Below are 57,671 nucleotides of genomic sequence, written 5' to 3'. Positions count from 1 at the left end.
TTGTAATAGTCGTACATAAACTTAGCATTAATGGTAAAAAAAACGACTTCTTCATTTTATTGACCTAAATTGGTTTTGGGGATAATAAACTAAAAGCGTGATATTTATCACATTGTAATTATTTTAACCAGAAATTACAATGTATAATTAAAAAATATACAGATATACTTTATTAATACTAAATGGATTAGTTTCTCTCAATTAATAATATGTTACTGTCAAAATATTATTTTGAGTTTCTTCGGAAGCTAATTTTTTAGTTTCTATTCTTCTATTTTGTTTTATATTATCTATTAATAAACAGTTATTTGTAGAGATATTTGTTTTTATATTACATGAATATTCCACTATATTTCCTGTAATATTAATTGTATTTGCTATTGTTGGATTAATTATTAAAAAATGACATATTATATATATTATATACTTCATTGATATTACTCTTTATAGAGCTTATATATATTGGTATATCAAATATAAATTTTTATGTATAGTGATATTTATTTAATTAATTTAATATAAACTTAAAATTTGTACTTTTAATTTTATTCTTTAAAATCATTTACTTGTGTGCTTATAGTTTTTTGGTTGTAGCGGGCATTAAAATATAGGAGTATACTAATGCCCAAGAAATTTTAAATATATTTTACGCTAACAATTTCATATTCTACTTCACCTTGGGGTGTAGTAATTTTAGCTTCATCGCCTTCACTTTTTCCTAAAAGACCACGAGCAATTGGTGAGTTCACAGAAATCTTATTAATTTTAAAATCTGCTTCATCATCACCAACAATTTTATATGTTTTCTGTTCCTCTGTATCTAAATTTTCAATTGTTACAGTCACACCAAATACAACACGGCCATTTTTCTCTAACTCAGCCACATCAATAACTTGTGAAGCACCTAGCTTTGCTTCGATATCTTGGATACGTCCTTCACAAAAGCCTTGTTGTTCACGAGCTGCGTGATATTCAGCATTCTCTTTTAAATCACCATGTTCACGTGCTTCAGCAATAGCTTGAATAATACGTGGGCGTTCAACAGTTTTTAACTGTTGTAGCTCTTTTTCTAACGCAGTTTTGCCTTCAGGAGTCATAGGGTAACGTTGCATGTCGTCCCTCCAAAATAAAAAAATATCAGGTTTGAAAAATAAAAAATCCCGCCACCGAATAGGTGACGGGACCTTTCGGTAATGCGGATTAACTAGTAACGGTTAAATCTTGCAAACGGTATACATCCATTGGTAATTTTACGGCAAATGCTTGGCAAACTGCCTCAGCACCGCTAATAGTCGTCGTGTAATACACTTTACCTTGTAGTGCAGCACGGCGAATAGCAGCAGAGTCAAATTGTGCTTGTTTGCCTTCAGTTGTGTTTACAATAAGGTGTATTTCGCCATTTTTCAAGCGGTCTACAATATGTGGACGGCCTTCAGTGACTTTATTTACACGTTCACATGCAAATCCAGCCTCAGTTATGACTGTATGTGTACCACCTGTTGCAACAAGTTTAAAGCCATAGTCTGCAAACTGTTTTGCAATAGCAACAACATCTTTTTTATCAGATTCACGGACAGATAAAAACGCATATTTTGTTTCATTTTCTGTAGGTAAACCTGGAAGGCGTTCATTTGAGCCGAGAACCGCTTTATAGAATGCTTCACCAAATGTTTCACCAACACCCATAACTTCACCTGTAGATTTCATCTCAGGCCCAAGCATAGGATCTACGCCTTGGAATTTAGCAAATGGGAAAACGGCTTCTTTTACTGCAAAACGCTCAGGGATGATTTCTTGAGTAAAGTTTTGGTCAGCTAAAGAGCGTCCTGCCATACAGCGTGCAGCAACTTTTGCAAGAGATTCACCAATACATTTAGAAACAAAAGGTACTGTTCTTGATGCACGTGGGTTAACTTCAAGCACGTAAACATCATTTCCTTTTACCGCAAACTGTACGTTCATTAGACCAATTACACCAAGCTCTTTTGCCATGGCGATGGTTTGACGACGCATTTCATCTTGAATTTCTTTAGATAAAGAATACGGTGGAATTGAACATGCAGAGTCACCTGAGTGAATACCTGCCTCTTCGATGTGTTGCATAATGCCGCCAATGACTACATTTTTACCATCAGAGACGCAATCAACATCAACCTCAATAGCTGAGTTTAAAAAGTGGTCAAGTAGTACTGGGGATTCGTTAGATGCTTGAACAGCTTCACGAAGGTAACGTTTGAGCTCATCTTCATTGTATACAATTTCCATTGCACGACCACCAAGTACATAAGATGGACGAACAACCAATGGATAGCCTACTTTCGACGCTTCAGAAATACCTTCTTCAGCAGATTTTACAATACTGTTGTTTGGCTGGCGTAGTTGTAGACGTTGAATCATTTGCTGGAAACGTTCACGGTCTTCTGCACGGTCAATTGCATCAGGAGATGTACCAATAATTGGTGTGCCTGCTTCTTCAAGTGCACGTGCCAATTTTAGAGGAGTTTGTCCACCATACTGTACAATCACACCTTTAGGTTTTTCAGTACGAATGATTTCTAAAACATCTTCAAGTGTAATTGGTTCGAAGTATAAGCGATCTGACGTATCGTAGTCGGTTGAAACAGTTTCAGGGTTACAGTTAACCATGATCGTTTCGTAACCATCTTCACGCATTGCAAGTGCAGCATGTACACAGCAGTAGTCAAACTCAATACCTTGTCCAATACGGTTTGGCCCACCACCAATAACCATAATCTTTTTACGATCTGATGGGTTTGCTTCGCACTCTTCGTCATAGGTTGAGTACATATACGCTGTACTTGACTCAAACTCTGCAGCACATGTATCTACACGCTTATAAACAGGGTATATACCTAAATTCCAACGCTGTTTGCGGAATTGTTTTTGTGAAATACCCATTAAGTTTGCAATACGTAAATCAGATAGACCTTTACGTTTGAATGAACGGATATTTTCAGCAGTTAAATCACCAAAACCAAGTGATTTAATGTGGTCTTCAGTTTTAATAATATCTTCGATTTGAATAAGGAACCAACGATCAATTTTGGTTGCTTCAAAGATATCATCTAATGTGAAACCTTGACGGAATGCATCTGCAACATACCAAATACGCTCAGGGCCTGGAACTTTAAGTTCAAGCATGATTTTTTCTTTGGCATTTGGTGTTGTAGCTTCAATTTTTTCGTCGAAACCGCATGCACCCACTTCAAGACCACGAAGAGCTTTTTGTAATGACTCTTGGAAGTTACGACCAATAGCCATGACTTCACCCACAGATTTCATTTGTGTGGTAAGTACAGGCTCTGCTTGTGGGAATTTCTCAAAGTTAAAGCGAGGAATTTTAGTTACAACATAGTCAATCGATGGTTCGAATGAGGCAGGAGTAACACCACCTGTAATATCATTTTTGAGTTCATCGAGTGTATAGCCAACTGCAAGTTTCGCAGCAATTTTAGCAATAGGGAAGCCCGTTGCTTTTGATGCGAGTGCAGATGAGCGTGATACACGTGGGTTCATTTCAATAACAACCATACGTCCATCTTTTGGATTAATACCAAATTGAACGTTTGAACCACCTGTTTCAACACCGATTTCACGTAATACAGCAACTGATGCATTACGCATAAGTTGGTATTCTTTATCTGTAAGAGTTTGTGCAGGCGCAACGGTAATCGAGTCACCTGTATGTACACCCATTGGATCGAAGTTTTCAATTGAGCAGACAATGATACAGTTATCATTTTTGTCACGCACAACTTCCATTTCGTACTCTTTCCAACCGATGAGTGATTCATCGATAAGAAGTTGGTGTGTTGGAGAAAGTTCGAAACCACGTTCACAGATTTCTAAAAATTCTTCTCTGTTATATGCAATACCACCACCAGAGCCGCCCATTGTAAATGATGGACGAATGATTACAGGAAAGCCAAAACGTGATTGAATTTCTAATGCTTCAGGCATAGATTCGGCAACAGCAGCGCGAGGGCATTCTAAGCCAATTTTTTTCATTGCCTGATCGAAAAGTTTACGATCTTCAGCTTTTTCAATAGCGTCTTTTGATGCACCAATAAGTTCAACATTGTATTTGTGTAAAATACCGTGTTTATCTAAATCTAATGCACAGTTCAGCGCAGTTTGACCACCCATTGTTGGTAAAACAGCATCAGGGCGTTCTTTTTCAATAATACGCTCTACAGTTTGCCAAGTGATAGGCTCAATGTAAGTTGCATCTGCCATTGAAGGGTCAGTCATAATCGTTGCAGGGTTAGAGTTAACTAAGATAACTCGGTAGCCCTCTTCACGTAGTGCTTTACATGCTTGTGCACCTGAGTAGTCAAACTCACATGCTTGACCAATGACAATAGGACCTGCACCAATAATTAAGATGCTTTTAATATCCGTACGTTTAGGCATTATTTCGCTCCTTAATTACTTTTTAGATGCTTCAATGAGTTCAATGAAGTGGTCAAACAATGGGGCACAGTCGTGTGGGCCAGGACTTGCTTCAGGGTGACCTTGGAAGCTAAATGCTGGTTTATCTGTACGATGAATGCCTTGTAATGTACTGTCGAATAAAGATTTGTGTGTTGCTTTTAAATTCGAAGGTAATGTACTTTCATCTACTGCGAAACCGTGGTTCTGAGAAGTAATCATCACAGTTCCAGTTTCTAGGTTTTTCACAGGATGGTTTGCACCGTGGTGACCATGATTCATTTTAACTGTTTGAGCACCAGAGGCTAAGGCTAATAACTGATGACCTAAACAAATACCGAATACGGGAATTTCAGTCGTTTCAATAATGGTTTTCACAGCTTCAATGGCATAGTCACATGCAGCAGGGTCACCAGGACCATTAGAAAGGAAAATACCATCTGGATTGAGTGCAATTACTTTTTCAGCAGATGTTTGCGCAGGAACAACAGTAAGTTTGCAACCACGATCTGCAAGCATACGTAAAATGTTTGTTTTTACGCCGTAGTCATATGCCACAACATGAAATTTAGTTTCAGGTTGAGTAAAGCCATTTTGTAATGTCCATGAACCTTCAGTCCATTCAAAACCTTCAGGGTCACAGCATTCTTTTGCAAGGTCTAAGCCGTTAAGGCCACCAAATGCACGTGCTTTTTCAATAGCTTCTTCAGCAGTAATATTTTCACCTGCAAGAATACAGCCATTTTGTGCACCTTTGTCACGTAAAATACGTGTTAATTTTCGAGTGTCAATGTCTGCAATAGCAACAATATTCTGTTGTTGTAGGTAGTCTTCTAAAGACAATTCTGCTCTGAAGTTGCTATGCAGTAGAGGAAGATCTCGAATAATTAGACCATTTGCCCATACTTTATGAATGCGGCCAGATTCGACATCTTCAGCATTACAGCCTGTATTACCAATATGAGGATAAGTAAGCGTTACAAGCTGCTGTGCATAACTTGGATCGGTTAATATCTCTTGATAGCCAGTCATGGCAGTATTGAAAACGACTTCTCCAGTCGTAGATCCCGTTGCGCCAATAGAAATACCAGTAAAAATGGTTCCATCAGCAAGGGCTAAAATGGCGGGGGTGCTCAAGTCGAAGCTCCTGATTTTTAAGCTGTAAAAAAGCGAGGAAACCTGCGCTCAATAGGTAAATTTTACCTATCTCCGGGGCGACTCACTCGTAACTTAAAAACGTATTGTACGCATATAAGTAGAGAAAGTCTATGTAAATTATTGAACTGATTCTATATCTTTGACTTTTTGATCTAGTGTTTTGTTTAAATTAAACATTTGTTTTAAATGAAGTAATTTTGTTTTTTTATTTTTATTCTGTAATAGTGGAAATCTTGAGCAAAATTATAAGATAAAGAGGGTTTATTATCTGTTGAAATACTAAACTTCACCTAACTCTCTATAAAGGTTTGTATTTATAATGAAGTTCTAGTGATATGATGAATAAAAATACAAATCAACGGAAATATTTATTATGTCTATTCAAAATAACAATTCAAGTCACGATGATAATACGCTACACGCTAGCGAACTTAAAAAAAATCTTCAACATCTGAAAGAAAATATTATGAACCATTTAAATAAACCCGAATCACGGATAAGAAATTATTTATAAGTCCTGAACTTTAGGTTTAGTCGCAGTACATTGATAAGCAATCAAAGTCGCATAAATATGAGCAATATACCCTCGCCATGAACGATGACGAGAGTTTTCTAATCCAAAGCTTTCTTTGAGCTGCCCATTCACTGTTTCAAGCAAGTTTCTTTGACACATATAATGCTCATCTTCTTTACGTAAAGGAGGTGCATCCATATTTGATCTTGTTCGTGTAATCAGCTCACAGCCTTGTTTTTCAAAGAATTGCTGATGGAATTTAGAAATATATCCTCGATCTGCAAATAATTTACCCTGAAATTTACTCATATTGAATAATGGATAGGCCACTTGGATATCAGCCCTTTTCCCCGTGGTCACTAAAGCAGATACAATCTCACAAGCACGGTTGACCATAAGATGTAGTTTAAACCCATAGAACCATCCCGTAGAAGATTTTCCTCGACTGGCTTTTTCCTTAAAGGTTCTATGTCTTGAAATTCTCATATTTTTACAAACCCGTAATGGCGTTGAATCCATGAAGTGAATGTGATCTTTTTTAGCTTTCCCTCGAATCGCTTCAAAGAATGCAATGATGGCATCTGCATATTGATTGATGAGTGCATTAATACGAGCATAGCAAGGTAGATATTTAAATGCTTTGCGATGGTAAAGTTGAATAAAGACAATGAATTGCTTAAATGTTTTAAATCCACTGAGGTGTGACCATACAGCTAAAAAAATGACTTCTGATAGCTCTAATAGTGCTTGACGAGAACGTTGTCTTACTCCAGATTCTTTCAAGGCTTCAAAATAAATAGGCTTAAATTGAATACAAAAGTCATCGATCAAGCAAAATAGTTCCGTATAATCGTACATAGAAGGTTGTCTGCTTACTTGTGTCTAGAAACTCAATAAAGTAAGGCAATCTTCTATTTTTTTATAATTCTTTAGCTTCGCTTATCCGTGATTCGGGTTAAATAAGGTAAGGGAGGATTATACCTTGTCAGAAGATGATTTTATTGAAATAAAGGAAGTTGCTAAAATTGAGTTGAAAGATTTAACAGCACAAATTGAAGAAATTAAAAGAGAGTTACAGGATAACTTGGAAAAAAGAGCATCCAAATAGATAATGGATGCTACCACGGTTATGAGTTTTAAAACTCATGTAACCAATCGCGCTTGTTGTGAAAGTCTGGCTCAGGACTGCTATGCTGAATCGCATAGTATTGAGTTCCTTGAGCAGTTTTAAATATTGCAGCAAGCCCGATATAAATATCACTCGCCTGTAATTGATGCGTTGTTAGAAACAATTGCAGATCAAGTACAGCATTTAGTCCATAATGTGTACGTTTTAGCTCAATAAGCTCAATGTCTGTTGCAAGTATTGGAGGAACATTTTCAGGGTAACGATACTCTTCAAACTGGTAGCTTTGCCAATTTTCAGACGGAGATAAGTTAATTTCTCTATAAAAGTCTTCATTTTTGACACCAATAAATATTTCAAAGCAGCTGTTTTCCCAAAGAAAATCTGCTCTTGCTAATTTATGTTGCGTACTTTCAGGCCATTCAATGAGTTGCATTGGGTCTCTAACCCAAAAGCCAACGTTTATGATGGTATTTTGTTGTTCAATTGCAGATACAAGATGAATAGCATCAAATCTTTTGAACGGCTGTAACTCGTAACTTGCCATAGAAGCCTTATTTATAAGTTATTTTGCTAAATGTGCATAACGCACTAAGTTAGACAATTTTTGGTTTTGTTGTTCAGCTTTTTTGTAAAGTAGAATAACCTTCCCAATTTTTTGAACAACTTCTGCATTCGTTTTTTGGCTAATAAGATCAATGACTTCTGCACGAACTTCTCGATCTTCTCCAACGATTTTTACTTTAATGAGTTCATGGTCATTTAAAGCACGAAGTGTTTCTTCAATAACATTTTCAGTGAGTCCTTGCCCACCAATAATGACAACAGGGGACAAAGAGTGTCCAATCTGACGTAGAAGTTTACTTTCTTGGGTAGATAAAGATGCCATGGGAAAACCTATATGAATGAAGCCTCACAGTATAACAAATCCAATCTGAGAAAGTGTAAGAAATGCAAAAAAATCATGTGTTCTATGAAAATAGATGATTCACATAAAAAAAATATGCTAGATTGATGAGGTTAGATGTATTGATATAGTTCTTTTAGATTTCTATATTAGATAAATTTATATGCCAAGTATTTTTAATTTTTATGAGTATTAGAATGTACTTTTATAAAAACGATTAATATGATTAAAAAAAACTTATTTATATATATGTAGTTCCATACTGCAAGAACCCTTTTTTTTGCGTACAATATAGCGATTATTTTTTATGAATTTTGATGATTATGGCGACACGCATTACCAATCAAAAGCTATCTAAGAGCAGTCGTGCGTGGATGAGAGAGCATTTGGATGACCCTTTTGTGAAAAAGGCGCAAAAAGAAGGCTATCGTGCACGTGCAGCTTATAAGCTTTTGGAAATTCAAGAAAAATATAAACTTATTAAACCAGGAATGACAGTTGTTGACTTGGGAGCTGCACCAGGAAGTTGGTCGCAGATTGCAGGAAAACTTGTTGGCCCTAAAGGTTTAGTTATTGCATCTGATATTTTAGAAATGGATGCATTGCCTGATGTTACTTTTTTACAAGGTGATTTTAGGGAAGAAGAAGTTTTTGAAAAACTGTTAAATATTTTAGATGGACGACAAGTCGACATTGTAATTTCAGATATGGCCCCCAATACATCAGGTAATAGGGCTGTTGATCAACCTCGTCAGATTTATTTGTGTGAACTTGCTTTAGATTTTGCACAAAAAGTTCTTGGGCCTAACGGACAATTTGTTGTTAAAGTTTTCCAAGGTTCAGGGTTTGATGAGTTTAGAAAACAGGTTGTCGATACATTTAATGTTTTAAAAACTGTAAAACCTGCTGCATCGCGAGCACGTTCAAAAGAAGTTTTTCTTATTGGACAGCAGCGTAAAGCACGTTAGACTTGCCAAGTTCGTAAAAATTGTGCATGTTTACAGTATTAGGTATTGAGTGTTGTCACTCACTTTCGTGAAAAGAGCTTACTTTCTTTAAATGAAGTAGGTTCAAATTAGATTGATGATATGGGAATAAAGCTTTGAGCGATCTCTTCAAAAACGCAGTGTTATGGCTAGTGATACTCGGAGTGCTGATTTTAATATTCAGCAACATCAGTGATCACAATAAACCATCGCAAATGAACTATTCAGAGTTTGTTGCTGCGGTAAATGCAGGCCAAATTAAGCAAGTCACCATCGATGGCGAAAAAATTACTGGCGAGAAAAAGAATGGTTCAGGTTTTGAAAGTATTCGCCCTGCGGTACAAGATCCTGAGCTTATGCCGAGTCTAATTAAAAACAGTGTTGTCGTTGAAGGTACAGCTCCTCAACGTCAAGGCGTTTTGATGCAATTACTCATCGCAAGTTTCCCAGTGCTTTTAATCATCTTATTGTTCATGTTCTTTATGCGTAACATGGGCGGTGGTGCTGGTGGTAAAAGTGGCCCAATGAGCTTTGGTAAATCAAAAGCAAAAATGCTTGCAGAAGATCAAATCAAAGTAAACTTTAAAGACGTTGCAGGCTGTGATGAAGCAAAACAAGAAGTTGTTGAAATAGTTGACTTCTTGAAAGATCCAGCAAAATTCAAACGTCTTGGTGCATCAATCCCTAAAGGGGTATTGATGGTTGGACCACCGGGAACAGGTAAAACATTACTTGCAAAAGCGATTGCAGGTGAAGCTAAAGTACCATTTTTCAGTATTTCAGGTTCTGATTTTGTTGAAATGTTTGTTGGTGTAGGTGCTTCTCGTGTAAGAGATATGTTTGAACAGGCAAAACGACATGCACCTTGTATCATTTTTATTGATGAAATTGATGCAGTTGGTCGTCATCGTGGTTCTGGTACAGGTGGTGGGCACGATGAGCGTGAACAAACCTTAAACCAAATGCTTGTTGAAATGGATGGTTTTGAAGGCAATGAGGGTATTATTGTTATTGCTGCAACCAACCGTGCAGATGTTTTAGATAAAGCATTACTTCGTCCTGGCCGTTTTGACCGCCAAGTGATGGTGGGCTTACCAGATATTAATGGTCGTGAGCAAATTTTAAATGTGCATTTGAAAAAATTGCCATCTGTAACAAGTGTAGATGTAAAAGTTTTAGCACGTGGTACGCCAGGTTTCTCAGGCGCACAGCTTGCAAACCTTGTGAATGAAGCAGCTTTATTTGCAGCACGCCGTAATAAAAATACGGTAGATATGCATGACTTTGAAGATGCTAAAGACAAGATTTATATGGGACCTGAGCGTAAATCTATGATTCTTCGTGATGAAGAGCGTAGAGCAACGGCTTACCATGAAGCAGGACATGCCATTGTTGCAGAAATTTTACCAGGTACAGATCCTGTGCATAAAGTAACAATTATGCCACGTGGTTGGGCACTTGGTGTGACTTGGCAATTACCTGAACAGGATCAAATTAGTCATTATAAAGATAAGATGCTAAACGAATTATCTATTTTGTTTGGTGGTCGTATTGCTGAAGAAATATTTATTAATCAGCAGTCGACTGGTGCATCAAATGACTTTGAACGAGCAACAAAAATGGCACGTTCAATGGTAACTAAGTATGGCATGTCAGATAAAATGGGCGTGATGGTCTATGAGGATGACAGTCAGCAATCTTTCTTAGGAAGTATTGGTAGCCGTACGATTTCTGAAGCAACTCAACAACAAGTTGATGCAGAAGTCCGTCGTATTCTAGATGAGCAATATAAAGTGGCATGGGATATTCTTGAGCAAAATAAAGATAAAGCTCATGTCATGGTTAAAGCACTGATGGATTGGGAAACGATCGATCGAGATCAGGTATTAGATATTATGGAAGGTAAAGAGCCAAGACCACCAAAGGTCTATGTTGCTGAGAATCCAGTATCAGATGAATTACCTAAAGATGGTCCATCATCTCCACCTCCATTACCTGCGATGAATTAAAAAATAAGAGTCACTTCGGTGGCTCTTTTTTATTAGATATTGAGAGAATTATGCAATTAACATCTTTGCCAAAAAAGCAAATCATTTGTAAGAGTCATGTTATAGATTTATCTACTCCTCAGGTTATGGGGATACTTAATGTAACACCTGATTCTTTTAGTGATGGAGGGCAGTATACCCATATCGATTCGGCTATTTTTAAAGCTCAAGAAATGATAGCTCAAGGTGCAAGAATTATAGATATTGGTGGGGAGTCTACAAGACCTGGAGCATCCTATGTTGGTGTACAGGGAGAGTTGGAGCGTGTTATTCCTGTTGTTAAGGCGCTTGCTAAATATGATGTTATTTTATCGATAGATACTAGTGAGCCTGAGATCATTAAGCAGGCAGTAGAAGCAGGGGCACATATCTGGAATGATGTGCGAGCACTAAGTCGTCCATTTGCTTTAGAAATGGCAGTAGAACTTGATATTCCCATTGTACTTATGCATATGCGGGGTGAGCCCACAATAATGAATCAACTTGCACAATATGATGATGTTGTAAGTGATGTAATGTATGAGCTTGAATTAAAAATTAAGAATGCAAAAGATATGGGAGTGCGTAATGAAAATATTATTGTTGATCCTGGGTTTGGTTTTGCAAAGGATATAAATCACAATATTATTTTATTAAATAACTTATATCGGCTACATGAGTTGGGTTATCCAATTTTATCGGGTTTATCACGTAAAAGGTTTATAGGTGCGGTAACAGAATGTGAAAATGCATCTGACCGTATTATTGGAAGTGTTGTGGGGCATTTATTTTCAATACAACAAGGTGCAAGTATTGTGCGTGTGCATGATGTTCAAGAAACATCACAAGCAATAAAGATGTGGAATAAGCTCCAAGATGCCGCTGCAAGTCGTAGCCCTTGAACCATAAAGTTCAAGGTGGACGCGACGCATACTTGCTGGGTTTCCCATTCAAGATGGGCATACACTCTAAATATGCAGAACGCAATCCTAAAGTGTTAGTATTGGCTCAGGGGAATCTGACCTGCTGGCGAACACCTCAGAGTAGCTAATATTATAACGAAAAACGCCCAAGATGCATACTGTTTCAGGTAGTGTTGTGTTAAGTTCCTTTTCACTTGGTGATGATTTATGCACTTATTGGAAAGGAACTTTTATGTCGTTTCTTGTTCGATACTTTCAAGTAGCGTCTTTAATAAATATTCACATTGTTCATATTGCTGTAAGGATTTATTTAAAGAGAGAACTTCTTGCATGAGCTCTAAAGCAACCATAACTACTAATTTATTATGTTCAATGCGAGGCGCTTTGGCACGAAATTCTTGAAAGCGTTGATTTAAAATATCAGCAGCTTTTTCTAAATCACCTCTTTCTTCCTCTGTAGTTGATAGGCGAAAAATTTGCTCAATAATACGGAGTTCAACAACGATAGATGTGTTGCTCATGATGCTTCCTCATTATGTTTAGATGGATGAGCAAGTTTTTGAATTTCTTGTGTGTTTTGGTCTTCATCAGTACCAAGAATAGCCAAACGTTCAATAATGGCTTCTACTTTTAGTTTCGCATGCTCATTTTTTTCAATGAGTTGTACACGCTCTTCTTTTAATGCTGTAATTTCTTGCTTGGCACTGGTTTGTTCATGCTGTAATTTTTCTTTAAGCACACGTAACTCATTGCGTTCGGCAAGAATTTCTTGAAATCTACTTTTTAAATCTGTACAGCCCTTCTCTAAACGACTATAACGTTCAGCCAATGTTTTCGCATCTTGATTGAGTGCGTTATATTGATCCTGTAAAGTATTTAGATTATTGGTTAGCGTATCAATTTTATCTTGTTTACTACGCAGTGTTGTTGTTTGTTGAGTTGTTTGTTCATCATGGTGTTTCTCCATTTCTTTTTTTTGCTGATGCAAAGAGGTGTTTTCACCCTCAAGATTTTTCAAACGCTCTTGAAAATTAGCAATATGCGTTTGAAGTCGCTTTAATTCTTCTAACATAACGTGGTCGCACAGTATTGCAAACAAAGGTAAGATATACGCAGTATAGACATTGGAAAAACGAATGCAAGATGATATTACAGGTTGGTCTGAATGGGATCGCCACTTTTCAAATATTGAAGAAATTTCAAGCCCAAGTGAGTTACATGGGTTACTTACTGGTATTGTTTGTGTGACACAGCCACCAACACGCGAAGAATGGACACTTATTTTATCCACTCTCAATGTGCCTGAACTGAATGATGATAGCTTAGCTACTTTAACCGATGAAACTGAAGATGTCGCACATGCACTTTCAGAAGATGATTTGGATTATTTGCCAATGTTGCCAGATGATCAGCACGTTTTAAGAGACCGAGTACAGGCATTGGCAGACTGGTGTGCAGGAGTTGTACTCGGTTTTGGCTTAGCTTCTGGACATATTCGTACAGATGAAAGAGAGCTTATCGGTCATTTACAAGATGTTGCGGCCGTTGAGTTTGAAGATGAAGATGATGACGAAGAGGGTGAAGAAGGCTATCAAGAGCTATTTGAATTTGTGCGCTTGATTCCTGTTAGTCTATCTATGGGGCGTAAAAAGATTGCTGTTGATGAAAGCTCTTTACTCAAGCATGTACATGAGCGTATTCAACCGGTAGGTGATACACCAGAATCGAACAATGTGGTTGAAATGTTTACACCACATCGTCCAAGTTAAAAAAGCATCTGTTAGATAATATAAAACTTAAAAAGGAGTAGGTATGTTGAAACTTACCCAAGCTGATTTTGCAGTACGACGTTTAGAGCTGGCACGTAAAATGGGTGCACATAGCATTGCTATTATTGCAACAAATGCGGTGAGCTATCGTAATAGTGATGTAGATTATAAATATCGTGCAGACAGTAGTTTTTATTATTTAACAGGTTTTCCTGAACCTGAGGCAATCGCTGTTATTCAAACTTTTGATGATGCTGATGAGTATGAATACACTCTTTTTTGTCGTGAACGTGATCCTGAGTTAGAAATATGGCATGGTTATCGTGAAGGGTTAGAAGGTGCAAAATCTTCATATCATGCAGATACTTCATATGCTATAGATGATTTCGATGAAGAGGTGGTGGTAGAGCTACTTTCAGATGTGCATAAAGTTTATTTTCGAATAGGCCATGATGCGGATTTTGATATACGTATTACGAGTATTATCCAACAGCATCATTTAGAACTGAGCTTATTACAACTAGACCCAATTATAGATGCTATGCGTTTGATTAAATCTGATAAAGAAATTGGATTAATGAAACGGGCTGCTGAAATTAGTGCGATTGCACATACGAAAGCAATGAAAAGTGCACGTATTGGCATAATGGAGTATGAGCTAGAAGCAGAGCTAAACTATGTGTTTGGTAAACATGGCTGTGTTCCTGCATATGGTAGTATTGTTGGTGGTGGTGAAAATGGTTGCATTTTACACTATGTAGAAAACAATAAAAAAATAGAAGATGGACACCTTGTTTTAATAGATGCTGGTTGTGAATATGAGTATTATGCATCTGATATTACACGGACATTTCCCGTAAATGGCGTATTTTCCAAAGAGCAGCGAATAATTTATCAGTTAGTTTTAGATGCGCAACTAGCAGCCATTGATGCGGTACGTATTGGTAATTCATATCGAAAACCACATGATATTGTTGTAAGAATACTTACTCAAGGCTTATTGGAGCTTGGTTTATTGCAAGGAAATTTAGATGATTTAATTGCTGATGAAGCTTATCGACAATTTTATATGCATGGTACAGGACATTGGCTTGGTTTAGATGTGCATGATGTTGGAGGCTATAAAACAAAAGAAGGTCCTCGCTGTTATGAAGCAGGTATGGTCGTAACGATTGAGCCAGGTATTTATATTTCTCCGCAAGATACAACTGTTCCTAAAAAGTGGCGTGGTATTGGTATTCGAATTGAAGATGATGTTGTGGTGACGTCTGAAGGGCCCGAGGTTTTAACAGCCAATGTTGTGAAAGAAATTGATGATATTGAAGAATTAATGAAATCTAATTCCACTAAATAGGAAATAATAATGCCACAGGTTGTAATTGTTGGTGGTGGGATGGTGGGTCTAAGCCTCTCATTGATGTTAGCGAAAGCAAATATTCGTGTGAAACTTTTAGAAGCGATTAGATATCCTGATATTTCAGATTCTGAGTTACAGGAATATCATTCAAGTTTTGATGCACGAAATAGTGCATTGTCACGACGTAGTGTTCAAATTTACAGTAAGTTAGGCTTGTGGGAAAGTTTACAGCAACATGCAACACCTATTCGACAAGTACATATTACGGAAGAAGGCGGATTTGGTAAGGCACGCTTGTTAGCTGAACAAGAGAATGTTGAAAACTTTGGGCAGGTAATTGAAAATGCATGGCTAGGGCGTGTACTTTTGACACAAGTAAAAAGTAATAGCCAAATTGAACTTATTGATGGGGTTCAAGTGACTGCGCTGACACAAGATAATGCGCAAGTGACTATTGATGCACTTAGAGATAATAAAAAAATTAAAGTTGTTTCTAAGCTAGTTATCGCAGCAGATGGTCGGGACTCTTTTTGCCGTCAAGCATTAGGCATTGATGCAGATATTCATGACTATGAACAAGTCGCAATAGTTACAACTGTACAAACATCTAAACCCCATGAGCATGTTGGTTTTGAAAGATTTAGTACTTTAGGTCCTTTAGCACTACTCCCTCTACCAGGAGAAAATCGCCGTTCGGTTGTGTGGCCTGTAAAAAAAGGCACAGAACAGCAATGGTTGGGTGCTGAAAATGATCAGAAGTTTTTAGATGCACTACAGCAGACCTATGGTGGGCGAGCTGGAAAATTTGAAAAAACGGGTAAGCGGTTTTGTTATCCATTGTCCCAGGTGCTTTCACACAAACAGGCGAGTGGTCGTGTTGTGCTTATGGGAAATGCTGCACACACCATTCACCCTGTTGCAGGACAGGGATTTAATTTATGTTTAAGAGATGCAGAAGTATTGGTAAGATTTTTATCTAATCATATTAAAACATCGGATGATATTGGTAGTCCTACACTTTTAAAACAATATGAACAAGCAAGATTAGTTGACCAAAAGCGTGTTATTAAATTTTGTGATGGTATTGTTAGAGGATTTAGTAATAAGAACCCGCTTCTAAAACTAATGAGAAATACAGGTCTCTTGGCTTTTGATATTGTACCAGGCATTAAACCAATGGTTGCGAACTATGCGATGGGATTGAAAGCATGATTTATCAGGAAAAGTATGATGTTGTTATTGTGGGTGGTGGTTTAGTTGGTGGATTAACTGCTTTATTGCTTGCAAAAGAAAATATCGATGTTGTTGTGTTAGATGCGGCCCCTTTGCTTGATTCAGCGCAAGTTCTAGAAAAGATGAATTCTAGAGTGCTTGCTTTAAGCCAAGCAACAATTCATTTATTGCAGATTGCAGGTGTTTGGAAAAATATTGAGAGATATGAACCTTATACAGCAATGCATGTTTGGAATAAAAGTGGTTGTGGAGATATTTACTTTGGTCATGAAAGTATAAATAGACCTCCTGATGCTAATTGGCTAGGTGTTATGGTTGAACCTAGTATTCTAAATTTGGCTATGCAAAAGACCATGTTAGAAAAAGTAGCAAACTACCGAACAGATATTCGTGTGAAGCGCTTAGAGCAGCGTATAGATGGCTGGTCGATTACACTTGCTAATGGTGAGCATTTAAATACAAAACTGGTTATTGGTGCAGATGGTGCAAACTCCTTTGTACGTCAAGAAGCTTTCATTGGGGTGAAAGTTTTAGACTATAAGCAGTCTGCAATAGGCTGTGCAATCCAAACTAACCAAAGAAATCATCATGTAGCTCGACAAATTTTTCTACCAACAGGGCCGCTTGCATATTTGCCAATAAAAAGCTCTATTTCAGAAGAAGAGGGATATTGGCAATCGATTGTTTGGACTTTACCGACACATATATGTAATGAGTATATGGCATTAGATGAAATAGCATTTGCAGATAGATTAACAAAAGAAAGTCTACATATGTTAGGTGGTGTGAAGGTTGCAAAAAATAGATCTTGTTTTCCATTAAAAGCACGCTCTGCTGAAAAATATGCAATTGAAGGGTTGGCTTTAGTTGGTGATGCTGCACATGTAATTCATCCTCTTGCAGGTCAAGGTGTAAATATAGGTTGTTTAGATGCTGCTGTATTATGCGATGTTTTATTAAGAGATATGAAGCGAGGGATATGGGCAAATATTCAGACATTAAGAAGATATGAATATTTACGCCGTCATCAGAATGAAGCAATGATGCATAGCATGTCTATTTTAGGTTGGTTGGAATCTTCTCAGTTGTATCCACTAATTTGGGCGAGAAGTTTTGGACATAAAATTGCAATGAGCAATGCTAAGCTAAAAGGTTTTTTTATGCATAAAGCAAGTGGCTTGGGATCTTTGAAAAATACGAGATATGCAAAATAAGAATAAGACTATTTGTACTAAAAAACTGTAAAAGATACAAATTGGAGTCTTGCTATTTTTGTGAAGATTGCTAAATTCCATATATCTCACTGAAACAGTGAGATATATCAATGAGACAGTGGAAGATGGGAGTTATCATGGTCGACTCAAATGATTATGATGAATCAGAAGATTCAGTTGTAGATGATGATGAAGCAAAAGCAGCAGAAAAAGGTGCAAGTGAACCAAGTGCTGAAACAAGTCAACATTCAGCAGATGTTGAAGAAGCAGAAAGCTTAACTGTAACTGCTAAACAGAAGCAGCGTTCAGCATTAGAGGATGAAGTTGCAGCATTTTTAGCTAGAGGTGGGCGTATAACGGAAGTACCACCAGATACAAGTATTGAATAACTTATGATCTATTCAAATATCCTTTTTGCGTCATTATTTTGAAATAAAATTTCTACATCTGCTATATTTACAGTGTATAATGCAGTGAGAAAAGTATATTAAATAATGAGAAAAATGATATATATGTTTAAAAACATAGGTTTGTATTAACTGTGTATAAAGCCAAGAGCATTTTTTTAACTTTTTATATTATTGTTATTAAAAGTTTAATTTTATAAGAAGCTCTTGTATTATATCTGTTCATTAGTTAAAAACTACTGAGGTAAAAAATATCTCAGTAAAATTAAACAAAAACTTTAGGCTGAGCTTAAAAAAAACAATTGTTATCTCTGGAGGATATCCATGAAATTGAGTCGTATTGCTCTTGCTACAGTGCTTGCAGCTTCTCCTTTTGTAGTTGCTAATGCAGGCGTAACAGTAACTCCATTACTATTAGGTTACACTTTCCAAGACAGTGCTCATAATAATGGTACACAAAATGTAAATGATAGTGCACAACACTTAACTAAAGGTCCTGAGTTACAAGACGATATGGCAGTTGGTGCAGCATTAGGTGCTGAATTAACACCATGGTTAGGTTTTGAAGCTGAATACTTACAAGTTAAAGGCGATGTAAAAGGTGCTCAACAAGGCGCTCAATACAAACAACGTCAAATCAACGGTAACTTCTACGCAACTTCTGATTTAATCACTAAAAACTACGATAGCAAAATCAAGCCATACGTACTATTAGGTGGTGGTTACTACAAGTATGATTTTGATGGTGTTCCACGTACGTCTTACCAAAACCGTGAAGGTGGTTTAGTTAACGTAGGTACTGGTGTTTTCTGGCGTTTAAATGATGCACTGTCTCTTCGTACAGAAGCGCGTGCAACATATAATATCAATGCTGATTTTTGGAACTACACAGCACTTGCTGGTCTAAACGTTGTTATTGGTGGTCACTTGAAACCTGCTGCACCAGTTGTAGACGTTCAACCAGTTCCACCTGCTCCAGCACCTGCTCCAGCGCCAGTTGTTCAACAACCTCAGCCTCAACCACAAGAGTTGACTGAAGACTTGAACATGGAACTTCGTGTGTTCTTTGATACAAACAAATCAAACATCAAACCACAGTACCGTCCTGAAATTGCAAAAGTTGCTGATGCGTTAAATCAGTATCCAAATGCAACTGCACGTATTGATGGTCACACAGATAACACTGGTCCTCGTAAGTTAAACGAACGTTTATCTTTAGCGCGTGCTAACTCTGTGAAAGCTGCACTTGTTAATCAGTACAACATTGATGCATCTCGCTTAACTACTCAAGGTTTTGCATGGGATCAACCAATTGCTGACAACAGCACTAAAGAAGGTCGTGCAATGAACCGTCGTGTATTCGCTACAATCACTGGTAGCCGTACAGTTCTTGCTCAACCAAAAGCACAATAATAGTAATAAGTAGTTTTTATTACGCATAAAATGGCTCTAAATGAGCCATTTTTTTATTTATATGAGTTACATATTTTTACGTATTGTTGATGTTTGTAAAATAAAAGAAGCAAATTTTTGTTATATTAAAAATACTAAAGCGAAAATATAACTACACAATTTAATCAGGAGATAACAATGGGCTTATTTGATTTTGTAAAAGGTATTGGAAAAAAACTTGAAGGTCAATCAGAGCAACCAGAACAAACACAAACTTCTGAACCAACAGCACAAGAAATTGCAAACCAACTTTTAGCACATATTCAAAGTTTGGGTTTAGCAATTACAGGATTATCTGTAAATTATAACAGCGACACAGATACTGCTGTTATTCATGGACAAGCAGCAAGCCAAGCAGACAAAGAAAAAATTATTCTAGCTGCTGGTAATGTACAACATGTTGCTCAAGTTGATGATCAAATGACTGTTGCAGAAACAGCAGAAGATGCAGATCAACCTGAAAGCCAGTTTTATACGGTACAGTCTGGTGATACCCTTTCTAAAATTTCGAAAGAAGTATATGGTGATGCGAACCAATACAATAAAATTTTTGAAGCAAATCAGCCTTTACTGAAAGATGTAAACTCAATTTTTCCGGGCCAAGTATTACGTATTCCACAATAATTTTTAATCTAAAGTATTAAGAATAAAAAAAACCTGACGGTTTCGTCAGGTTTTTTGCTCCTAAAGTGTTCATAGTATTTAAATTCCTATATTTCTAAGTTGTTTTTTCATATCTTTTCGGTCTCGACGATGCTGAGATTTAGGTTTTTCAGACTCATGCATTCCACCTTTATGTAATAAAGGGGAGAGTGCTACATGATTGCGTGACTTTATTTTGGGTAATGATTTAAGTTTCATAAGTTTTATCCTTTAATGCACATAACTTGTTTTAATGTATGTACTACTTCAATTAAATCTGTTTGATTTGCCATAACCTCATCAATGTCTTTGTATGCTGATGGAATTTCATCAATGACGTCTTTATCCTTTCTACATTCTATCCCCTCTGTTTGTTGAATAAGGTCTTATTGTGAAAACTGTCTTTTTGCTTTACTACGACTCATTTTTCGCCCTGCACCATGTGAACATGAACAAAATGATTCATTGTTTCCTTTACCTTTTACAATAAAAGATTTTGCTCCCATAGAGCCGGGAATAATGCCATATTCTCCTTGCCCTGCACGAATTGCACCTTTACGTGTCACAAAAACCTCTTCACCGAAATGATATTCTTTTTGAACATAATTATGGTGACAGTTAATTGCTTCTTTTGTCATTTGAAATTTAGGAAGCAGTAGGCGAATTGCCTCTAAAATTAAATGCATCATTTCACGACGGTTTTCATAAGCATATTCTTGTGCCCATTCAACAGCTTCTACATAATCATTAAAATTATTTGAGCCTTCAGCAAAGTAAGACAAATCTTTGTCGGGAACATGACCAAATCGATGTTGTGCCTCTTTTTTCGCATGCTCGATAAAATAGGTTCCAATCACATTGCCTAAACCTCGACTGCCTGAGTGAAGCATAATCCATACATCTTGATTTTCATCTATGCATAGTTCAATAAAGTGATTGCCGCCACCGAGGGTTCCGAGTTGTTTCATCCATGTACTGTCAAAGTGTCGTAACATTCTTTTTAAAGCTGGATGTTTAAGTGTGATTTGATTTAAGCGCTTATCTAGAGGTGTTAATGTAGAAGCTTTCGCACGAATTTGCTTATGCATTGAAAACCCTACAGGTACTTTACGTTCAATTGCATTACGAAGTGTACTTAAATTGTCTGGTAATTGACTTGCTTTTAAGTTTAATCGTAATGCATTCATGCCACAGCCAATATCGACGCCTACAGTAGCAGGAATAATTGCATTTTTTGTTGCAACGACACTGCCTACAGTTGCACCTTTACCGAGATGCACATCTGGCATCACAGCAATGTGTGAATGAATAAACTGTAGTTGTGACATTTTATGGAGTTGATCGATACTCTCTTGATCAATATCAGAGGTATAAATTTTAATGGGAACACCAAAATTTGCATTCTCATTTAGGGTAAGCTTTATGCTCATATCATATGTCTCAATATATTTTTATTTTTGTCCAAATAAAAAAGACCTAGCGAATGCTAGGTCTTTAAGGCACTCGGACAAGTTGATATGACACTTGTCCGTGAGCTGACATCGTGCCAAGATTTAAAGTTGTAGTAGTAATGGCATGATGTCCTCCTTAAATTGGGTAAATGATTAAATTTTCTGCATTCTACCCCATGATTTTAAAAAATCAAGATTTTTTTAGTGGTTTTACATCCATTTTGTCATAAGGAATGAGTTTGGTTTTGTATTTTATCTTGTACGTTAACCAGATGATTAAAAATACAGGAATCGTAATATAAGTTGATATAATACCTTTCCAATCTACATGATCACCCATAAATGCTTGGTAGTTTTGACCTAAAGTAATAAATAAGCAGAGTGCAAATGCAAACAAAGGGCCAAGAGGAAAAAGCTTTGCACGGTAAGATAAATCTTCAAGTTTATAACCTTGTGCAATGTAGCCTTTACGGAATCTATAATGCGAAACGGCAATACCTAACCAAACAATGAAACCACACATTCCTGACATATTCAGTAGCCAAAAATACACATCTTTTTCACTTACAAAGTATGTAAGCAAGCAGAATGCAGCAATAGTTGTGGTTGCATATAATGCATTCATGGGTACGCCACGAGCATCAAGCTTTGCAAATATTTTTGGGGCGCTTCCTTCTTTTGCCATATTCCAAAGCATACGTGTTGAGGAATACATACCTGAATTACCAGCAGAAAGTACAGCCGTAAGAATAACTGCATTCATTAACCCTGCTGCAAAAGCAAGCCCTGTTTTCTCATAAAGGAGTGTGAAGGGAGAAACCGAAACGTCATTGTTATTTGCTGCTTGTATAAGCAATGGATCATCATAGTGAATGAGTGTGCCAATAATGAAAATACAAAGAATATAAAACAACAAGATACGCCAAAAGATTTGCTTAATGGCTAATGGGATATTCTTTTCAGGTGATTCAGATTCGCCAGCAGCAACCCCAACCATTTCCGTTCCTTGAAAAGAAAATCCTGCAATCATTGCAACCCCAATCATGGCTTGTAATCCACCTACAAAAGGTGCATCTTTATAATGCCAGTTTGCAAACACTGCACTTGATTCACTTACCATAATCTTAAAGATCATGAAAATGCCTAGACCAATGAAGGCAATAATGGCAACGACTTTAATGAGTGAGAAAAAGAACTCACTTTCACCAAAGCCTTTCACAGACATGGCATTAATTGCAAAGATAATACTAAGAAAGGCAAGACTCCACCAAAATCCAGGAATATCTGGGAACCAAAACTTCATAATAAACTGAACTGCAACTAGCTCAAATGCAACAGTAATTGCCCAGTTATACCAATAGTTCCAACCTAAGGCGAAACCAAAGCCATTTTCCACATATTTATTTCCATATGTAAAAAAAGCACCTGTAGTTGGATTATGAGTTGCTAGCTCGCCAAGACTAGTCATTAAAAAGTAAATCATGACACCAATTACTGCATAGGCGAGTAAAGCACCACCTGGCCCTGCACTTGCAATCGTTGACCCCGAAGCAAGGAAGAGACCTGTGCCAATACAGCCACCAATTGCAATCATATTTAGATGACGTGCACCAAGCTTACGTTGTAAGTTCGCAGGTTGATTCTGTTCGCTCATCTAAATTCCTTTGTTTTAAAATTTTGCATTGTTGGCATATAACACCTTAAAACCTTGTTGATCTGCCATGACGGTACATTTACCGACATATTGTTCAATGAGTATTGAATAGTTTAAAAAACGATTCGCAACAATCCATAATTGACCATTTGCATTTAAGTGCAATTTTGCCTGTTGGCAGAGTCCTTCACTTGCTGCATAGTTGGTATGAATACCTTGGTGAAAGGGAGGGTTACTCACGATTGCATCTAGATCGCATGGTGCATCTTCGATACCAGTCACAGCATGTGTATGAAGTTGATGGGTAGGAATGTTGTTACGCTCAAAAGTAATCTTTGTTGAGGCAAGTGCAAAAGCATCTACATCGAGTGCGTATACAATATTGTTTGGATTTAACTTCGCTAAATAGCAGCTAATAATCCCTGCACCACAGCCAAAGTCGGCAAGTTTACCTGATTTTACTTGTTCTAAATAGGGGAGGAGTACGGCTGTGCCAACATCTAAGTGATTTTGACTAAACACACCTGGTAAGCTATAAACGCTAAGAGAAATATGATCATTAACGACGTCATATTTTTGCAACCAATCTGTCAGCGGCTTAGTAGGTACTATTTTTTCAAGTGTTGTTTGCCAAAATTGACAGTGTCTTGCGCTGTCTAGCTTCTTGGTTTGACCGTAGTTCTTTAACTGTTTTGCTGCACGTTCAACCCCACCTTTTTTTTCACCTACTAAAAATATTTGTGCATTCAGGGGTAAGTGGCTGGCAACTTCATAGAGTATGTAATTGAGTAACTCTTTAGACTTCGGAACAAAAATAACCACCTGATCATAGGCTTCTTCTGGAAAACTTGTACCAAAATGGCTTTTATATCCCTGTTTAATTTGGGCTTGGTAATCTGCATAATTCCAAGTCCAAATTGAACTTTGTACAGATTGATCAAGTGTTGATATTAAATTATCGCTTGGGGCGTGAATAAACAATACGCTCCCTTTGAGATAATCTTTCTGTCGTAAGACAACCTCACTTCTTGGATCCATAATTTTCTCTTTTGCAGACACATGCCCAGTGGATACTGGGCAGTGAAACTTTATTCTTTGTTCTCAGGCAATACAACATTTAATATTAAAGCTGTAATACCACCTGTTGCGACACCAGAACTAAAAATATTGCGTAGTAGATCTGGCATATGTTTTAGAAAATCTGGTACTTGTGCAATACCTAAGCCAAGTGCAAGGGAAATAGCAATAATTAAAAGCGCACGACGATCTAACTTTATGCCTGAAAGAATATTAATACCTGAAGCTGCAACAGCACCAAACATTACCATGACCGCACCACCAAGGACTGCTTGAGGAACTGCTTGAATAATACCCGCAATTTTAGGGAATAAGCCAAGTAAAACCAGTAAAGCTGCAATCCATAAACCAACATAGCGACTCGCAACACCTGTAAGCTGAATGACACCATTGTTTTGTGCGAAAACAGAACTTGGGAATGTATTGAATATACCTGCTAAGAAAGAATTGGCACCATTGACCAACACGCCACCTTTAATACGTTGCATCCAAATAGGACCGCTGACGGGTTGGTGTGAAACTTTACTTGTTGCAGTGATATCACCAATTGCTTCTAACGAGGTAACGAGATAAATAAAAGCAAGTGGTAGAAATAACGACCAATCAAATGCAATACCAAAGTGAAGTGGTGTTGGAATTTGAAAAGTAGGTGCTTTATGAAAAGCAGAGAAGTCTAGGTGCCCCATGAATCCAGCTAAAAGATAACCACTGACTAGTGCAAGTAAAATAGCTGAGCTTTTTACCCAAATAATAGGAATACGGTTCAACACCACAATAATTGCAAGTACAGTACAAGACATAATAAGGTTGTCTGTATTGGCAAAACTTCCATCAGCCATTGCACCATAACCACCGCCCATACTAATTAATCCCTCTTTAATAAGAGTAAGACCAATAAGTAGAACAACAACACCTGTAACAAGAGGGGTAATGAGTTTTTTTACCCAAGGTAAAATACGTGAAACCCCCATTTCAATGAATGCACCTGCAATGACAACACCAAAAATTGCGGCCATAACATGTTGATAAGGTGTACCATTTGCAATCATCAAGCTACCAATTGCCATAATTGGGCCAATAAAGTTAAAGCTTGTGCCTTGTACAATAAGTAAGCCTGCACCCAAAGGCCCTACTTTTTTACATTGGAGAAAAGTAGCAATTCCTGAAATAACCAATGACATCGAAAGAATCATGGTTGTTTCATGAGCAGGAACTTTGAGGGCTCCGCAAATAAGTAAGCCTGGCGTTAAAATTGGGACTAAAATAGCAAGCAAATGTTGCAGTGCAGCAAAGAGAGCAACGGATGATTTTGGGCGATCTTCTAACTGAAGAATAAGTTCAGATGAATTATCTTTACCCGAAGATTGTGGGTCTGACATAAAAGTGTGGTATAAATAGAGATGTCACTATTCTAATCGACTTACATGTCTTTACAAAATAAAACATGTTACTGCATTTAAAAAATGTAGCTGTCAATTAGATGTCACTACTAAATAGTAGAGTTTTTTTGTATAATTTGCCCTCAAATTTTAGGCGTATCGAAATTCATGTCATTAGATATTAAAAATCTCCGCAATATTGCAATTATTGCGCACGTTGACCACGGTAAAACAACGTTAGTCGATAAACTTTTACAACAATCTGGCGCACTCGGTGAACGTGCTGGCGAGATTGAGCGTGTCATGGACTCAAATGCGCTAGAAAGTGAACGTGGTATTACCATTCTTGCGAAGAATACTGCCATTACGTGGTTAGATAAACGTACAGATACAACTTACCGCATTAACATTGTGGATACCCCGGGACACGCTGACTTCGGTGGAGAAGTTGAACGCGTAATGTCTATGGTTGACTGTGTATTGCTTTTAGTTGACTCACAAGATGGTCCAATGCCACAAACACGCTTTGTAACTTCAAAAGCGTTTGCTCGTGGTTTGAAACCAATCGTTGTTTTAAACAAAGTTGACCGTCCGGGCGCTCGTCCTGATTGGGTAATGGATCAAGTATTTGATTTGTTCGATAACCTAGGCGCAAGCGATGAACAGCTCGACTTCCCAGTTGTTTATGCTTCTGGTTTAAACGGTATTGCTGGTCGTGAAGCTGATAACTTAGCACCAGACATGACGCCGTTATTTGAAACAATCGTAGACATCGTTGAGCCACCTAAAGTAGATGCAGATGGTCCATTCCAAATGCAGATTTCATCACTTGACTACAACAGTTTTGTGGGTGTGATTGGTATTGGTCGTATTCAACGTGGTTCTGTTAAATTAAATACACCAGTTACTGTAATTGATAAAGAAGGTAAGACACGTAACGGTCGTATCTTAAAAATCATGGGTTACCATGGTCTTGATCGTGTAGATGTTGAATCTGCAGGTGCAGGCGATATCGTATGTATCACTGGTATTGATGCACTTAATATTTCTGACACAATTTGTGATCCGAAAAATGTTGAAGCATTACCACCATTGTCTGTAGATGAACCTACAGTATCTATGACGTTCCAAGTAAACAACTCTCCGTTTGCTGGTCGTGAAGGTAAGTTTGTAACATCACGTAATATTCGTGAGCGTCTAGATCGTGAGTTAATTCATAACGTTGCATTACGTGTTGAAGATACAGACAGCCCAGACCGTTTCAAAGTTTCTGGCCGTGGTGAACTTCATTTATCTGTATTGATCGAAAACATGCGTCGTGAAGGTTTCGAGATGGGTGTATCTCGTCCTGAAGTGATCATGAAAGAGATTGATGGTGAAATCCAAGAACCATATGAAAACGTAACATTTGATGTTGAAGAACAACATCAAGGTGCGATTATGGAGCAGATGGGTAACCGTAAGGGCGAAATGACGAATATGGAGCTCGACGGTAAAGGTCGTATCCGTATTGAAGCAACTGTACCATCTCGTGGTCTAATCGGTTTCCGTTCAGAGTTCTTAACCATTACATCTGGTTCAGGAATTATGACATCAAGCTTCTCTCACTATGGTAAAGCGAAGCAAGGTGCTGTTGCACAGCGTCAAAATGGTGTACTTATTTCAATGGTAAATGGTACATGTTTAGCGTTTGCTTTATTCACTTTACAAGACCGTGGTCGTCTGTTTGCAGAGCCTCAGTTAGAAGTGTATGAAGGTATGATTGTGGGTATTAACTCACGTTCTGACGACATGACAGTAAACCCAACGAAAGCAAAACAGTTAACAAACATGCGTGCATCTGGTACAGATGAAGCATTAACATTAACACCTGCAATTCGTATGACATTAGAGCAAGCACTTGAGTTCATTCAAGATGATGAACTTGTAGAAGTAACGCCTAAGTCTATTCGTGTACGTAAAAAATTCTTAACAGAAAATGAACGTAAGCGTAATCGTGGTAAGTAATTTATTTTGATGTACAGAGAGCTATCCTTTTGGGTGGCTCTTTTTTATTAGGCTAACTAAAGAATTGTTCGTTTTAAGTATTTATTACTTTTTTTTGAATTTAAAACAGATTAAATTGGAAGCTAATAATAAATGCTTATTTTATTTATATATTAAACAATATAAAGTAAGTTCAATTAACAAATAAAAAATTTGGAGATATACATGAGTATAATGAAAGAGTTTAAAGAATTTGCTGTAAAAGGTAATATGATTGATCTTGCAGTAGGTGTAATTATTGGGGGAGCTTTTGGTAAAATCGTTGATTCTTTAGTTAAAGATGTAATCATGCCTATTATTACGATGATTACAGGTGGTGGCGTCGACTTTACACAAAAATTTATTATTCTTGGAAAAAATCCGAACAACTTGCAGACACTTGCAGAGTTACAAAAAGCAGGTGTAAACGTATTAACTTATGGTAATTTCTTAACGATTTTAATCAACTTCATTATTTTGGCATGGGTTGTATTTTTAATGGTAAAAATTATTAATAAAATGCGCCGTAAAGAAGAAGCTGCACCAGCCAAACCTGCACCTACACCAGAAGATATTCAGTTACTTCGCGAAATTCGTGATGAACTGAAAGCACGTAAAGATGCATAATCAGTAAACAAAAATAAAAGGCCGAACAGGCCTTTTATTTTTTAGAAGTCCATTCTAAATTTAACTTCAACCAAGTGATATCCAAACTTACTTTTAATGGGCCCCTGAATGACTTTTTCAGGTGCTGAAAATACAAGTTTATCGATGATAGGAACAAGTTGCCCCTTCTTAACTTCACCGAGTTCTCCGCCACGTTTAGCCGAATTGCAAGTCGAGTGTTGTTTAGCTAGTTTTGTAAAGTCGCTACCACGCGCAAGCTTTTCTTTGAGTTGTTTTGCAAGTTCGATATCTTTGACGAGAATATGTCTAACAATTGCTGTTTTCATTAAACGGCCTTTACTTTTAATGGCTGACACTGTGGACAAAATACACTTGCACGTTGTCCAAGTTTAATATTTTCTAAGGTCGTTTCACAGTTAATACACATTTCACCTGCGCGACCATATGCAAGTAGGGTCTGTTGGAAATACCCATTTTCTCCATTTGCATTGGTATAATCCCTTAGTGTCGAGCCACCTAGCTCAATGGCTTGTTTTAAAATCCTTTTAATTTCAATAACAAGTTTTTCAATTTGTGGGTGTGTTAGGGTATTTGATGGCTGTGCAGGATGAATGCCTAAATTAAATAGACTTTCAGTTGCATAAATATTACCTACACCGACAACAATATGGTTATCCATAAGTGCGACTTTAATAGGTGTTTTTTTAGTTTTTAGTTTTTCAATAAGATATGTCGTATTAAAGTGACTACTTAGTGGCTCGGGGCCAAGTTTGGAGATGAGATTTTTTTCTGTTTCTTCATTTAACCATAAAATACAGCCAAAACGACGTGGGTCATGATAGCGTAATTCAATATCTCCAAAGCCGATAATAAAGTGGTCGTGCTTTCTTAATACTTCACCTGTTGTACAAATTCTAAAACTACCAGACATACCTAAGTGCCAAAGCATATTGTCTTGTTCGAAAGAAGCAATAATGTATTTAGATCGGCGTGATAGGCCAGTAAGTTTCCGACCAATCAATATGTCTACATCTTCAGGTATTTTCCAACGTAGCTGAGATTGTCTAACGTGAACAGAAGTAACTTTTTCATTAATGAGTGAAAGCAAACTAATTTTCGTTGTTTCAACTTCAGGAAGTTCAGGCATAGGATAATGCAATAACATCAAAAGTGTATTTTAACATGTTCTAGGAATCATTATTTAAAAGCATAACACTTTATAAAAAATAATATTTTTGAACTCTATAGAAAATATGAATCATTTATCTTGAACGTTATATAAGTGTTACAATATATTTGATTTATTTTAAAATATATTCACAAGAATCTTAAAGGATCAATAATGCGTTCCCTGATAATTACTATGCCATGGAAAACACCTCTTCTTTTTATTTCAGTATGTATTTGCCAAAATCTTTATGCAGAAGATACTGTAAAAGCGATAAAAGACTTACCTACAATTACTGCTGAAGCTACAAGAACAGGCACAAGTTATTTAAATACGCCGGCATCTATTTACAGAATAGATGTACCTAAACAAACGGACAATATTGGTGTGAATTTAACTGAAGTAGTACAGGGTATACCTAGTCTTCAATTGAATAACCGTCAAAACTATGCACAAGATTTACAGCTTTCTATGAGAGGCTTTGGGGCAAGATCTACATTTGGTGTTCGTGGTATTCGTATTTATGTTGATGGTATTCCTGCAACAATGCCAGATGGTCAAGGGCAAACTTCAAATATCGACTTGAATAGTTTGAATCATGTTGAAGTCCTTACAGGGCCATTTTCTTCTTTATATGGGAATTCATCAGGTGGTGTGCTGCTTGCCGAAACAAAAGAGGGTAAAGGGAAAGACTCCATTACACTGAATTATGGCGGTGGTAGCCACAATAGTAATCATACGGGCCTAATTTTACAGGGTGGTGCAAAATTAGCTTCACAGCCTGCTTATGTCATTAGCTCTTCTTATTTTAATACAGATGGCTATCGCGACCATAGTGCTGCAGATAAAGTATTGAATAATGCTAAACTCACATGGAATTTAGACGATGGCAGTAAAATTAATTGGACAACCAATTACGTTAAAATTCATGCAGCTGACCCAATGGGTTTAACCAAAGCGCAATGGTTAAGCAATCCGAAGCAAGTCCAATCTGGTGTGTTGAAATATAATACAAGAAAGGATTTAGAGCAGACACAAACAGGAATTACATGGTCTAAACCAATTGATGACCATAACAGTGTGTACGTGATGGGATATATTGGAAACCGTCAAGTAACACAATATCAGTCTATTCCGAGTAAAACACAACGTGCAAATGAAAATCATGCTGGCGGTGTAATTGATTTTAATCGTACCTATTATGGTGCAGATTTTCGTTGGACAGGAAAAGATCTCTTACCAAATACGACGATTAACGCAGGTTTGGCTTTAGATGCAATGGATGAAGATCGTAAAGGTTATGAAAACTTTATAATGTCTAAAGATGATGGAATTTCCTCTTATGGTGTTAAGGGAAATATTCGCCGTAATGAAAACAATACATTATGGAATGCAGACCCTTATGTGCAAGCATCTTGGCAGTTTTTACCTGCTTGGCGCGTAGACACAGGATTGCGTTATAGCAATGTTCATTATAAATCTAAAGATTATTATCTAAGTAATAAGGATAATAGTGGTAAAACTGAGTATAACCATACTTTGCCTTCAATTGCGTTAAGCTGGAAAATTACACCAAATGTGTTGGCATATACCAGTTATGCAAAGGGTTTTGAAACGCCTACATTTACTGAAATGGCTTATAATACTGATGGAAGTGCAGGTTTTAATTTTTCACTAAAACCTTCAACCAGTGATAACTATGAAATTGGCTTAAAAGCAGATAATCAATTTGGTATTTTTGCTTTGGCAGGTTTTATGAGTAAAACAAAGAACGATATTGTTTCAGCTGGTACGGAGTATGGACGTGCAAGCTTTAGAAATGCAGACAAAACACTTCGTCAAGGTATAGAAGCCTCTTGGAGTAAAAAGCTATGGCGCGATTTAACTGCACAAGCAAGTTATAGCTACTTAAATGCAACTTTTGACTCTTATGTAGGGGCACTCTATACAAAAGAAGGTAAGTTAAAATCAAGCCCAATTCGAAAAGGAAATTATATACCTGGAATTGCAAAGAATCAGGCTTTTGCAAGTTTAGGCTGGAAACCTGAAATTGGTTTTCATGCAGGGGTAGATGTTCGTTATATGAATAAAATTTATGTTAATGATCAAAACACCGATGCTGCACCGAGTTATACCGTCACAGGTTTAGATGTGGGTTACGCATATAAATACAATGATTGGTCTTTAAATACATATGCCCGTATCGATAATTTATTTAATCGAAATTATATTGGCTCTGTCATTGTAAATGAGTCTAATGGTAATTACTTTGAACCTGCGGATAAACGAAATTGGAGTGCTGGTTTAAGTATTAGTAAGCAATTCTAAATAGAGTATATAACAATGAAACCATTGCTGTTTAAACCATTTGTATTAAGCGATCTTAGGTAAGATGTATTGCATCTATGTGTCAGTATGCTGTAAACCTTGAGGGTGAGATACAATTTTGGCATGAGCAGCAATGGTTAAGTTATACTCTTTCTAGTGCAGGATTATGCATTGTTGAAGCGTCTGCAAGTAATCCTGAAGGATGTATTAGTAATGCAGACCTTGGTTTATGGAATGATAGTCAAGCTCTAAAAATGCAAATGGTACTGAGTAAAATAAGTACTATTTCTCCCATGCCATTTGCTATACAGTTATCACATGCTGGGTGCAAGGCATCTGTAGAAGTTCCTTGGAAAAATCAAGATTCTACAAATGTTGATGGGGCTGGCAGACTGTTGCACCAAGTAATATTCCATTTCTTAGTAATGGTAAAACACCAAGTGCATTAGGTGCAGAAGAAATTATTAAAATTAAACAGGATCTTATTGAAGCTACCCAACGTGCTGTTCAGGTTGGTTTTCGACTCATAGAAATTCATGCGGTGCATGGTTATTTATTACATCAATTTTTGTCGCCACTTTCAAATATACGGGAAGATGAATATGGTGGCTCACTATAAAATAGATGTCGTCTGACTCTCGAGATTGTTCAGGAAATTAAACAAGTTTTATCAAAAGGTTTTCTACTTGGTATTCGCATTTCAGCAACAGATTGGATGAAAAATGATGGTTGGGATTTAGAGTCGAATATTTATTTGTCAGAGCATTTAGAACGATTAGGTATAGCCTATATTTATGTTTCAAGTGGTGGCCTGCATAGAGATTAAACGATTGATGTGAACCCAAATTATCAAGTTCCATTTGCTCAGGCGGTTAAGGCAAAAGTAAAAGTTCCTATTATTGCTGTAGGGCTTATAACAGAGCCTACACAAGCTGAAAATATTTTACAAAAAGATCAAACAGATGCTATTGCAATCGCAAGAGCGATACAATATAACCCTCGTTGGCCTTGGTACGCAGCACAAGTGTTAGGTAAGGAAGTTGCAGTTGCTCCTCAATATCTACGTTGTGAACCATATGGTTATCGCGGAAGGTTATTTAAACCTTTCTAGTGCAAAAATTAATCTATATACATAGAGAAAGAATGTGTTCCTCACAGTAATTGTACCTATATTATTCTTAGTATTAATTGGGTATTTGAGTGTTAATTGGGGGTTGCTCACCCCTGAACAAATTAAAAGCCTTGGCACTTTTGTGATGAAAGTTACATTGCCAGCATTTCTGTTACATGCACTCTTAGGTCAAACATTTGAAGAGGTATGGAAGCCTAAATATTTCCTTCTTTATGGTATGGGGTCCCTCAGTATTTTCTTTGTGTCTTACTATGTAATCAAACATTTTTTTCATCAACGTCTAACATCGGCAGTTATTTTTTCTTTTGGTTCTGCTATGTCAAATACAGGGCTTGTTGGAACAGCGATAGTACCTATGGTGGTGGGAAAAAATGCAGTTGCTTATTTAGCTCAGACACTTTTATTTGAAAGTCTTATTTTGACCACATTGGTTTTATTTTTAACGGACTCTCATGCATATGAAAAGACTGCCTTTCCTATTTTTATAAAAAAAGTTGTTTACAATGCATTGCACAGCCCATTGGTACTTTCTATTTTAATTGCATTTAGTTGCTTATTTTTAGAATTATCTTTACCAACAGCTTTAGATGAAACCTTTGAAGTATTGGGGCAAGCAGCAGCCCCTGTTGCGTTATTTATGATTGGTGGTGGTCTTGCAGGTATAAAAGTTAAGCATTTAGATGGACTAGCATTATGCCCAGTTGTTTTTAAAGTGCTTCTGATGCCAATAATGATTTTTGTACTATTTTATATCTTTAGTGAAGATAGAGAAATGATGCGAATTGCTACATTAATTGCAGTTTTACCTATGCCAACATTATTTCAAGTACTAGGACATATTTATGGCATTGAAAAAAGAGCAATTAATGCATGTATTTTAAGTACCGTGGTAGGACTATTTCTTGCAAGCACACTTATTATTCTTTGGTGGTCTTAGTTTCTAAACATTAGCGGGATTTTTTAAGTTGCCAAAAAATCCAACTTGCACAGATCGTTAATGCACCTAGGCATAAAAATGTATAGTGGAAGGATTGCAACATATTTTGTTTGCCATCTAGATGAATAAAGTTGTTGAGAACAGCCCCCCCAATTGCTACACCCATACTCATAGAAAGCTGTTGTACGACGGACAGTAATCCATTTCCGCTACTTGCATCTTCTTGTTTAAGGTCTTTGATGGTTACAGTATTCATTGCTGTAAATTGAATAGAGTTAAATATACCGAAAATAAAGAAATGAATAAGTTGCCACCACATCGGTGTATTGGGTGTAATTAGCGCAAAACTTGCTATACCTAATCCAACACATAGTGTATTTGTGACGAGAACTCTGCGATAGCCAAAACGATAGATCAGACGCGTGATAAACCGTTTAATCAGCATTGAGCCAATAGCAAGAGGAATCATCATTAAACCAGCAATTGTTGGATTAAACCCTAAAGCAACTTGTAGCATAAGAGGTATCATAAAAGGGATAGCACCATTGCCTAACCGAGCAAATAGATTTCCTAAAATACCAATGCTAAAGGTGTGTACTTTAAAAATACTTGGATGAAAGAGTGGTGAGTGATGACGTAAGGCATGTAGCCAATATGAAGCACCTGCTGATAGACCTATAACGATAAGTAAAATCATACTTGCTTGTGAGCGAGTTTGATCGACCATATTTTCAAGTACAAGGGACAAACTGACCATACTGGTTGCAACAAAAATAAAGCCAATATAATCGAAGTTTGCAAGTTGGGCTTGTTTCATATTGGGCAATACTTTAAGTGTAAAGCATGCACCAATGATGCCTATAGGTACATTAATCAAAAATATCCAGTGCCAACTCATCCATTCTACAATGAGTCCACCAAGACTAGGTCCAATGAGAGGACCAATAAGTCCAGGAATGCTTACAAAGCTAAGAGCAGCCAACAATTGAGGTCGAGGTATTACTTTCAAAACAGTTAACCTGCCAACAGGCTGAAGCAGTGCTCCACCAATGCCTTGAAATATCCTTGAAATAACTAAAGCTGTAAGACTTTGAGAAAGCGCACATCCAATAGATGCCCCACTGAATAAGATGATTGCAAAGAAGTAAGTACGTTTAATGCCATAACGATCTGTTACCCAACCACTAATAGGAATGGTTACTGCCATTGCTAAAACATACGCTACAATGACAGACTGCATATTTAATGGGTTTTCATTTAAGCTTTGTGCAATATTGGGCAAAGCAGTATTAATAATAGTGCTGTCCAGTTGTTGCATGAAAAAGCCCATTGCAACGAGCCATAGAATAGAGCGATATTCTTTGCCAATTGGTTCAGGGGCATCTTTTGTCTTTGTTCCTTGACTCATTATTTTTCTCTTATTTTAGGAGTTATGGCGCTTGTATATAACAAACGCCATATATTTTCTAATGTATTATTTAGTTCTTGCAACATCTTCGTTGAGTGGAGATGGTAATTCAATGACTTCTAAGAAAGAAGTTTCTTCTAAAGTTGTTGGTTTGGCAATAACCAGTGCCATATATCCATTATTTTTAGTATGAATCATATTGACGATTTGGATATTACCATCGATTTTATTACCTGCATTTGGAAGTTGTTGTGTGCTTTTTACGAGGTGTAGCCATTGTTTTGGTTGTGCCTTAAACCAAAGTCTTGCAATAATTTCCTGCCCCAAATAACAGCCTTTATCGTAGTGTACGCCGTTTCTCTGATGCAATCGTAATTCTTGTGGCTGAAAAAGGTGTTCAGTTGCTTGGCTAATCCAAGCCTGTCCATGCTCAATAGTATGCTGCTGCCAACGTTGTATATCTGAGGTAGTTGAAAGAAAGATTGTATTGTCTTCATGTATGTGAGGAAATACTTCACTAACCTCTACGAGAGTTGCTTTTGCAAATGCAGCATATTTTTTAATATGATTTGAAAAACTTTCTTTTTGATCTTCTACAACAACAATATCAAACTGTTCAGGATTGTGTTTGGTTAACCAAAGGCCAAAATGAACACGACCTTTTAGGTCACATATTGCTGTATATTGGGTCGAGTTTTCAGCAAGTCGCTCGACATGTAGAGTGACCTGACCTTGTAGAAACTTAGATGCATCAGCACCTGTAAAAGTATAGTGTATAAATTTTGGGTGACTCATGATTATTCTCAAATCGAATGTAATATATGAGTTATTTTGTCGGATTTTTAGAAAAAAATCAGCTTATGATTTAAAGTGTGTAGGCAATAGATTTTATATGTAATGTACTATTTGCAATCTTCTGCATAAAATATAAGAAAAAAATCAAAATGATTACAAAACAATCACTTTAAAAAGATTTAATCAAGCTTTATAGTAAATTGAAGTATCACATAATAAATGATTGGTACAAAAACTAAATAAATATGATGAGGTTCTTATGTCTGGTTGGTACGAAATTTCAAAAGCAAAAGATGGCCAGTTTCATTTTGTATTAAAAGCGGGAAATGGTGAAATTATTCTAACGAGTGAGTTATATAAAGCGAAAGCTTCTGCACTTAATGGTATAGAGTCTGTACAGAAGAATTCAATAGAAGATGGTAAATACGATCGTTTAGAAGCAAAAAATGGCAAGCCATATTTTAATTTGAAAGCAGTAAACCATCAAATTATTGGTACTAGTCAAATGTATAGCACAGTGCAAACACGTGATCATGGTATTGAGTCTGTAAAAACGAATGGTTGTACTACAAAAATTAAAGATCTAACAGAAGAATAATCTTTAATCTTGAGATAAGCATGTGAGATCACATGCTTATTTTTTCGATAATTTTATCAATTTGCTTAAGTCGTTTTACATCGTTCCAAAGTGTTTTTGCTTCAGGATAGGCTTTGCTCATCATGCCTAACCATTGTTTATATCGGCCTATCATACCAACTTCAGTTTTACTTTTTCCATTTAAAAAACGAATTTGTAATTCAACTAAGTCTTGCCAGCAAAGTAAGGCTCTGTCGGTATTTTGACGAATACATTGGGTTAAATCTGGTGTAGTTACCGCCCCACGACCAATCATTAAATCATGACAACCAGATTGTTCTATACAAGATTTGGCATGTTGGTTATTCCAAATTTCACCATTGGCAATTACATTAATTTTTAAGGCTTCTTGAATAGGATGAATTTTTTCCCAATATGCAGGTGGGGTATAGCCATCAGCTTTTGTACGTGCATGAACTGTTAACCAATTCGCTCCTGCATCTTCAATTGCATGTGCATTTTCTAATGTATGGTTTTCATCTAAATACCCAAGGCGCATTTTTGCAGATACGGGTATTTGTGAAGGAACAGCTTGGCGAACAGCTTTTACAAGTTCGTGAATAACGTCAGGTTCATCTAATAAAACTGCACCACCTTTATGTTTATTTACTGTTTTTGCAGGGCAACCAAAATTTAGGTCAATTGCAGGTGCACCTAAAGCAGCGGCGCGTTTTGCATTCTCTGCAAGCATAACTGGGTCATTGCCTAAGAATTGGACATGGACAGGTGTTCCAGCTGAAGTACAGCCATTAGATTTTAATTCTGGACAGTAACTATAATAAACATGATCAGGTAAAACACTATTTGTAACACGAATAAACTCGGTAACACACCAGTCAAAACTTCCAACATGAGTGAGTACATCACGCATGATTGGGTCTGTTAACCCTTCCATAGGTGCTAAAATGAGTTTCACTGTTACAAACCTCAAGCATTATTTAAAAAAGGGGTTATACGCAAATTAAGCAATACTGTCCATTAAAACTGTAATTAATGACCAAGTATAATTTCTAAAATAAATTTACTGCCGATAAAGCCTATGGCAAGTAATAAAAATCCTGCTAATGTGAAACGAATCGCTTTTTGCCCACGCCAGCCAAATTTAAAGTGGCCGACCAGTAGAAAACCATAAACAAACCAAGAAATAATACTAAATACAGTTTTATGAGCAAGATGCTGTTGAATAAAACTATCGACCATGAAAAAGCCTAAAAGTAAGGCAGCCGTAAGCATAATGAATCCAGTCATGAGCATATCAAAGAGTAATGACTCCATGACTTGAAAGGGTGGAAGTAAGTTTACCCACAGTCTTTTTTGTTTCTTTTTTAATTCTTGATCTTGAAACCACATCATAATCGCTTGAATTGTAGCCATAAGTAGCACTGCATAAGCAGATAGTGACAAGATAATATGAAGGTCTAGGCCAATTGAGTGACTATTTGCATATTGATTGGGCTGACTAAAAGTAAAGCCACAAATAAGCCCAATTGCAGCAACAGGAATACCTATAAGATTTAGTGCAGATACAGGACGATATGTGCTATATAGCACACTTAAAATAAGCATAAGCCCTGAAGTAAACGATAGTAGGTTGAAAACATCGTAATTGACCCCATTTGCTGTAAGCATATCATTATGCAAAACATACCCATGCAATAGGAGTCCGATGGAAATGATGACACTCATAAACCAGTTGTTTGGTTTATGCTTAGCCAATAAATGCATAAAGGCGTACCAAAAACCTGTGGTATAGGCAACTAAGGCGAGAACGGTGTACACCAATGGAAGACTGATCATGTCAAACCTTTGTTACAATAATGAATATTCATGCTAGACGATATAAATTTAGAGCGAACTCAAGTATCCTATAGCAATTAATACATAAATTTTCTATTAGAGAAAGATTTTTTTGCAACTAGCCATTTTAAGCGGAATCTGCAATGTTTGATACCTTAACAGAACGACTCACGCAGAGTCTAAAAAATGTTACCGGTTCAGGGCAACTGACCGAAGATAATATTAAAGATACATTACGTGAAGTACGTATGGCTCTTTTAGAGGCCGATGTTGCCTTGCCTGTAACGCGCGAATTTATTGCGAAAGTTAAGGAGCAAGCACTTGGTCAAGAAGTCTTAACTCAACTCTCACCAGGTCAAGCTTTTGTTAAGATTGTACATGATGAACTCACAAAAATGATGGGTGAGGCAAATCAGAGTCTTGATCTTGCTGCAAAACCGCCTGTTGTTGTCTTACTTGCGGGTTTACAAGGTGCGGGTAAAACAACGACTGCTGCAAAGTTATCACGTTATTTAAAAGAACGTCAAAAAAAGAAAGTGATGACAGTTTCTGCTGACGTTTATCGTCCTGCAGCAATTAAACAGCTTGAAACCGTATCTAATGAAGTTGGTGCTGAGTTTATTCCTTCTGATGCATCAGAAAAGCCAATTGATATTGTAAATCGTGCAATTGAGCAAGCCAAAATTAAGTTTGCTGATGTTCTTATTGTAGATACAGCAGGTCGTTTACATGTTGATGAAAACATGATGGACGAAATTAAAGCTTTACATGCTGCTGTTAAGCCTACAGAAACTTTATTTGTTGTTGATGCAATGACAGGGCAAGATGCTGCCAATACAGCAAAAGCCTTTAATGATGCATTGCCACTGACTGGTGTAATTCTTACAAAAACTGATGGTGATGCACGTGGTGGTGCTGCACTTTCTGTTCGTGCAATTACAGGTAAACCAATTAAATTTTTAGGTATGGGGGAGAAGTTAGATGCCCTTGAGCCTTTCCATCCTGAGCGTGTTGCACAGCGTATTTTAGGTATGGGTGACGTTCTTTCTTTAGTTGAAGAAGTTGAACGTAAAATTGATAAAGAAAAAGCCGAAAAAATGGCGAAAAAACTGCAAAAAGGTGGCAGCTTCAACTTTGAAGATATGCTTATGCAGTTTGAGCAAATGAATAAAATGGGCGGCATGATGGGCTTCTTAGATAAGTTGCCTGGAATGAGTAATGCAGGGTTACAGCAAGCAATAGAGCAAGCAAAGCCTGAAAAGCAAGTAAAGAAAATGGAATCGATTATTCAGTCGATGACTTTAAAAGAACGCCGTAATCCTGAGTTAATGAATCCAAGTCGTAAAAAACGTATTGCAGCAGGGTGTGGAATGGACGTTGCTGAGGTTAATAAACTCATTAAGCAACATGCACAGATGGCAAAAATGATGAAAAAATTTGCGAACCCAAGTGGAATTGGGAAAATGATGCGTTCATTAAGTGGTATGCAAAAACAATTTGGTGGCGGCGGTGGCGGTCCACTATTTGGTAATAATAATTCAAAAAAATAGTAAAAAAGGCGCATCGCGCCTTTTTTATTCGTTATACTTCCCCTTTGTATGAAATTAATTCATTCAACCATTGGTTGGATCATGGGGCTTTATGTGACGGATATATTACTTTCAGTAATGCTAGCGTATCCTTTAACAGTTTTTTTAATGGGAATTTTATTATTTCTGATTTACTTTTTAGTAGGTAAAGCACAATACTTAATTTATTTAAGTATTGCTTTTGCTGGAGTGAGCTTAGGGATTTGGCTGCAAATTACACATATACCTGAAAATGTCTCACTAAATGTAACGCTAAGTGGGATATGTTTCTTAATTTTTAGTTATTTTATTGCACAAGGGATTGTTGCTTTAGAAGGAAAAGTATTAGATCAAACAACTTGTTTTAGCCTCTTAATCTTATCATTTATTATTCGTTGTACTAGTGGCTTAATACCAAATACATCTTTCTCAGACTTTATACGCGTTTTTAGCGTTTATGGAGTTTTAATTATATTTTTGTGTTTTGCATTATGGAAAGTAAGACATCTTATATTTGGTGATATCTTAGAAAAAATTTGGTGTTTAGTCATTACTTTATGGTTTATTTCACTTTTATGGCGTTTAGTATATATATCTTATTCACCTGAAATGCTTAGAATTTTATTTTTAGAAAATAAAAATCCTTTTTATGAGCATTTTTATCGCCTACAGCATATATTTTATCTTTTAGTATTAATTCTTAGTATTTTAACTTTATTACTTGCTATTAAACGTCTTATTCGAGATATAAATGATAAAAGGCTTTTTGATGCTTTAACTGGTGCTTATAACCGTCTAGGATTACAACATTTTATTGAGTTTGACTTACCTAAATTAAATACATTTAGTTTGATAATGCTAGATATTGATTTCTTTAAATCGGTGAATAGTCAGTATGGGCACCCAATAGGTGACTTTGTCATTAAAACACTGGTGCATTTGATTAAAACCAATATGAATACTGAAGATAGTAAAGTCATTCGTTTAGGTGGCGAAGAGTTTATGATAGTCCTGCCATCATTTAATCAAAGAAAATTAATGAGAAAAGCTGAGTATTTACGTAAAGCAATTGAAACACATGATTTTTCAGAAATTGCTGAAGGTTTGATAGTTACGGTCAGTATGGGAGTGGGTGAGTATGATGCGACTATAGACTTTCAAGATATCTATACTGATATTGATCGGAAGCTTGCCGCAGCAAAAATGAATGGCCGTAACCAGATTGTGAGTATGATAAATTCTTAATATTGTAGATAAGTTTGTAATCCCTTTAAAAGTAAATCGGGAATAATTTCAGGATGATATTGAGCGAGATGTTGTGCGAATAGTGGAGCATCTCCTCCTGTTAAAATAAGATTTTTTTCTTTCCCCTGTTGCATAATTTTTTCAATACTGCTGACTAAACCAAGTAAAATACCATGATGTACACAATCTACAGTATTGTGGCCAGGTGTTAAGATGCTAAAAGCAGAATCTGGAATTTTAATTCCCTTAGTATTTTGTATAAGTGCATCACGCTGTAAATATAGGTTAGGAAGAATATAACCACCTAGATGCTGTTTTCCTTCAATCAGATCGATTGTTAATGCTGTACCACACCCAACAATACAGTAATTTTTTTTAGTTTCAGCAACAGCAAGCATTTGTAGCCAACGATCAATGCCAAGTTGGCTAACATCTTCATAGCCACAAATAAACTCTCTATATTGCTTATGCACTTGTGCAAAATGCATTGGACATTCTAACATTCGTAGTGTTTTTTCAATCTTTTGGTTATTACGGTTATCCAAAACAGAAGAAATACCAATACAGTTTAACTTTTGCTTTTTAAAATATTGTATAAGGCCTAGTAGTAAATCGGCAGGTGATTGTAAGTGTAGTTCCGCAAAATGATCTAAAACTTCACCATTCTCAGTAATCCAATATTTCAGGCGAGTATTCCCAATATCTAACCATAAGCATCTCATGATGTACCTTCCAAAAGACGTAATCGTCCTTGATAAAAATTATTTATTTTACCATCAACTTCGATACAAACAGCTCCATCAGGTTGAATACCAGTAAAGATACCTTGAACTTTTCCTTGAGCATGTTCAAACGTAACCACTCTATTTTTAAACATCGCGACATGATTGAATCGTTCAGCAAGGTTTTGAGAACCATAATTAAACCATTGCACTGCATTTTGTATAGCAATATACATTTGAGCAATAACTTCGGTTCTAGAAATATCTAAATGTGTGAGTTGTGTTAGAGAGGTTGTTTCTTGGTCTAAATTTGTAATAGATGCATGTGGAAACAAATTAATACCAACGCCAACAATAGCTTGATGTGTTGATGTAGGCTCTACAAGAATACCTCCCCATTTTCCTTGCTTACTATATAAATCATTGGGCCATTTTATATGAAGGTCTAAGTTACAAATACATGGCATATGTAATAAGTTTAGAGCAATTTCCAAGGCAAGACGACCATCAAGCGATGTGGTTGTATTTACAAGTGTACTGAAGTAAATGTTACCTTGAGGTGATTGCCATTCTCGATGATGCTGACCTCTACCTTGGGTTTGTGTTTCACTACAAACGAGGGCTGTTAAAATGCCTTGTTGTGCAAGGGCTTTTACATCATCATTTGTAGACTCTGTTGTTTGTTTTAATAATACAACTTCAGGAATATGAGCCGATAAAGATAATAATCTTTTTAATCTTTGAGTTTCAGAATCCATCTTAATACATCATAAGGAAATATGTATGGAGTTAATCATATATTTAATGATTGGTGCAATTGCAGGTTTTGCTGCAGGGCTATTTGGCGTTGGTGGTGGTTTAATTATTGTACCCATATTGTATGTGGTTTTCTCTCATCAAGGTTATGATCCAAATTTAATTATGCATATGGCTTTGGGCACATCTTTAGCCACGATTGTAGTGACTTCTATTAGTTCAGTCATGGCACATCATAAAAAAGGTGCAGTATTATGGCAAGTTGTAAAAAATCTGGCACCTGGACTTGTTGCTGGATCTTTTGCTGGTGCAGGTATTGCAGATGTACTATCCGGAAAAATCTTACAAGTTATTATCGGTATTTTCGCAATAGTCATTGCATTTAGAATGTTTACAGGTGCTTCAGCACATGTAGATACTTCACGCCAACTTCCTTCAAGACCAAAACAAATCACTGCAGGTGGAGTCATTGGTATTGCATCTGCTATTTTTGGGATAGGTGGCGGTTCTTTAACTGTTCCATATTTAAATAGGCATGGTGTTGTTATGCAAAAGGCTGTTGCAACTTCAGCAGCATGTGGTTTGCCTATTGCAATAGCCGGTGCAATAGGTTTTATGTTTTTTGGGCAACAACAGCATCAACAAATTAACCATGCAATTGGTTATGTACATATTTATGCCTTTATTGGTATTAGTATTATGAGTTTTTTAACTGCAAAATTGGGTGCAAAGGTTGCACATGCACTTTCTACAGTTATGCTTAAAAAGTGTTTTAGCTTTTTACTTCTCTTTGTTGGAATCTACTTTTTGTATCGTGCATGGTACAGTTAAAAAAAGAAAAGCCAACATTGAATGTTGGCTTTTGCATATAGAGGCTTTATTTTAAAAAATTATAGGCGTTTGCGTTTTGCAGCAATAATTTGTGATTGACGCATACGAAAGCCTTCTTTCTGTTTGTCTGTTGTTTTTTCAATACAGTAAACACATGATACGCCATGTTCATAAGTTGGCTCTGCAACTTCTTCAGGGGTAAGTGGCCAACCACATGCATGACATTTTGTATTTACACCTTCTTCCATACCGTGTTTCACGGCTGTACGACCATCGAAAACAAAGCATTCTCCTTCCCAAAGGCTTTCTTCAGCAGGCGTTTCTTCTAAATATTTTAGTACGCCACCTTTAAGGTGATAAACTTCATCAAAACCTTCTTGTAAGAGTAGAGAAGTAGATTTTTCACAACGAATACCACCTGTACAGAACATGGCAATTTTTTTATCTTTATGTTGTTCGAGTTCTTTTTTTACATATTCAGGAAATTCGCGGAATGTTTCAGTTTTAGGGTCAATTGCCCCTTTAAATGTTCCTGCTTTATATTCATAATCATTACGTGTGTCAATGAGAATTACATCATCACGTGCGATAAGGTCATTCCATTCTTTTGGATCAAGGTAATGACCAACTAAGTCACGTGGTTTAACTTCTACACCAAGCGTAACAATTTCTTTTTTAAGCTTAATTTTCATTTTACGAAACGGTTTATCAGAGCTATGAGACTCTTTATATTCCATCGCATTGAAGCCTTCACCCAATAAAAATTGATGAATGGTATTAATTGCATCTCTGCTACCTGCTACAGTACCATTGATGCCTTCACCTGCAACAATAAGAGTTCCACATAGGTCAATTGTTTTTACAAGATCTAAAAGACGTTGTTGCAAATCTTTAGGATTCGCTACTTCTTTAAATTGATATAATGCTGCAACAACCCAACCTGCGGTCGCTTGCTGTTCTACAGGTGCAAGCTGTTCTACAGTAGCGTTCATGGATAACTCCAATTGTATTAAGATATAGAAAATTTCAGGCGCATATTTTAGCGTGAAATGCATAGATATGCGAGAAATCCATATAAAAATTATGGGTTATTATTTGTTTTGGAGAGAATAATTTGAGTAATGAACATCATACACCTGCTTTAACCCCATGTGCAGGACGTTGTTCAACCGTTTTTGGTGATCATGTCTGTCGTGGATGTCGCCGTTTTAACCATGAAGTAATTAAGTGGAATAACTATACTGCAAAACAGCAATTGGCTGTATGGAAGCGTCTGGATGAGCAATTAGATAAAGTACTTATTCCTTTATTGCCACATATGACTTTAGAACAAGTCAATTTATTTTTAGAGCGTAAAGGCATACGTTTATTGCCAGAGGCGACTTTAGGTCGTAGGTTGTACCATGCATTAAAGCTTTGCGAAAAAAATAAAAAATTTTCTGAAGAAAGTGGCTTGGGTATATCTAGCAATCAAGTCAAACCATTATGGGATAACTTTGAAAATCGAATTTTAACTTTAGCAAATGCAAGTTATGAGCTGGCTTGGATTCGAGCAAATAGTATCGGAAAAAATTTAATTAGAATGCTTGAGGAAGAGTAGAGCAAAGCTATGAAAACTTTGCTCTAATTATATTATAGTCACTGACCATTAGCACTGATGTGTTATACGGTATTGAACCAACTCTTCAATGGTAATTAGTGTCAGTTGATTTTTTTCTGCATAGTCAAGTACTTGTTGTCCTGCAGCCATTGTCCCATCTGGGTTGGTTAGTTCACATAAAACACCTGAAGACTGATAGCCTGCAAGTCGTGCTAGATCAATGGTCGCTTCGGTATGTCCACGACGTGTGAGTACGCCATTTTCTCGTGCTCGTAGAGGGAAAACATGCCCAGGTCTGTTTAGATCTTCCGCGATAGCACCATGTTTGGTTGCAGCTTTAATAGTAGTCACACGGTCTTGTGCAGATACGCCTGTAGTTACACCATCTTTTGCTTCAATCGTAATTGTAAAGGCTGTATGAAACTGGCTTGAGTTATTTTGAACCATAGGTGGAAGTTTTAGATGATCTGCTAGCTCATGAGTGATACACATGCAGACGATTCCTGATCCATCACGAATCATTTGTGCCATGCAGGAAACTGTTAATGTATCTGCTGCAATAATTAAATCTGCTTCATTTTCACGGTCAAAGTCATCCATAACAAGAACAGGTTTACCTTGCTGAATATCTTTAAGTGCTTGTTCAATACGTTGTGTTGCAGGAGGAAGTGCTTGAAAGAATTGTGATGGTTCAACTAAAATAGACATTTGAAATGCTCCATAAAGAGTAGGAAAACATTTCAGGACTGAGAAATAAGGTCGTTACAATATTGTCAATGCAATAAGATTGAGAACGTCATCTTCTTTCATCCGGACTATAACCGTCGGCTTTGGGGTTTCACCAAATCTGCTAAATACCGATGTATAAAGCTCACGGGCTGACTCTTATAAGAAGATTACCGCCGGTGGGGAATTACACCCCGCCCTGAAGAGATACCTCAGAATTATAGACAGCAAATCTAACGAATTTCAATGGATTATAGCAATGTCTTATGCTTTATTTTTATAAAGCTTATTTGTCTGCTCGATATATGAGGTTTATAACAGTAATTTTTACTAGCAACAATATTTCCAACTTCGACCCTATGTGTGATGGTGAAATTCAAGGAAATAGCCCCTACTAAATGGTTGTCAGTACCAATTTAAAAATATACGCAAGAAATTAGGGTTTATAAGCATTAATTTGATTCATGGCTTGGGGGATATTGCCATTGATGAGTAAGTCAACTTTGCTTAGTGCATGGTGAATTGCATCATCCATTAGATTTTGCTCACTACTTGGTGCTTTACCAAGTACATGACTTGAAACACGATCTTTAGAGCCAGGGTGTCCAATACCTATGCGTAGACGATGAAAATTCGCACCAATATGAGGAACAATATCTCTAAGGCCATTATGTCCGCCATGTCCACCGCCTGATTTTAAGCGGATAACACCTGGGTTCATATCAAGTTCATCGTGTGCTATGAGAATAGATTCAGGGGGAATCTGATAGAACTTTGAGAAAGGTACAACACTTTGACCAGATTTGTTCATGAACGTTGTTGGTAGGAGAAGGCGCACATCTTGTCCATGAATTTGTCCACGTCCTGTAATACCAAAATACTTTGCTTCATTTTTAAGATGAATATTGTATTGTTCGGCAAGACGTTCAACAAACCAGAATCCAGCGTTATGTCTGGTTTGGGCATACTGTGAACCAGGATTACCCAAACCGACAATGAGCGAAATTTTATTCACGAAAAAACGCTCTTTTATCTATTACACGCGAACGAAGTCAGCGTGCATAGGTGTATTTTTAGCAGGGTGGCGCTGTAAAGCTTGGATTTTAACGCTTTCAGTTTTGTCACCAATTTTAACTTCTAAAGTTTCAGTGAAGAAACCATCTTCTAGTAGAAGGCGAGTTAATTCGCGAAGTTCTAAAGTAATTGTAACAGGTTCAGCTTCACCACCGTAGATGATAGCAGGAACGAGTGCTTCACGACGAAGGCGGCGGCTCGCACCTTTCCCTTGTAAATCTTCAGCACGTGCTTGAGCATTTAATACGAATTTAGCCATGAGATAATCCTCATTAAAATGAATAAAAACTAGATTTGCGACCAATCTAGTGATAGAAAAACCCTAACGTAAAGTTAGGGTTTTTTTAAGAAGTCAGTTATTACAGATAACTATCAAACATTGCGCTAATGGATTCTTCGTTGTTAATACGACGAATTGTTTCAGCTACCATGCTTGTCACAGAAACTTGGCGAATTTTTCCAAGTTCTTGTGCTTCTTGAGATAATGGAATTGTATCTGTGACTACCAACTCATCAATGACTGAGTTGCGTAGATTTTCAAGTGCTTTACCAGAAAGCACAGGGTGAGTTGCATAGGCAACAACACGACGCGCACCAAATTGTTTAAGTGCATCAGCCGCTTTACAGAGCGTTCCTGCAGTATCAACCATGTCATCAACGATGACACAATCACGACCTTTTACATCACCAATAAGATGCATCACTTGAGATACATTGGCTTTTTGACGACGTTTATCGATAATTGCAAGATCGATATCACCAAGTAGTTTTGCAACAGCACGAGCACGAACTACACCACCTACATCTGGCGATACAACCATAAGGTTGTCATGCTGCTGTTGACGTAAGTCAGCAAGTAGAGCAGGTGTACCGTAGATGTTATCTACAGGAATATCGAAGAAACCTTGGATTTGGTCTGCATGCAGGTCAATCATTACTACACGGTCAATTCCAACAGTTGTGAGCATATCTGCAACCACTTTTGCTGTAATTGGAACACGAGCAGAACGAGGACGTCTGTCTTGGCGTGCATAACCAAAATATGGGATAACAGCTGTAATACGTCCAGCGCTAGCACGACGTAGGGCATCCGCCATTACCAAGATTTCCATAAGGTTATCGTTGGTTGGTGCACATGTAGGCTGTACGATAAAGACATCTTTACCACGAACATTTTCAGTGATTTCAATAGCGATTTCACCATCTGAAAAGCGGGTAACAGAAGCAGAGCCTAAAGGCACATGTAAATGGCTTACAACTTTTTGAGCGAATTGTGGATGGGCGTTTCCACTAAAAACGACAAGATTGGGCATGAAGCACCCTTGGCGGTTGGCATGTTTAGAAGAATATGGCAGGGGTAGCTGGATTCGAACCAACGGATGGCGAGATCAAAACCCGCTGCCTTACCACTTGGCGATACCCCTAATGTGTGCAAAACTTTAAAGTTTTTATTCAATATTGTCAAGAAAAAATGACATTATTGAAAAATATGCACGCTGTTTTTGTATATCAAATTGGCAGGGGTAGCTGGATTCGAACCAACGGATGGCGAGATCAAAACCCGCTGCCTTACCACTTGGCGATACCCCTAGCATGATTTTTGTATTGGCAGGGGTAGCTGGATTCGAACCAACGAATGGCGAGATCAAAACCCGCTGCCTTACCACTTGGCGATACCCCTAGTATACAAAAATCTCAGGTGAAAATAATGGCAGGGGTAGCTGGATTCGAACCAACGGATGGCGAGATCAAAACCCGCTGCCTTACCACTTGGCGATACCCCTACAATTAACTTAAAGATGAATAAGTGGAGATTCTTCTAAACTATTTACCAAGTAAGTGTTACATGGTGAATTTTTTAAAATATGCTCTACATTCATACTTTCAGTTGTTTCAACAAAAACACAAGCACCTGTTCCTGTAAGCTTTGCATTTCCAAATTGGTTTAGATATTGCATTGCTTCATCAACTTGAGGGTAAAGTTTTTTCGCAAGATGCTCAAAACAATTTCCAAAATTCGATGGCTGTTGTTGATAGGCGCAAAATTTAGAGGGCTTTGAGTCTCTTGTCAATGTTTTTTGTGAAAAAAGCTTTTGGGTGCTGATAAAACAGTCAGGCTTGAGGATTATGTAACATTTTTTAGGCAAATTAATAGGGGATATTTGTTCTCCAATGCCTTCAGCCCAAGCATTTTTTCCATATATAAATATAGGGACATCTGCGCCGAGTTGTAGTGCTAAATGTGCAAGTTCGACTTTATTTAAGCCACATTGCCATATTTGATTAAGAACAATAAGTGCAGTGGCAGCATTTGAAGAGCCTCCACCAAGCCCTGCTCCCATAGGAATATTTTTTTCAATTTTGATATGCAAGCCATGATTATTTTTTGCATAAGGCTTAAGTAATTGAGCTGCTTTATAGATGAGATTATCTGTGCTATCGACTGAAGGTATTCCCTCTATAATGATTTGATCTGAGTCTATTTGGTTGAATGATAGCCAGTCATATAGGTCAATGAGCTGAAATATAGTCTGTAGCTCATGGTAGCCATCTTGTCTGCGACCAGTAATATGTAAAAAGAGATTAATTTTTGCAGGGGATGCGGCCTTGATCATTTTTAATTCATTGTCCTATTTTGAATAACCATAATAATGCGATTTTCCTGCTCATTTGGCAGTACTTGTTTTAAAATTAGTTTATTAGGCAATGTTTGGGATTCATTATAATAAATTAAACTTACATTCCAGCCATCCTCTACAATATTGATTAATCTACCTTGTGAGTCTGTTGTTGTTCGTGCTGTATGGGTTGCAGTTTTAGCTTGTACCCATTGAATAAGATCTGTAATAGGTGTTTGCCAACCAGTTGCTTTCTCAAGTAGTTCTTCAGGCGAATTTGCAGAAATAGTGCCTGTTTTTGCACTTGTTAGGGTAGCTTGTCCAAGTTGACCTTCGATATGCGTTTTTCCAATGCCTAAAGCGCCTGTAAGGTCGATATTGAAGTAGTTGTCTTGCTGAGTCCATGTGAAAAAGGCACTTCCTGATTGCTCAGCTGTTCTTACTCCAATTTTTCCATCGAGCTGAAATATATTTTTTTTTACAGGCTTTGAAGGCAATGTGTGAGTGGCTTGATGTGGCTGGACATAGTTTTGGCATCCACTAAGGGTAAGTATATTGCCCATGACGTAAGCAAGGCTAAGTTTAGTGATTAATCGCATTTTATTTACTGCTCATAGATTCTTGTTGGGGGAGTAATAGTGCTTGGAGTTGCTGAATATCTTTATTGTTAGGGAAGTCGATTGCCAACTGTTGTGCTAATTCGGTAAATTTTTTACTTTCATTGGTAAGATAGAATGCATGTGCTAAACGTAAAGCAGTATTTGGATTGTTGTTAAATAAATATGCTTTTTCTAATACAGGGATTGCTGTTTTAAAGTCATTTTGTAGAAATGCAATATAACCATAAGTATCTAAAATAGCTGCTTGATCAGGTGCATTGTTTAGTGCCTTTTCCACATATTCACGTGCATCAGAAAGTCGTCGGTTTTGTAGAGCAAGTGTATAAGCATAAGCATTTAAGTATGTTGGACTTTCTGGATCAAGCTCTAATAAACGATTTAAATCTTTTTCAAGTATATCTTTGTCTTGGTAAGGGTTGAGTAGTAAAACTTGTGCATAGATGAGGTCTGGATCATCGGGTAAGTTTTGTATTGCTTCACTAAGTAGTTCAATAGCAGCAGGCTTATTTTGCATTTTTTTGAGAATATCTGCTTGTAACTGATATAGGAAACTTGCGTACTGTGGGTAGTTTACTCGCTCTTGTGTAAGAAAGCGTAAAGCATCACTTAACCGATTTGTTTTATCAAAAATATTAATTAAATTGCGTCTAGAAACGGTATATAAGCTTCCATTGACTAGTCTATAATAGGCCATTGCTGTTTCGTAGTGCTGTTTACGTTCTGCATTAATTGCAAGGTAATAGTTGGCTTCATTTTGATATTGTTGTGAATTTTTTAACTCTAATAAAAAGTTTTCAGCCATGCTATATCGTTTTAAGTCAATGCTTGTTAGCCCAGCAATGAAAACAGCTTCATCTGAAGATGGCCATATGCGTACAATAGTTTGTAGCTTTTTTAGAGCGCGCTCGGCTTGTCCGATACGAATAAGATATTTGGCTTCAGCTAAACGTACTTCATAATTATAGCGATGAGATTGGATTGATTTGTTGTACCAAGCTTCTGTTGCGCTCTCATTGCCTGATGTTTCAAGTAAACTGGCTTTGAGTAGAATGAAGCTAGTAACATTTGGTTTTTTCTTTAGCGCTTGTTGTACATCTTTGAGTGCTTGTGGTAAGTCATTGTTTTGTGCTTCTAAGCTTGAAATGAGTACAAGAATTGAAGGGTTTCTTCTTGCTTTACTGTGTCGTAACGCATGAAGTAAAATATCTCTATCATGTTGATTATCTGGTGAAATTCCAGTAAGTATTTCAGCCAGATCGGCATCTGAATCAATACTTAGAATTTTATCAAGTGTTTCTGCTGTAAGTTCATATTTATGAGCTTTTAGTGAAATATGTGTGAGATAAAATAGTGCTGGTACATCCGATGGGTCTTGTTGTACCCAGTGTGATGCAATTGCTAGAGCAATGTTAAAGCTATTTGCTTCGAGTGCTACATCTAATGCACGTTGTTTGGCAATAGTTGAGTCTGTATGTAATGCAAGATTTTTATAGTTGTATACAGCAAGTTTAGGCTGGTTATAGTTGAGTGCAAATTCTGCAACCATGCTTTGTTTTAGTGGGAGAGTTTTATAATGTTGATTTATATTTTGTGCAAAGCTAGTGGTAGACAAGCCACTCAAGGCAATGCTACCTAACAGTAAGATTGTGTTAGAATATTGCCGAAACAATGTATTTGAGTTTTGGCGAATGGTTTGCTGCAAAGTTTCTTTATCCAAATATCTAGCTTATTATGACACTCATGATGCACAATAACACATGCAAAATTTTAGTTAAATGATGATATGACGACATGACGTTTTTTGCCCTTGGTGTCAACCATCATACAGCCTCTGTTGAATTACGCGAGCGTATTGCTTTTAATGCAGAACGCTTAAGTACTTTGTTGTCTAAACAAAGTGAACAAGAAGACTTAAATGATCTTGTTGTCGTTTCTACCTGTAACCGCACCGAAATTTATGCAAACGCTGAAAATATAGACATTTTATTGGCTTGGTTAGCACAAACCAATGATATTGATGTAAAGCAATTGTTTAATCATGTATACCGCTATGAAAATATTCAGGCTGTTTCACATTTAATGCGTGTAGCAAGTGGTTTGGATTCTTTAATGTTGGGTGAGCCTCAAATTTTAGGACAGGTTAAGACAGCGCTTTCATTGGCAAAAGATGCAGGAACTGTTTCTTCGGCTTTAAATGGTATTTTTGATTATGCTTTTTATGCTGCTAAGCGTGTACGTTCTGAAACAGCAGTAGGTAGTCATGCAGTATCTATGGGATATGCAGTTGCACAACTTGCACATCAGGTATTTAGTCATCCTGAGAAGCTGGTTGTACTTATGGTTGCAGCAGGGGAAATGAATAGTTTAGTTGCGAAGCATATGGCCGATATGGGTGTTGCAAAAATTCTTATTTGTAATAGAGGGCTTGAACGCGCTGAAAATTTAAGAGACGAAATTTCTTCCTTTGTTGATGTTGAGATCATACCTTTTGTAGAATTAGCTGATCATTTGTATCGTGCTGATGTTATTTCAAGTTGTACAGGAAGTTTGCATCAGGTGATTGACTATAAGGAAGTAAAAGCTGCTTTAAAGAAAAGACGCTATCAACAGATGTTGATGGTCGATCTCGCTGTACCACGAGATATAGATCCAAAAGTAGAAAACTTAGATGGTGTATATTTATATGGTGTAGATGATTTACAAACGGTAATTGATGAGAATCTTGCACAACGTCGTCAAGCAGCAGTTGAAGCTGAGGTTATGGTTAACCAGTTAGCAACACAGCTTGTATCTAAACAGAAAGTAAAAAGAGCGAGTGGGGTAATTGCAGCATACCGAGATGCAGGAAATCATGTTCAACAGCAGGAGCTGAGCTTAGCACTACAGCAGCTACAAAGTGGTGAAGATGCAGAAAAAGTACTAAATGACTTTTCACATCGTTTAACACAAAAATTATTGCATCCAACCTCATTACTTTTACGAGAAGCTGTTAAAGAAAATGATCCTGAGTATTTTGACTGGATGAAAGAAAATCTACAGCAAATTTTGGCAAACAACCGTATTCCTAAAAAAAATCATTAGATTGAGTTTGTGTTGAATAGGCACTTTATTACATGTCTTTCGTCAACTTAAAAGTTTGAACTGATAAGTCATTTTTTTATTTTTATTTAATATTTTGATTTTATTATATAAATAAATAATTTTGTTTTTGTTTTAATTAGACATATCTGTATATGTATTGGCAGAATAAATCATAAGGTTATAATAAAATAAATAGGATTTAAAATCTTCGATCTTTAGGGGTAAGTTGGTTTTATATCCATTATTGAATTCAGCTTTTTTCTATTTATAAATATCTTATAAGCTAAGATATAGGAGTCAGATATGAAACATATCGATGTAACTAACTTGCTATCGAAAGCATCTGATTTACCTCTTATTCGTCAAAGTCGTAGTTATCAACATCAAGTTTTTGTAAAGATGAATGAAAAAGCAACAGTTATTATTCATGATTTACCTGAAAAGATAAGAATGAATATACCGTCAATTTCAGTTGGTGTATTTGATGGAGAGTTTGAAGAGCAGCATAGTGTTTTAGAGCAGGTAAAAAAATTAAAAGTTCAGCAGTTTGTTCGTAGTAAATATAATCAATTTTTTCATTAAATTGTTTATGCTCAGGGCAAAGACTTTGCCCTGAAAAAACTTATTATAGAAGCTGTAAACTAATTTGCTTTGTAAGCTCATTGAGTTGTTTGCGAAGATGTTGTGATTCTTGTAATGACTGGGGTTTTTTCATTTTTCTACGTAAATAAGCACCTTTTAAAGTTAGGGTGTATTCCTGAGCAAGGTTAAATGCTTTTTCGGGTGTATCAACTAAACTAAATATATTTGTTCGTTGTAATAGTTCTAAAATAATATGATGATATTCACTTGTTGCGCCTAATATATAATACATTGCGGCATCTTGCTCTTCTGGAAGAGTGTTAAACAAAGCCTTTAAGATTTCTAAAATTTCAGAAAGTAATTCTTCTTTAGGAATATGTTCTTGTAAGCTTGAAAATTGTTGATATAAAAATGGATGGCTAATAAGTAAGGCTATGGCATAGTCTTCTATGCGTGTTTGAATATTAAAAGATAATGCAGCATCGTTACTTACTTTAGGGGTGAATCGTTTACCTAAGCCGAGTTTTTCTCGAAATGATTGGTTTAATAAATAACGGTAAGAACCTTTTTGTGGCAGTAAATTAGTGAGGCTGCGTAACTCCGCCATAACTTGGCTTTTGCCTTCAGGACTTGAAATGTCGTAACTATGACTAAGAAGCGCAAATAAAAAGTCAGAAAGTAAGGGGGATTGCTCCCAAAGAGCTTTAAATTTTTCTACACCTTCGCGTCGAATGAGTGAGTCTGGGTCATGTTCATCTGGGAGAATGAAGAACTTCAGCTCTCTCCCATCATTGAGTAATGGAAGTGCAATTTCGAGTGTTCTACGTGCTGCTTTTTGACCCGCACTATCGCCGTCAAAAGCAATTGTTATACGGTGATTTCGTCTAAATAGAATATTAAGGTGATCTGTATTGCTTGCTGTGCCTAGCGTTGCAACAGCACCGTGAATATTTGCTTGGCTTAAAGCAATTACATCCATATAGCCTTCAACCATGAGCCAATCTTGTGCTTTATTTTTTCCTCCTTCGTATAAGCCATAAAGTAGTTGATTTTTATGAAAAACATCGGAATCTGGTGAGTTAATATATTTAGGTTTAATTTCGTTATTTAGCGCACGACCACCAAAGCCGACAACACGACCTTTACTGTCTCTAATAGGGAATATGACGCGGTCACGCAATAAGTCAAAATCCCTTCCGTTATCACTTGTGCGAATAAGACCAATTTGTTTTATGCCCTCAATATCTTGTGGAAAAGCTTGCTCAAGATGTTGCCAACCTTCAGGTGCATAGCCTAATCGCCAAGATTGAATGGTTTGTTGTGTTAAGCCACGTTGTTGAAAATACTGCTGTGCATGGGGGTGCTGAGTGAGCTGTTGTTCATAGTATTGTGCAATATTTTCAAGTAGATCATATAGGTTTCCTTCTTGATGCTCTTTAGTGAAGCTTTCTTCAAGCACTGTGAAGTCATTTGCATGATCTGATTCAATAAATTCAAAAGGGTCATGTGCTGCTTTAAATGCAGGAGAGGTATCTGTGCTTTCTGCGTGTGTGTTTGGTTTAGTTTGAGTTTTTATATATGTTGGCTTCTTGGTATCAAACTGTTCTTTTGGCAATTCAATACTTGCGATACTTGCCAGTTCTTTAACAACATCGGGAAAGCCTCGGCTTTCATATTCCATTAAAAATCGGATTGCGTTTCCGTTTGCTTGGCAACCAAAGCAATGATAGTACTGTTTATCACGATAAACATGGAATGAAGGACTCTTTTCTTGATGAAAAGGGCAACATCCAGAATAGGTTCTTCCCGTTTTTTTGAGTTTGACACGTTGTCCAATAAGTTCGACTAAATCGATACGATCTAGAATTTGGTCAATAGTCTGCTGTGGAATAGCCATATAATGGACACATGCTTATCAAAAATGTGGCATTTTAGTTTATCAAATTTTTGATAAGCAAAAAATAAAAGGTAAGCATTTGCTTACCTTTTATGAGTATTTCGAAAGACTCTTCTTAGTTTACAACTTTAGACTTATCGATGAGTCCAAAAGATAGGCGGTTTAACCAGCTACGTTTTGGTGTTTGGCTAACGCTAGGTTGTGTTTCTACAGTTGGTTTTACGGCCTCATGATGGTCGGGACGGTCTAATAACCCAAAGCTTAAACGGTTTGTTAAACTACGAGAATTATGAGTAGTTTGACTTTTGACTGAGTTTTCTTCACCGCGACCAAAAATACCAAGGGTTGCACGGTTCAAGAAACTTCCTTCATGGCGAGCTGCTTTTAAGTTCACTGTACCATTTGCTTTAACTAAGTTAGGGTAGTTCAGTTTAAGTACATTAATATATTGATTTGCTGTCGTTTGATCGCCAAGAGCATTATAGCTATAAGCAACTGTTGCCAGTGCTTCAGGAATTTGAGGTGTTTCAGGATAATGTTCTATAACCCATTGACCACGATCGATAGCAGCAACCCATGCTTGACGCTTAATGTTGAATCTAGCGATTTCCATTTCGTGTTCTGCAAGTTCTTGTCCAATAAACCTCATGCGTTCAGCAGCATCTACTGCATATTGGCTTGAGGGGTAACGACGAATAAAATCAACAAAATTTTGATATGCTACTTTTAGATAGCTAACATCACGATGAGACTGTTTTAATGATGTATAACGAATAATACCGTCATAGTTTTGCTCCATATTTGCAACACCACGCGCATAGTAAGCATATGCTAAGTCTGCTTCAGGCGCATCTGGGTTGGAGCGAATAAAGCGTTCAGATGCCGAGATAGCACCTGGATAATCTTTCTGTTGAAATTTTATATAAATAAGATCAAGCTGTGCTTGTTCAACATGAGTTCCTGTTGGGAAGTATGTATCAATCGCTTGAAAATTCTTTGCTGCTTCGTTGTACTGACCTTTATCTAAAGCAGTTTGTCCAGCGCTGTAGTATGTTTCTTCGCTCATTTTTGGGCCAAGATCAGCTTCTTTTTTTGATGGATTACTGCTACAGCCCACAAATGTACAAGCAATGCCTAAAGAAAGTGCAAGCATCGTAACTTTATAACGTGGTAGCGACATAAAAATTCCTCAGTTAATACGGGCAATGAGCTACAATGGCACTATTAAACCATTAATTGTTCTAATGAGCCAAATGACTTCGATAAATTCTTCTCATTCTAATTCCACTGAAACAGATTTCAACTTACTTGAAGAGATTGATGATGCAGATAATCATAATTCTTCGGCAACTGCAACACATTTATCGTTGCAATTTCAGTTGGATGAACAGTATTTAGGTCTACGAATAGACCAAGTAGCTGCAACAGTATGGCCCGATTTTTCTCGTGAAAAGCTAAAGCAATGGATGAAAGATGGCCATTTATTAGTCGATGGAAATGTAGTTAAGCCTAAATATCGTTGCGAAGGTAAAGAGCTTTTAACACTAGATGTTGAACTAGAGCAACAAACTCGCAGTAAACCTGAAAATATTCCTTTAGATATTGTCTATGAGGATGATGATATTTTAGTCATTAACAAGCCTGTAGGTATGGTTGTGCATCCGGGTGCAGGGAATCCATCGGGTACATTGGTAAATGCACTTCTACACTATGCACCTAAAACAGCTGAGTTATCTCGTGCAGGTTTGGTTCATCGTATAGATAAAGAT

General features: G+C 36.9%; 52 protein-coding genes, 4 tRNA genes, 1 other RNA gene, 5 pseudogenes and 1 riboswitch (2 of these 63 only partly in view). Of the genes and pseudogenes, 24 read left to right on the top strand and 38 right to left on the bottom strand.

What is annotated here, in order from left to right:
• The 5 genes from AC1MPL_RS11170 to AC1MPL_RS11150 form a co-directional block, all read right to left on the bottom strand.
• Positions 1 to 55, bottom strand: partial view of a fimbrial protein gene (locus AC1MPL_RS11170; protein ID WP_479766018.1) — the 5' portion only. The gene continues 485 nt to the left of window position 1, outside the view; 55 of the gene's 540 nt are visible here — the first part of the coding sequence; its start codon is at positions 53 to 55; its stop codon lies beyond the left edge, outside the window.
• 580 nt (positions 56 to 635) lie between these two features.
• Positions 636 to 1,112 (bottom strand): transcription elongation factor GreA, encoded by a 477-nt coding sequence (gene greA, locus AC1MPL_RS11165; protein WP_479766017.1) that lies wholly within the window; start codon positions 1,110 to 1,112, stop codon positions 636 to 638.
• An 88-nt stretch (positions 1,113 to 1,200) separates the two neighbouring features.
• Positions 1,201 to 4,434, bottom strand: a complete 3,234-nt coding sequence (carB, locus tag AC1MPL_RS11160) for a carbamoyl-phosphate synthase large subunit (RefSeq protein ID WP_479766016.1) — start codon at positions 4,432 to 4,434, stop codon at positions 1,201 to 1,203.
• A gap of 15 nt (positions 4,435 to 4,449) precedes the next feature.
• Complete coding sequence (gene carA, locus AC1MPL_RS11155; protein WP_479766015.1) at positions 4,450 to 5,589, bottom strand: glutamine-hydrolyzing carbamoyl-phosphate synthase small subunit; 1,140 nt, start codon at positions 5,587 to 5,589, stop codon at positions 4,450 to 4,452.
• A gap of 529 nt (positions 5,590 to 6,118) precedes the next feature.
• Positions 6,119 to 6,982, bottom strand: coding sequence for an IS982 family transposase (locus tag AC1MPL_RS11150; RefSeq protein ID WP_479764820.1), 864 nt, complete (start codon positions 6,980 to 6,982; stop codon positions 6,119 to 6,121).
• Between the two features lie 124 nt (positions 6,983 to 7,106).
• Between AC1MPL_RS11150 and AC1MPL_RS11145 the strand changes: the two genes are divergently transcribed.
• Complete coding sequence (locus tag AC1MPL_RS11145; protein ID WP_479766014.1) at positions 7,107 to 7,232, top strand: hypothetical protein; 126 nt, start codon at positions 7,107 to 7,109, stop codon at positions 7,230 to 7,232.
• 28 nt (positions 7,233 to 7,260) lie between these two features.
• Here the strand turns inward: AC1MPL_RS11145 and AC1MPL_RS11140 are convergent, their stop codons facing one another.
• Positions 7,261 to 7,797: a DOMON-like domain-containing protein gene (locus AC1MPL_RS11140; protein ID WP_479766013.1), complete on the bottom strand. Its 537-nt coding sequence runs from the start codon at positions 7,795 to 7,797 to the stop codon at positions 7,261 to 7,263.
• Positions 7,798 to 7,815: 18 nt separating this feature from the next.
• Positions 7,816 to 8,139, bottom strand: coding sequence for a ribosome assembly RNA-binding protein YhbY (gene yhbY / locus AC1MPL_RS11135; protein ID WP_479766012.1), 324 nt, complete (start codon positions 8,137 to 8,139; stop codon positions 7,816 to 7,818).
• Positions 8,140 to 8,480: 341 nt separating this feature from the next.
• On the opposite strand from yhbY, the gene rlmE reads away from it, so the two are divergent.
• The 3 genes and pseudogenes from rlmE to folP form a co-directional block, all read left to right on the top strand.
• The gene (gene rlmE / locus AC1MPL_RS11130) at positions 8,481 to 9,125 is read left to right on the top strand and encodes a 23S rRNA (uridine(2552)-2'-O)-methyltransferase RlmE (protein WP_479766229.1); all 645 of its coding nucleotides are present in this window, start codon (positions 8,481 to 8,483) and stop codon (positions 9,123 to 9,125) included.
• A 134-nt stretch (positions 9,126 to 9,259) separates the two neighbouring features.
• Positions 9,260 to 11,152, top strand: a complete 1,893-nt coding sequence (gene ftsH / locus AC1MPL_RS11125) for an ATP-dependent zinc metalloprotease FtsH (RefSeq protein ID WP_479766011.1) — start codon at positions 9,260 to 9,262, stop codon at positions 11,150 to 11,152.
• Positions 11,153 to 11,202: 50 nt separating this feature from the next.
• A pseudogene (gene folP / locus AC1MPL_RS11120) lies at positions 11,203 to 12,045 on the top strand (dihydropteroate synthase); the annotation flags it as partial.
• On the opposite strand, the gene ssrS reads toward folP, so the two are convergent.
• The 3 genes from ssrS to AC1MPL_RS11105 all read right to left on the bottom strand — a co-directional run bounded on the left by ssrS (position 12,035) and on the right by AC1MPL_RS11105 (position 13,165).
• Positions 12,035 to 12,218, bottom strand: a non-coding RNA gene (ssrS, locus tag AC1MPL_RS11115) — 6S RNA. The pseudogene folP and the gene ssrS sit on opposite strands and share 11 nt — an antisense overlap.
• Positions 12,219 to 12,323: 105 nt before the next feature.
• Entirely contained in the window at positions 12,324 to 12,614 is a 291-nt protein-coding gene (locus AC1MPL_RS11110) for a cell division protein ZapA (RefSeq protein ID WP_479766010.1), read from the bottom strand.
• Positions 12,611 to 13,165: a hypothetical protein gene (locus AC1MPL_RS11105; protein ID WP_479766009.1), complete on the bottom strand. Its 555-nt coding sequence runs from the start codon at positions 13,163 to 13,165 to the stop codon at positions 12,611 to 12,613. Before AC1MPL_RS11105 ends, AC1MPL_RS11110 begins: the two co-directional genes overlap by 4 nt.
• A 64-nt stretch (positions 13,166 to 13,229) precedes the next feature.
• Between AC1MPL_RS11105 and AC1MPL_RS11100 the strand changes: the two genes are divergently transcribed.
• The 7 genes from AC1MPL_RS11100 to lysM all read left to right on the top strand — a co-directional run bounded on the left by AC1MPL_RS11100 (position 13,230) and on the right by lysM (position 20,149).
• Entirely contained in the window at positions 13,230 to 13,862 is a 633-nt protein-coding gene (locus AC1MPL_RS11100) for a UPF0149 family protein (RefSeq protein ID WP_479766008.1), read from the top strand.
• Between the two features lie 46 nt (positions 13,863 to 13,908).
• Positions 13,909 to 15,216: an aminopeptidase P N-terminal domain-containing protein gene (locus AC1MPL_RS11095; RefSeq protein ID WP_479766227.1), complete on the top strand. Its 1,308-nt coding sequence runs from the start codon at positions 13,909 to 13,911 to the stop codon at positions 15,214 to 15,216.
• A gap of 6 nt (positions 15,217 to 15,222) precedes the next feature.
• Positions 15,223 to 16,431, top strand: a complete 1,209-nt coding sequence (ubiH, locus tag AC1MPL_RS11090) for a 2-octaprenyl-6-methoxyphenyl hydroxylase (RefSeq protein ID WP_479766226.1) — start codon at positions 15,223 to 15,225, stop codon at positions 16,429 to 16,431.
• Entirely contained in the window at positions 16,428 to 17,666 is a 1,239-nt protein-coding gene (locus AC1MPL_RS11085) for an FAD-dependent monooxygenase (RefSeq protein ID WP_479766007.1), read from the top strand. The genes ubiH and AC1MPL_RS11085 overlap by 4 nt, the downstream gene beginning before the upstream one ends.
• A 137-nt stretch (positions 17,667 to 17,803) precedes the next feature.
• Positions 17,804 to 18,055, top strand: coding sequence for a hypothetical protein (locus AC1MPL_RS11080; RefSeq protein ID WP_479766006.1), 252 nt, complete (start codon positions 17,804 to 17,806; stop codon positions 18,053 to 18,055).
• A gap of 342 nt (positions 18,056 to 18,397) precedes the next feature.
• Entirely contained in the window at positions 18,398 to 19,486 is a 1,089-nt protein-coding gene (gene omp38 / locus AC1MPL_RS11075) for an outer membrane protein Omp38 (RefSeq protein WP_479766005.1), read from the top strand.
• A gap of 177 nt (positions 19,487 to 19,663) precedes the next feature.
• On the top strand, positions 19,664 to 20,149 hold the full coding sequence (gene lysM, locus AC1MPL_RS11070) for a peptidoglycan-binding protein LysM (protein WP_479766003.1): 486 nt from the start codon (positions 19,664 to 19,666) through the stop codon (positions 20,147 to 20,149).
• 78 nt (positions 20,150 to 20,227) lie between these two features.
• Here lysM and AC1MPL_RS11065 read toward each other — a convergent pair whose 3' ends face one another.
• The 5 genes and pseudogenes from AC1MPL_RS11065 to AC1MPL_RS11045 form a co-directional block, all read right to left on the bottom strand.
• Positions 20,228 to 20,386 carry a hypothetical protein gene (locus tag AC1MPL_RS11065; protein WP_237410378.1) on the bottom strand — a complete coding sequence of 53 codons (159 nt, stop codon included), beginning with the start codon at positions 20,384 to 20,386 and terminating at the stop codon, positions 20,228 to 20,230.
• A 5-nt stretch (positions 20,387 to 20,391) separates the two neighbouring features.
• Positions 20,392 to 21,597: pseudogene (locus AC1MPL_RS11060) on the bottom strand (RtcB family protein).
• Positions 21,598 to 21,808: 211 nt separating this feature from the next.
• A complete protein-coding gene (locus AC1MPL_RS11055) occupies positions 21,809 to 23,272 on the bottom strand; it encodes an amino acid permease (RefSeq protein WP_479766002.1) in 1,464 nt (487 codons plus the stop codon).
• A gap of 15 nt (positions 23,273 to 23,287) precedes the next feature.
• On the bottom strand, positions 23,288 to 24,310 hold the full coding sequence (locus tag AC1MPL_RS11050) for a methyltransferase (RefSeq protein ID WP_479766000.1): 1,023 nt from the start codon (positions 24,308 to 24,310) through the stop codon (positions 23,288 to 23,290).
• A 50-nt stretch (positions 24,311 to 24,360) separates the two neighbouring features.
• On the bottom strand, positions 24,361 to 25,728 hold the full coding sequence (locus AC1MPL_RS11045) for a uracil-xanthine permease family protein (RefSeq protein ID WP_479765999.1): 1,368 nt from the start codon (positions 25,726 to 25,728) through the stop codon (positions 24,361 to 24,363).
• Between the two features lie 168 nt (positions 25,729 to 25,896).
• Between AC1MPL_RS11045 and typA the strand changes: the two genes are divergently transcribed.
• The gene (typA, locus tag AC1MPL_RS11040) at positions 25,897 to 27,735 is read left to right on the top strand and encodes a translational GTPase TypA (protein WP_023273741.1); all 1,839 of its coding nucleotides are present in this window, start codon (positions 25,897 to 25,899) and stop codon (positions 27,733 to 27,735) included.
• Between the two features lie 204 nt (positions 27,736 to 27,939).
• A complete protein-coding gene (gene mscL, locus AC1MPL_RS11035; RefSeq protein ID WP_479765997.1) occupies positions 27,940 to 28,380 on the top strand; it encodes a large conductance mechanosensitive channel protein MscL in 441 nt (146 codons plus the stop codon).
• 41 nt (positions 28,381 to 28,421) lie between these two features.
• Here mscL and AC1MPL_RS11030 read toward each other — a convergent pair whose 3' ends face one another.
• Positions 28,422 to 28,706 (bottom strand): peptidylprolyl isomerase, encoded by a 285-nt coding sequence (locus AC1MPL_RS11030; RefSeq protein WP_479765996.1) that lies wholly within the window; start codon positions 28,704 to 28,706, stop codon positions 28,422 to 28,424.
• Entirely contained in the window at positions 28,706 to 29,527 is an 822-nt protein-coding gene (gene mutM, locus AC1MPL_RS11025) for a bifunctional DNA-formamidopyrimidine glycosylase/DNA-(apurinic or apyrimidinic site) lyase (RefSeq protein WP_479765995.1), read from the bottom strand. Before mutM ends, AC1MPL_RS11030 begins: the two co-directional genes overlap by 1 nt.
• A gap of 216 nt (positions 29,528 to 29,743) precedes the next feature.
• Here mutM and AC1MPL_RS11020 point away from each other — a divergent pair, with 216 nt between their 5' ends.
• The 3 genes and pseudogenes from AC1MPL_RS11020 (at position 29,744) to AC1MPL_RS11010 (ending at position 33,945) form a co-directional block, all read left to right on the top strand.
• Positions 29,744 to 31,876, top strand: coding sequence for a TonB-dependent receptor family protein (locus AC1MPL_RS11020; protein ID WP_479766225.1), 2,133 nt, complete (start codon positions 29,744 to 29,746; stop codon positions 31,874 to 31,876).
• A 77-nt stretch (positions 31,877 to 31,953) separates the two neighbouring features.
• A pseudogene (locus AC1MPL_RS11015) lies at positions 31,954 to 32,987 on the top strand (oxidoreductase).
• Positions 32,988 to 33,021: 34 nt separating this feature from the next.
• Positions 33,022 to 33,945, top strand: coding sequence for an AEC family transporter (locus tag AC1MPL_RS11010; protein WP_479765993.1), 924 nt, complete (start codon positions 33,022 to 33,024; stop codon positions 33,943 to 33,945).
• A gap of 10 nt (positions 33,946 to 33,955) precedes the next feature.
• Here AC1MPL_RS11010 and mdtD read toward each other — a convergent pair whose 3' ends face one another.
• Positions 33,956 to 35,353 (bottom strand): multidrug transporter subunit MdtD, encoded by a 1,398-nt coding sequence (gene mdtD / locus AC1MPL_RS11005; protein WP_479765992.1) that lies wholly within the window; start codon positions 35,351 to 35,353, stop codon positions 33,956 to 33,958.
• A gap of 66 nt (positions 35,354 to 35,419) precedes the next feature.
• On the bottom strand, positions 35,420 to 36,148 hold the full coding sequence (gene ygfZ, locus AC1MPL_RS11000; RefSeq protein ID WP_479765991.1) for a CAF17-like 4Fe-4S cluster assembly/insertion protein YgfZ: 729 nt from the start codon (positions 36,146 to 36,148) through the stop codon (positions 35,420 to 35,422).
• Between the two features lie 259 nt (positions 36,149 to 36,407).
• On the opposite strand from ygfZ, the gene AC1MPL_RS10995 reads away from it, so the two are divergent.
• Complete coding sequence (locus AC1MPL_RS10995; protein ID WP_479765989.1) at positions 36,408 to 36,746, top strand: YegP family protein; 339 nt, start codon at positions 36,408 to 36,410, stop codon at positions 36,744 to 36,746.
• Positions 36,747 to 36,774: 28 nt separating this feature from the next.
• Here AC1MPL_RS10995 and AC1MPL_RS10990 read toward each other — a convergent pair whose 3' ends face one another.
• Positions 36,775 to 37,701, bottom strand: a complete 927-nt coding sequence (locus tag AC1MPL_RS10990) for a tRNA dihydrouridine synthase (RefSeq protein WP_479765987.1) — start codon at positions 37,699 to 37,701, stop codon at positions 36,775 to 36,777.
• A 74-nt stretch (positions 37,702 to 37,775) separates the two neighbouring features.
• Entirely contained in the window at positions 37,776 to 38,582 is an 807-nt protein-coding gene (locus AC1MPL_RS10985; protein ID WP_479765985.1) for a cytochrome C assembly family protein, read from the bottom strand.
• Positions 38,583 to 38,725: 143 nt separating this feature from the next.
• On the opposite strand from AC1MPL_RS10985, the gene ffh reads away from it, so the two are divergent.
• Both ffh and AC1MPL_RS10975 read left to right on the top strand, forming a co-directional pair.
• Positions 38,726 to 40,132 (top strand): signal recognition particle protein, encoded by a 1,407-nt coding sequence (gene ffh / locus AC1MPL_RS10980; RefSeq protein WP_479765983.1) that lies wholly within the window; start codon positions 38,726 to 38,728, stop codon positions 40,130 to 40,132.
• Between the two features lie 93 nt (positions 40,133 to 40,225).
• Positions 40,226 to 41,395 (top strand): GGDEF domain-containing protein, encoded by a 1,170-nt coding sequence (locus AC1MPL_RS10975; RefSeq protein WP_479765981.1) that lies wholly within the window; start codon positions 40,226 to 40,228, stop codon positions 41,393 to 41,395.
• Here the strand turns inward: AC1MPL_RS10975 and AC1MPL_RS10970 are convergent.
• Both AC1MPL_RS10970 and AC1MPL_RS10965 read right to left on the bottom strand, forming a co-directional pair.
• Positions 41,392 to 42,117: a type III pantothenate kinase gene (locus tag AC1MPL_RS10970; protein ID WP_479765979.1), complete on the bottom strand. Its 726-nt coding sequence runs from the start codon at positions 42,115 to 42,117 to the stop codon at positions 41,392 to 41,394. The two genes, AC1MPL_RS10975 and AC1MPL_RS10970, sit on opposite strands and share 4 nt — an antisense overlap.
• On the bottom strand, positions 42,114 to 42,875 hold the full coding sequence (locus AC1MPL_RS10965; protein WP_479765978.1) for a biotin--[acetyl-CoA-carboxylase] ligase: 762 nt from the start codon (positions 42,873 to 42,875) through the stop codon (positions 42,114 to 42,116). Before AC1MPL_RS10965 ends, AC1MPL_RS10970 begins: the two co-directional genes overlap by 4 nt.
• 25 nt (positions 42,876 to 42,900) lie before the next feature.
• Between AC1MPL_RS10965 and AC1MPL_RS10960 the strand changes: the two genes are divergently transcribed.
• Positions 42,901 to 43,704, top strand: coding sequence for a sulfite exporter TauE/SafE family protein (locus AC1MPL_RS10960; protein WP_479765977.1), 804 nt, complete (start codon positions 42,901 to 42,903; stop codon positions 43,702 to 43,704).
• A 59-nt stretch (positions 43,705 to 43,763) separates the two neighbouring features.
• On the opposite strand, the gene trhO is transcribed toward AC1MPL_RS10960, so the two are convergent.
• Positions 43,764 to 44,696 carry an oxygen-dependent tRNA uridine(34) hydroxylase TrhO gene (gene trhO, locus AC1MPL_RS10955; protein WP_479765976.1) on the bottom strand — a complete coding sequence of 311 codons (933 nt, stop codon included), beginning with the start codon at positions 44,694 to 44,696 and terminating at the stop codon, positions 43,764 to 43,766.
• A 122-nt stretch (positions 44,697 to 44,818) separates the two neighbouring features.
• On the opposite strand from trhO, the gene AC1MPL_RS10950 reads away from it, so the two are divergent.
• Positions 44,819 to 45,304: a DUF1289 domain-containing protein gene (locus AC1MPL_RS10950; protein ID WP_479765975.1), complete on the top strand. Its 486-nt coding sequence runs from the start codon at positions 44,819 to 44,821 to the stop codon at positions 45,302 to 45,304.
• Positions 45,305 to 45,352: 48 nt separating this feature from the next.
• On the opposite strand, the gene ribB is transcribed toward AC1MPL_RS10950, so the two are convergent.
• The 11 genes from ribB to AC1MPL_RS10895 all read right to left on the bottom strand — a co-directional run bounded on the left by ribB (position 45,353) and on the right by AC1MPL_RS10895 (position 52,044).
• Positions 45,353 to 46,012, bottom strand: a complete 660-nt coding sequence (gene ribB, locus AC1MPL_RS10945) for a 3,4-dihydroxy-2-butanone-4-phosphate synthase (RefSeq protein ID WP_479765974.1) — start codon at positions 46,010 to 46,012, stop codon at positions 45,353 to 45,355.
• An 86-nt stretch (positions 46,013 to 46,098) separates the two neighbouring features.
• A riboswitch (FMN riboswitch) is annotated at positions 46,099 to 46,241 on the bottom strand.
• A 225-nt stretch (positions 46,242 to 46,466) separates the two neighbouring features.
• Complete coding sequence (gene pth, locus AC1MPL_RS10940; RefSeq protein WP_479765973.1) at positions 46,467 to 47,045, bottom strand: aminoacyl-tRNA hydrolase; 579 nt, start codon at positions 47,043 to 47,045, stop codon at positions 46,467 to 46,469.
• A gap of 21 nt (positions 47,046 to 47,066) precedes the next feature.
• On the bottom strand, positions 47,067 to 47,363 hold the full coding sequence (gene rplY, locus AC1MPL_RS10935; protein ID WP_479765971.1) for a 50S ribosomal protein L25: 297 nt from the start codon (positions 47,361 to 47,363) through the stop codon (positions 47,067 to 47,069).
• A gap of 100 nt (positions 47,364 to 47,463) precedes the next feature.
• On the bottom strand, positions 47,464 to 48,417 hold the full coding sequence (locus tag AC1MPL_RS10930) for a ribose-phosphate pyrophosphokinase (protein WP_479765970.1): 954 nt from the start codon (positions 48,415 to 48,417) through the stop codon (positions 47,464 to 47,466).
• Between the two features lie 36 nt (positions 48,418 to 48,453).
• Positions 48,454 to 48,528 (bottom strand) — tRNA-Gln (locus tag AC1MPL_RS10925).
• A 91-nt stretch (positions 48,529 to 48,619) separates the two neighbouring features.
• Positions 48,620 to 48,694, bottom strand: a tRNA-Gln gene (locus AC1MPL_RS10920).
• Between the two features lie 16 nt (positions 48,695 to 48,710).
• A tRNA-Gln gene (locus AC1MPL_RS10915) sits at positions 48,711 to 48,785 on the bottom strand.
• 28 nt (positions 48,786 to 48,813) lie between these two features.
• A tRNA-Gln gene (locus tag AC1MPL_RS10910) sits at positions 48,814 to 48,888 on the bottom strand.
• Positions 48,889 to 48,897: 9 nt separating this feature from the next.
• On the bottom strand, positions 48,898 to 49,719 hold the full coding sequence (gene ispE, locus AC1MPL_RS10905) for a 4-(cytidine 5'-diphospho)-2-C-methyl-D-erythritol kinase (RefSeq protein ID WP_479765969.1): 822 nt from the start codon (positions 49,717 to 49,719) through the stop codon (positions 48,898 to 48,900).
• A gap of 2 nt (positions 49,720 to 49,721) precedes the next feature.
• Complete coding sequence (gene lolB / locus AC1MPL_RS10900; RefSeq protein ID WP_479765968.1) at positions 49,722 to 50,321, bottom strand: lipoprotein insertase outer membrane protein LolB; 600 nt, start codon at positions 50,319 to 50,321, stop codon at positions 49,722 to 49,724.
• A gap of 1 nt (position 50,322) precedes the next feature.
• Complete coding sequence (locus AC1MPL_RS10895; RefSeq protein WP_479766224.1) at positions 50,323 to 52,044, bottom strand: tetratricopeptide repeat protein; 1,722 nt, start codon at positions 52,042 to 52,044, stop codon at positions 50,323 to 50,325.
• 89 nt (positions 52,045 to 52,133) lie between these two features.
• Between AC1MPL_RS10895 and hemA the strand changes: the two genes are divergently transcribed.
• On the top strand, positions 52,134 to 53,423 hold the full coding sequence (gene hemA / locus AC1MPL_RS10890; RefSeq protein WP_479765967.1) for a glutamyl-tRNA reductase: 1,290 nt from the start codon (positions 52,134 to 52,136) through the stop codon (positions 53,421 to 53,423).
• Between the two features lie 303 nt (positions 53,424 to 53,726).
• On the top strand, positions 53,727 to 54,005 hold the full coding sequence (locus AC1MPL_RS10885) for a hypothetical protein (RefSeq protein WP_479765966.1): 279 nt from the start codon (positions 53,727 to 53,729) through the stop codon (positions 54,003 to 54,005).
• Positions 54,006 to 54,048: 43 nt separating this feature from the next.
• On the opposite strand, the pseudogene AC1MPL_RS10880 reads toward AC1MPL_RS10885, so the two are convergent.
• The 3 genes and pseudogenes from AC1MPL_RS10880 to AC1MPL_RS10870 all read right to left on the bottom strand — a co-directional run.
• A pseudogene (locus AC1MPL_RS10880) lies at positions 54,049 to 55,443 on the bottom strand (DNA primase); the annotation flags it as partial.
• Between the two features lie 92 nt (positions 55,444 to 55,535).
• Positions 55,536 to 55,902 (bottom strand): annotated as a pseudogene (locus tag AC1MPL_RS10875) (CHC2 zinc finger domain-containing protein); the annotation flags it as partial.
• A 115-nt stretch (positions 55,903 to 56,017) separates the two neighbouring features.
• Positions 56,018 to 57,082, bottom strand: a complete 1,065-nt coding sequence (locus tag AC1MPL_RS10870; protein WP_479765965.1) for an outer membrane protein assembly factor BamD — start codon at positions 57,080 to 57,082, stop codon at positions 56,018 to 56,020.
• A gap of 73 nt (positions 57,083 to 57,155) precedes the next feature.
• Here AC1MPL_RS10870 and rluD point away from each other — a divergent pair, with 73 nt between their 5' ends.
• Positions 57,156 to 57,671: the start of a 23S rRNA pseudouridine(1911/1915/1917) synthase RluD gene (rluD, locus tag AC1MPL_RS10865; protein WP_479765963.1), read on the top strand. It continues 537 nt past the right edge of the window; only the first 516 of its 1,053 coding nucleotides appear in the window; it begins with the start codon at positions 57,156 to 57,158; its stop codon lies off the right edge, out of view.

The organism is Acinetobacter sp. N1-1 (assembly GCF_056711485.1).
The sequence above is the reverse complement of the archived record's forward strand: the minus strand, read 5'-3'. Positions and strand labels throughout refer to the sequence as shown.

Excerpts from the sequence above, each read along its gene's own strand:
- ffh (WP_479765983.1), top strand. The coding sequence starts at position 38,726 with ATGTTTGATACCTTAACAGAACGACTCACGCAGAGTCTAAAAAATGTT.
- AC1MPL_RS11100 (WP_479766008.1), top strand. The coding sequence starts at position 13,230 with ATGCAAGATGATATTACAGGTTGGTCTGAATGGGATCGCCACTTTTCA.
- hemA (WP_479765967.1), top strand. The coding sequence starts at position 52,134 with ATGACGTTTTTTGCCCTTGGTGTCAACCATCATACAGCCTCTGTTGAA.
- ribB (WP_479765974.1), bottom strand. The coding sequence starts at position 46,012 with ATGTCTATTTTAGTTGAACCATCACAATTCTTTCAAGCACTTCCTCCT.
- AC1MPL_RS11065 (WP_237410378.1), bottom strand. The coding sequence starts at position 20,386 with ATGAAACTTAAATCATTACCCAAAATAAAGTCACGCAATCATGTAGCA.
- yhbY (WP_479766012.1), bottom strand. The coding sequence starts at position 8,139 with ATGGCATCTTTATCTACCCAAGAAAGTAAACTTCTACGTCAGATTGGA.
- typA (WP_023273741.1), top strand. The coding sequence starts at position 25,897 with ATGTCATTAGATATTAAAAATCTCCGCAATATTGCAATTATTGCGCAC.
- AC1MPL_RS10985 (WP_479765985.1), bottom strand. The coding sequence starts at position 38,582 with ATGATCAGTCTTCCATTGGTGTACACCGTTCTCGCCTTAGTTGCCTAT.
- rlmE (WP_479766229.1), top strand. The coding sequence starts at position 8,481 with ATGGCGACACGCATTACCAATCAAAAGCTATCTAAGAGCAGTCGTGCG.
- lysM (WP_479766003.1), top strand. The coding sequence starts at position 19,664 with ATGGGCTTATTTGATTTTGTAAAAGGTATTGGAAAAAAACTTGAAGGT.
- AC1MPL_RS11150 (WP_479764820.1), bottom strand. The coding sequence starts at position 6,982 with ATGTACGATTATACGGAACTATTTTGCTTGATCGATGACTTTTGTATT.
- carB (WP_479766016.1), bottom strand. The coding sequence starts at position 4,434 with ATGCCTAAACGTACGGATATTAAAAGCATCTTAATTATTGGTGCAGGT.
- AC1MPL_RS10885 (WP_479765966.1), top strand. The coding sequence starts at position 53,727 with ATGAAACATATCGATGTAACTAACTTGCTATCGAAAGCATCTGATTTA.
- AC1MPL_RS11110 (WP_479766010.1), bottom strand. The coding sequence starts at position 12,614 with ATGAGCAACACATCTATCGTTGTTGAACTCCGTATTATTGAGCAAATT.
- AC1MPL_RS11020 (WP_479766225.1), top strand. The coding sequence starts at position 29,744 with ATGCCATGGAAAACACCTCTTCTTTTTATTTCAGTATGTATTTGCCAA.
- ispE (WP_479765969.1), bottom strand. The coding sequence starts at position 49,719 with ATGATCAAGGCCGCATCCCCTGCAAAAATTAATCTCTTTTTACATATT.
- rplY (WP_479765971.1), bottom strand. The coding sequence starts at position 47,363 with ATGGCTAAATTCGTATTAAATGCTCAAGCACGTGCTGAAGATTTACAA.
- mscL (WP_479765997.1), top strand. The coding sequence starts at position 27,940 with ATGAGTATAATGAAAGAGTTTAAAGAATTTGCTGTAAAAGGTAATATG.
- lolB (WP_479765968.1), bottom strand. The coding sequence starts at position 50,321 with ATGCGATTAATCACTAAACTTAGCCTTGCTTACGTCATGGGCAATATA.
- AC1MPL_RS10870 (WP_479765965.1), bottom strand. The coding sequence starts at position 57,082 with ATGTCGCTACCACGTTATAAAGTTACGATGCTTGCACTTTCTTTAGGC.
- greA (WP_479766017.1), bottom strand. The coding sequence starts at position 1,112 with ATGCAACGTTACCCTATGACTCCTGAAGGCAAAACTGCGTTAGAAAAA.
- AC1MPL_RS11055 (WP_479766002.1), bottom strand. The coding sequence starts at position 23,272 with ATGAGCGAACAGAATCAACCTGCGAACTTACAACGTAAGCTTGGTGCA.
- AC1MPL_RS11030 (WP_479765996.1), bottom strand. The coding sequence starts at position 28,706 with ATGAAAACAGCAATTGTTAGACATATTCTCGTCAAAGATATCGAACTT.
- AC1MPL_RS10965 (WP_479765978.1), bottom strand. The coding sequence starts at position 42,875 with ATGGATTCTGAAACTCAAAGATTAAAAAGATTATTATCTTTATCGGCT.
- AC1MPL_RS10970 (WP_479765979.1), bottom strand. The coding sequence starts at position 42,117 with ATGAGATGCTTATGGTTAGATATTGGGAATACTCGCCTGAAATATTGG.
- mutM (WP_479765995.1), bottom strand. The coding sequence starts at position 29,527 with ATGCCTGAACTTCCTGAAGTTGAAACAACGAAAATTAGTTTGCTTTCA.
- AC1MPL_RS11140 (WP_479766013.1), bottom strand. The coding sequence starts at position 7,797 with ATGGCAAGTTACGAGTTACAGCCGTTCAAAAGATTTGATGCTATTCAT.
- ygfZ (WP_479765991.1), bottom strand. The coding sequence starts at position 36,148 with ATGAGTCACCCAAAATTTATACACTATACTTTTACAGGTGCTGATGCA.
- AC1MPL_RS10960 (WP_479765977.1), top strand. The coding sequence starts at position 42,901 with ATGGAGTTAATCATATATTTAATGATTGGTGCAATTGCAGGTTTTGCT.
- AC1MPL_RS11050 (WP_479766000.1), bottom strand. The coding sequence starts at position 24,310 with ATGGATCCAAGAAGTGAGGTTGTCTTACGACAGAAAGATTATCTCAAA.
- AC1MPL_RS10930 (WP_479765970.1), bottom strand. The coding sequence starts at position 48,417 with ATGCCCAATCTTGTCGTTTTTAGTGGAAACGCCCATCCACAATTCGCT.
- AC1MPL_RS11080 (WP_479766006.1), top strand. The coding sequence starts at position 17,804 with ATGGTCGACTCAAATGATTATGATGAATCAGAAGATTCAGTTGTAGAT.
- AC1MPL_RS11105 (WP_479766009.1), bottom strand. The coding sequence starts at position 13,165 with ATGTTAGAAGAATTAAAGCGACTTCAAACGCATATTGCTAATTTTCAA.
- omp38 (WP_479766005.1), top strand. The coding sequence starts at position 18,398 with ATGAAATTGAGTCGTATTGCTCTTGCTACAGTGCTTGCAGCTTCTCCT.
- AC1MPL_RS10995 (WP_479765989.1), top strand. The coding sequence starts at position 36,408 with ATGTCTGGTTGGTACGAAATTTCAAAAGCAAAAGATGGCCAGTTTCAT.
- mdtD (WP_479765992.1), bottom strand. The coding sequence starts at position 35,353 with ATGAGTCAAGGAACAAAGACAAAAGATGCCCCTGAACCAATTGGCAAA.
- trhO (WP_479765976.1), bottom strand. The coding sequence starts at position 44,696 with ATGAACGCTACTGTAGAACAGCTTGCACCTGTAGAACAGCAAGCGACC.
- AC1MPL_RS11085 (WP_479766007.1), top strand. The coding sequence starts at position 16,428 with ATGATTTATCAGGAAAAGTATGATGTTGTTATTGTGGGTGGTGGTTTA.
- AC1MPL_RS11045 (WP_479765999.1), bottom strand. The coding sequence starts at position 25,728 with ATGTCAGACCCACAATCTTCGGGTAAAGATAATTCATCTGAACTTATT.